This is a genomic window from Shewanella sp. SG44-2, assembly GCF_014164215.1.
In the GTDB taxonomy this organism is placed as follows: Bacteria; Pseudomonadota; Gammaproteobacteria; order Enterobacterales; family Shewanellaceae; genus Shewanella; species Shewanella frigidimarina.
Map to the genome: position 1 here is coordinate 115,343 of NZ_JACJEU010000006.1, position 57,671 is coordinate 173,013.

General features: G+C 42.3%; 54 protein-coding genes (2 of these 54 running past the window's edge). 32 read left to right on the plus strand and 22 right to left on the minus strand.

What is annotated here, in order from left to right:
• Positions 1 to 218 carry the 3' portion of a TerB family tellurite resistance protein gene (locus H5181_RS06680; RefSeq protein ID WP_102036001.1) on the plus strand. The gene continues 232 nt to the left of window position 1, outside the view, so the window shows 218 of its 450 coding nt (coding positions 233-450); its start codon lies beyond the left edge, outside the window; its stop codon occupies positions 216 to 218.
• 11 nt (positions 219 to 229) lie between these two features.
• Here the strand turns inward: H5181_RS06680 and yjeH are convergent, their stop codons facing one another.
• Positions 230 to 1,513 (minus strand): L-methionine/branched-chain amino acid transporter, encoded by a 1,284-nt coding sequence (gene yjeH / locus H5181_RS06685; RefSeq protein WP_011635775.1) that lies wholly within the window; start codon positions 1,511 to 1,513, stop codon positions 230 to 232.
• 173 nt (positions 1,514 to 1,686) lie between these two features.
• Between yjeH and H5181_RS06690 the strand changes: the two genes are divergently transcribed.
• Positions 1,687 to 2,115, plus strand: coding sequence for an Lrp/AsnC family transcriptional regulator (locus H5181_RS06690; protein ID WP_041413293.1), 429 nt, complete (start codon positions 1,687 to 1,689; stop codon positions 2,113 to 2,115).
• Positions 2,116 to 2,163: 48 nt separating this feature from the next.
• On the opposite strand, the gene H5181_RS06695 is transcribed toward H5181_RS06690, so the two are convergent.
• Positions 2,164 to 2,997, minus strand: a complete 834-nt coding sequence (locus H5181_RS06695) for an HDOD domain-containing protein (RefSeq protein ID WP_011635773.1) — start codon at positions 2,995 to 2,997, stop codon at positions 2,164 to 2,166.
• Positions 2,998 to 3,217: 220 nt separating this feature from the next.
• Here H5181_RS06695 and menD point away from each other — a divergent pair, with 220 nt between their 5' ends.
• Genes menD through menE form a run of 4 tightly spaced genes read left to right on the plus strand, consistent with a single transcriptional unit; the run spans position 3,218 to position 8,413 of the window.
• On the plus strand, positions 3,218 to 4,957 hold the full coding sequence (gene menD / locus H5181_RS06700; RefSeq protein WP_182750575.1) for a 2-succinyl-5-enolpyruvyl-6-hydroxy-3-cyclohexene-1-carboxylic-acid synthase: 1,740 nt from the start codon (positions 3,218 to 3,220) through the stop codon (positions 4,955 to 4,957).
• Complete coding sequence (gene menH / locus H5181_RS06705; RefSeq protein ID WP_259396994.1) at positions 4,939 to 5,769, plus strand: 2-succinyl-6-hydroxy-2,4-cyclohexadiene-1-carboxylate synthase; 831 nt, start codon at positions 4,939 to 4,941, stop codon at positions 5,767 to 5,769. The genes menD and menH overlap by 19 nt, the downstream gene beginning before the upstream one ends.
• Positions 5,770 to 5,771: 2 nt before the next feature.
• A complete protein-coding gene (menC, locus tag H5181_RS06710) occupies positions 5,772 to 6,866 on the plus strand; it encodes an o-succinylbenzoate synthase (RefSeq protein WP_182750576.1) in 1,095 nt (364 codons plus the stop codon).
• Positions 6,866 to 8,413: an o-succinylbenzoate--CoA ligase gene (gene menE / locus H5181_RS06715; RefSeq protein ID WP_182750577.1), complete on the plus strand. Its 1,548-nt coding sequence runs from the start codon at positions 6,866 to 6,868 to the stop codon at positions 8,411 to 8,413. The genes menC and menE overlap by 1 nt, the downstream gene beginning before the upstream one ends.
• A 245-nt stretch (positions 8,414 to 8,658) precedes the next feature.
• On the opposite strand, the gene rpoH is transcribed toward menE, so the two are convergent.
• The 4 genes from rpoH to ftsY all read right to left on the minus strand — a co-directional run bounded on the left by rpoH (position 8,659) and on the right by ftsY (position 13,119).
• Complete coding sequence (gene rpoH / locus H5181_RS06720; RefSeq protein WP_011635768.1) at positions 8,659 to 9,516, minus strand: RNA polymerase sigma factor RpoH; 858 nt, start codon at positions 9,514 to 9,516, stop codon at positions 8,659 to 8,661.
• 232 nt (positions 9,517 to 9,748) lie between these two features.
• Complete coding sequence (gene ftsX / locus H5181_RS06725) at positions 9,749 to 10,714, minus strand: permease-like cell division protein FtsX (RefSeq protein WP_182750578.1); 966 nt, start codon at positions 10,712 to 10,714, stop codon at positions 9,749 to 9,751.
• Positions 10,711 to 11,400 (minus strand): cell division ATP-binding protein FtsE, encoded by a 690-nt coding sequence (ftsE, locus tag H5181_RS06730; RefSeq protein WP_123883615.1) that lies wholly within the window; start codon positions 11,398 to 11,400, stop codon positions 10,711 to 10,713. Before ftsE ends, ftsX begins: the two co-directional genes overlap by 4 nt.
• Positions 11,401 to 11,403: 3 nt before the next feature.
• Positions 11,404 to 13,119, minus strand: coding sequence for a signal recognition particle-docking protein FtsY (gene ftsY / locus H5181_RS06735; protein WP_182750579.1), 1,716 nt, complete (start codon positions 13,117 to 13,119; stop codon positions 11,404 to 11,406).
• 180 nt (positions 13,120 to 13,299) lie between these two features.
• Between ftsY and rsmD the strand changes: the two genes are divergently transcribed.
• Entirely contained in the window at positions 13,300 to 13,899 is a 600-nt protein-coding gene (gene rsmD / locus H5181_RS06740; RefSeq protein ID WP_182750580.1) for a 16S rRNA (guanine(966)-N(2))-methyltransferase RsmD, read from the plus strand.
• Positions 13,900 to 13,909: 10 nt separating this feature from the next.
• Positions 13,910 to 14,206 carry a DUF1145 domain-containing protein gene (locus H5181_RS06745; protein ID WP_182750581.1) on the plus strand — a complete coding sequence of 99 codons (297 nt, stop codon included), beginning with the start codon at positions 13,910 to 13,912 and terminating at the stop codon, positions 14,204 to 14,206.
• A 78-nt stretch (positions 14,207 to 14,284) separates the two neighbouring features.
• Here H5181_RS06745 and H5181_RS06750 read toward each other — a convergent pair whose 3' ends face one another.
• Entirely contained in the window at positions 14,285 to 14,848 is a 564-nt protein-coding gene (locus H5181_RS06750; RefSeq protein WP_011635762.1) for a NapC/NirT family cytochrome c, read from the minus strand.
• A gap of 692 nt (positions 14,849 to 15,540) precedes the next feature.
• Between H5181_RS06750 and H5181_RS06755 the strand changes: the two genes are divergently transcribed.
• The 6 genes from H5181_RS06755 to H5181_RS06780 all read left to right on the plus strand — a co-directional run bounded on the left by H5181_RS06755 (position 15,541) and on the right by H5181_RS06780 (position 22,824).
• Positions 15,541 to 16,287: a PepSY domain-containing protein gene (locus tag H5181_RS06755; protein WP_182750582.1), complete on the plus strand. Its 747-nt coding sequence runs from the start codon at positions 15,541 to 15,543 to the stop codon at positions 16,285 to 16,287.
• Positions 16,287 to 17,012, plus strand: coding sequence for a PepSY domain-containing protein (locus H5181_RS06760; protein ID WP_182750583.1), 726 nt, complete (start codon positions 16,287 to 16,289; stop codon positions 17,010 to 17,012). The genes H5181_RS06755 and H5181_RS06760 overlap by 1 nt, the downstream gene beginning before the upstream one ends.
• Before the next feature lie 183 nt (positions 17,013 to 17,195).
• A complete protein-coding gene (locus tag H5181_RS06765) occupies positions 17,196 to 17,642 on the plus strand; it encodes a CopL family metal-binding regulatory protein (protein WP_182750584.1) in 447 nt (148 codons plus the stop codon).
• Positions 17,643 to 17,747: 105 nt separating this feature from the next.
• A complete protein-coding gene (locus H5181_RS06770; protein ID WP_011635758.1) occupies positions 17,748 to 18,065 on the plus strand; it encodes a heavy metal-binding domain-containing protein in 318 nt (105 codons plus the stop codon).
• Between the two features lie 95 nt (positions 18,066 to 18,160).
• The gene (locus H5181_RS06775) at positions 18,161 to 19,669 is read left to right on the plus strand and encodes an efflux RND transporter periplasmic adaptor subunit (RefSeq protein ID WP_182750585.1); all 1,509 of its coding nucleotides are present in this window, start codon (positions 18,161 to 18,163) and stop codon (positions 19,667 to 19,669) included.
• A gap of 11 nt (positions 19,670 to 19,680) precedes the next feature.
• Positions 19,681 to 22,824, plus strand: coding sequence for an efflux RND transporter permease subunit (locus H5181_RS06780; RefSeq protein ID WP_123883621.1), 3,144 nt, complete (start codon positions 19,681 to 19,683; stop codon positions 22,822 to 22,824).
• Between the two features lie 96 nt (positions 22,825 to 22,920).
• Here H5181_RS06780 and H5181_RS06785 read toward each other — a convergent pair whose 3' ends face one another.
• From H5181_RS06785 to plsB, 5 genes are all read right to left on the minus strand, one after another.
• The gene (locus H5181_RS06785) at positions 22,921 to 23,187 is read right to left on the minus strand and encodes a hypothetical protein (protein WP_123883622.1); all 267 of its coding nucleotides are present in this window, start codon (positions 23,185 to 23,187) and stop codon (positions 22,921 to 22,923) included.
• Positions 23,184 to 23,447, minus strand: a complete 264-nt coding sequence (locus H5181_RS06790; protein ID WP_059745865.1) for a hypothetical protein — start codon at positions 23,445 to 23,447, stop codon at positions 23,184 to 23,186. The genes H5181_RS06785 and H5181_RS06790 overlap by 4 nt, the downstream gene beginning before the upstream one ends.
• A gap of 231 nt (positions 23,448 to 23,678) precedes the next feature.
• Entirely contained in the window at positions 23,679 to 24,455 is a 777-nt protein-coding gene (locus H5181_RS06795; protein WP_182750586.1) for a VOC family protein, read from the minus strand.
• Between the two features lie 144 nt (positions 24,456 to 24,599).
• Positions 24,600 to 25,856, minus strand: a complete 1,257-nt coding sequence (mtr, locus tag H5181_RS06800; protein WP_011635752.1) for a tryptophan permease — start codon at positions 25,854 to 25,856, stop codon at positions 24,600 to 24,602.
• Complete coding sequence (gene plsB, locus H5181_RS06805; RefSeq protein WP_123883624.1) at positions 25,856 to 28,279, minus strand: glycerol-3-phosphate 1-O-acyltransferase PlsB; 2,424 nt, start codon at positions 28,277 to 28,279, stop codon at positions 25,856 to 25,858. The genes mtr and plsB overlap by 1 nt, the downstream gene beginning before the upstream one ends.
• A 264-nt stretch (positions 28,280 to 28,543) precedes the next feature.
• On the opposite strand from plsB, the gene lexA reads away from it, so the two are divergent.
• The 6 genes from lexA (at position 28,544) to H5181_RS06835 (ending at position 34,685) form a co-directional block, all read left to right on the plus strand.
• Positions 28,544 to 29,158: a transcriptional repressor LexA gene (gene lexA / locus H5181_RS06810; protein ID WP_059745867.1), complete on the plus strand. Its 615-nt coding sequence runs from the start codon at positions 28,544 to 28,546 to the stop codon at positions 29,156 to 29,158.
• Positions 29,155 to 29,661, plus strand: coding sequence for a cell division inhibitor SulA (locus tag H5181_RS06815; protein ID WP_059745868.1), 507 nt, complete (start codon positions 29,155 to 29,157; stop codon positions 29,659 to 29,661). Before lexA ends, H5181_RS06815 begins: the two co-directional genes overlap by 4 nt.
• Positions 29,662 to 30,056: 395 nt before the next feature.
• Positions 30,057 to 31,643, plus strand: coding sequence for a cytochrome c oxidase subunit II (coxB, locus tag H5181_RS06820; protein WP_011635748.1), 1,587 nt, complete (start codon positions 30,057 to 30,059; stop codon positions 31,641 to 31,643).
• A 9-nt stretch (positions 31,644 to 31,652) separates the two neighbouring features.
• Entirely contained in the window at positions 31,653 to 33,248 is a 1,596-nt protein-coding gene (ctaD, locus tag H5181_RS06825) for a cytochrome c oxidase subunit I (RefSeq protein ID WP_011635747.1), read from the plus strand.
• Position 33,249: 1 nt separating this feature from the next.
• Complete coding sequence (locus H5181_RS06830) at positions 33,250 to 33,813, plus strand: cytochrome c oxidase assembly protein (protein ID WP_182750587.1); 564 nt, start codon at positions 33,250 to 33,252, stop codon at positions 33,811 to 33,813.
• Positions 33,810 to 34,685 (plus strand): cytochrome c oxidase subunit 3, encoded by an 876-nt coding sequence (locus H5181_RS06835; RefSeq protein ID WP_123883626.1) that lies wholly within the window; start codon positions 33,810 to 33,812, stop codon positions 34,683 to 34,685. Before H5181_RS06830 ends, H5181_RS06835 begins: the two co-directional genes overlap by 4 nt.
• Before the next feature lie 16 nt (positions 34,686 to 34,701).
• Here H5181_RS06835 and H5181_RS06840 read toward each other — a convergent pair whose 3' ends face one another.
• Positions 34,702 to 34,920, minus strand: coding sequence for a DUF2909 domain-containing protein (locus H5181_RS06840; protein WP_182750588.1), 219 nt, complete (start codon positions 34,918 to 34,920; stop codon positions 34,702 to 34,704).
• Between H5181_RS06840 and H5181_RS06845 the strand changes: the two genes are divergently transcribed.
• The 5 genes from H5181_RS06845 to H5181_RS06865 are packed head-to-tail and all read left to right on the plus strand — an operon-like array spanning position 34,868 to position 38,851.
• On the plus strand, positions 34,868 to 35,695 hold the full coding sequence (locus H5181_RS06845) for an SURF1 family protein (protein WP_102036309.1): 828 nt from the start codon (positions 34,868 to 34,870) through the stop codon (positions 35,693 to 35,695). The genes H5181_RS06840 and H5181_RS06845 overlap by 53 nt on opposite strands.
• A gap of 57 nt (positions 35,696 to 35,752) precedes the next feature.
• Positions 35,753 to 36,304 (plus strand): hypothetical protein, encoded by a 552-nt coding sequence (locus H5181_RS06850; protein ID WP_182750589.1) that lies wholly within the window; start codon positions 35,753 to 35,755, stop codon positions 36,302 to 36,304.
• Entirely contained in the window at positions 36,304 to 37,284 is a 981-nt protein-coding gene (locus H5181_RS06855; protein ID WP_011635741.1) for a heme A synthase, read from the plus strand. Before H5181_RS06850 ends, H5181_RS06855 begins: the two co-directional genes overlap by 1 nt.
• Positions 37,285 to 37,297: 13 nt before the next feature.
• On the plus strand, positions 37,298 to 38,209 hold the full coding sequence (gene cyoE, locus H5181_RS06860) for a heme o synthase (protein ID WP_011635740.1): 912 nt from the start codon (positions 37,298 to 37,300) through the stop codon (positions 38,207 to 38,209).
• Positions 38,210 to 38,236: 27 nt separating this feature from the next.
• Complete coding sequence (locus H5181_RS06865) at positions 38,237 to 38,851, plus strand: SCO family protein (protein WP_153009401.1); 615 nt, start codon at positions 38,237 to 38,239, stop codon at positions 38,849 to 38,851.
• An 18-nt stretch (positions 38,852 to 38,869) separates the two neighbouring features.
• Here the strand turns inward: H5181_RS06865 and H5181_RS06870 are convergent, their stop codons facing one another.
• The gene (locus tag H5181_RS06870) at positions 38,870 to 39,928 is read right to left on the minus strand and encodes a polysaccharide deacetylase family protein (RefSeq protein ID WP_182750590.1); all 1,059 of its coding nucleotides are present in this window, start codon (positions 39,926 to 39,928) and stop codon (positions 38,870 to 38,872) included.
• Between the two features lie 14 nt (positions 39,929 to 39,942).
• Here H5181_RS06870 and H5181_RS06875 point away from each other — a divergent pair, with 14 nt between their 5' ends.
• From H5181_RS06875 to H5181_RS06885, 3 genes are all read left to right on the plus strand, one after another.
• The gene (locus tag H5181_RS06875; RefSeq protein WP_182750591.1) at positions 39,943 to 41,286 is read left to right on the plus strand and encodes an MATE family efflux transporter; all 1,344 of its coding nucleotides are present in this window, start codon (positions 39,943 to 39,945) and stop codon (positions 41,284 to 41,286) included.
• A 71-nt stretch (positions 41,287 to 41,357) separates the two neighbouring features.
• Complete coding sequence (locus tag H5181_RS06880; protein ID WP_182750592.1) at positions 41,358 to 43,292, plus strand: S9 family peptidase; 1,935 nt, start codon at positions 41,358 to 41,360, stop codon at positions 43,290 to 43,292.
• Between the two features lie 36 nt (positions 43,293 to 43,328).
• Entirely contained in the window at positions 43,329 to 43,658 is a 330-nt protein-coding gene (locus tag H5181_RS06885; protein WP_059745879.1) for an FKBP-type peptidyl-prolyl cis-trans isomerase, read from the plus strand.
• Between the two features lie 107 nt (positions 43,659 to 43,765).
• Here the strand turns inward: H5181_RS06885 and nfuA are convergent, their stop codons facing one another.
• Entirely contained in the window at positions 43,766 to 44,344 is a 579-nt protein-coding gene (nfuA, locus tag H5181_RS06890; protein WP_123778482.1) for a Fe-S biogenesis protein NfuA, read from the minus strand.
• Positions 44,345 to 44,615: 271 nt separating this feature from the next.
• Positions 44,616 to 45,422 (minus strand): ComF family protein, encoded by an 807-nt coding sequence (locus H5181_RS06895; protein WP_123778483.1) that lies wholly within the window; start codon positions 45,420 to 45,422, stop codon positions 44,616 to 44,618.
• Between the two features lie 43 nt (positions 45,423 to 45,465).
• Between H5181_RS06895 and bioH the strand changes: the two genes are divergently transcribed.
• Positions 45,466 to 46,272, plus strand: a complete 807-nt coding sequence (gene bioH, locus H5181_RS06900; RefSeq protein ID WP_182750593.1) for a pimeloyl-ACP methyl ester esterase BioH — start codon at positions 45,466 to 45,468, stop codon at positions 46,270 to 46,272.
• Positions 46,273 to 46,349: 77 nt separating this feature from the next.
• Complete coding sequence (locus H5181_RS06905; RefSeq protein WP_182750594.1) at positions 46,350 to 46,856, plus strand: hypothetical protein; 507 nt, start codon at positions 46,350 to 46,352, stop codon at positions 46,854 to 46,856.
• Here the strand turns inward: H5181_RS06905 and H5181_RS06910 are convergent.
• The 6 genes from H5181_RS06910 to H5181_RS06935 form a co-directional block, all read right to left on the minus strand.
• Positions 46,848 to 48,881, minus strand: coding sequence for an LTA synthase family protein (locus H5181_RS06910; protein WP_220491667.1), 2,034 nt, complete (start codon positions 48,879 to 48,881; stop codon positions 46,848 to 46,850). The two genes, H5181_RS06905 and H5181_RS06910, sit on opposite strands and share 9 nt — an antisense overlap.
• A 352-nt stretch (positions 48,882 to 49,233) precedes the next feature.
• Positions 49,234 to 50,670: a HAMP domain-containing sensor histidine kinase gene (locus H5181_RS06915; RefSeq protein WP_182750595.1), complete on the minus strand. Its 1,437-nt coding sequence runs from the start codon at positions 50,668 to 50,670 to the stop codon at positions 49,234 to 49,236.
• Positions 50,670 to 51,344 carry a response regulator transcription factor gene (locus tag H5181_RS06920; RefSeq protein WP_011635728.1) on the minus strand — a complete coding sequence of 225 codons (675 nt, stop codon included), beginning with the start codon at positions 51,342 to 51,344 and terminating at the stop codon, positions 50,670 to 50,672. The genes H5181_RS06915 and H5181_RS06920 overlap by 1 nt, the downstream gene beginning before the upstream one ends.
• 173 nt (positions 51,345 to 51,517) lie before the next feature.
• Entirely contained in the window at positions 51,518 to 51,961 is a 444-nt protein-coding gene (locus H5181_RS06925; protein ID WP_011635727.1) for a diacylglycerol kinase, read from the minus strand.
• Positions 51,962 to 51,971: 10 nt separating this feature from the next.
• Positions 51,972 to 53,639, minus strand: coding sequence for a phosphoethanolamine transferase (locus H5181_RS06930; protein WP_041412721.1), 1,668 nt, complete (start codon positions 53,637 to 53,639; stop codon positions 51,972 to 51,974).
• 204 nt (positions 53,640 to 53,843) lie between these two features.
• Entirely contained in the window at positions 53,844 to 56,216 is a 2,373-nt protein-coding gene (locus H5181_RS06935; protein ID WP_182750596.1) for a Tex family protein, read from the minus strand.
• 213 nt (positions 56,217 to 56,429) lie between these two features.
• Between H5181_RS06935 and greB the strand changes: the two genes are divergently transcribed.
• Entirely contained in the window at positions 56,430 to 56,915 is a 486-nt protein-coding gene (gene greB / locus H5181_RS06940; protein WP_011635724.1) for a transcription elongation factor GreB, read from the plus strand.
• Between the two features lie 191 nt (positions 56,916 to 57,106).
• Positions 57,107 to 57,671: the 5' portion of a DUF4937 domain-containing protein gene (locus H5181_RS06945; protein WP_182750597.1), read on the plus strand. Its footprint extends 68 nt past the window's final position; only the first 565 of its 633 coding nucleotides appear in the window; its start codon is at positions 57,107 to 57,109; the stop codon falls past the right edge of the window.

The following is a 57,671-nucleotide window of genomic DNA, read 5'->3' on the forward strand; positions in this document are numbered from 1 at the left end:
AAAATGCCACATCTCTATTTGAGTTTACCGCTGAGATTAATGCTCAATTTAGCATTGATGATAAACAAAAATTACTACTTTCAATGTGGCAACTAGCGTATTCCGATGGTGAATTGTCGCAATATGAAGACCAAATTATTCGTCGCACAGCTGATTTACTCCACTTAAAGCACAGTGAGCTGATTCAAATGCGCAATATCGCCATGGAAACGCGCTAAATAATAGCCAATTAGCCTTGGCTATTATTGAGTAAATACTTACGCGTTAGGTGGGCTTTTTGCCACCACATAAAAGGGGCGACAACCAACACCAATACAATGGCGTAAATCATATTACTGCCCAGTGCGATGCCCAAACCAACACAAAACAAACAACCTGCAATCACTAATGGTAGATACCGCTTGCTGAGTAACTTAGCCGCAGACAACATCGCCAATAAGTAAATAATCACAAACACGCCATTACTCCAAGCGATCAAGTCTTCTAATTCTTGAGTGCTATAAAAGGTCACGATAATCACCACCGCCATGGCACCCAAAATGGCAAACAAGGCTCTAAACGGCACACCGTGTGGGTTTAATTTATCAAAATAGCGCGGCAAAATACCCTCTTTACTGAAGCTCCACAATAAACGTGCAGCACTAGCAGCATACACATTCACTGTTGCTAACCCGCTAGCGATGCCCAATACTCCGATGATATACGCGCCATATCCGCCCAAAAAAGTATTCGATAATAAATAATCAAACGCCGATATCATCGCTAAGCCATCACCTTCTGTTGGTACCATTAGCAATAAAAAAGTACAGGCTAAATAAATAACGCCCACTAATACGGTGCCCATCATCATTGCAGGCAACAAATCTTTATCGGGTTGGCGAAAGTCGCTGGCAAGATGTGTCATGGCTTCAATGCCTAGAAAACTCCAAAAACCAATACCCATTGCCAACATCACGCCACTAAATTGCGGATGGCTACTGTGTGCAAAGGTTTCTAACTGATCGACGTTTAATCCGCTGGCACCAAATAATATTGCTACTACCGATACAATCAATAAGGTTAATGCAAACTGTAATTTTGCCGACACCTGAATACCTTTAATATTAAGCAGCAATAACACAGCCACAATTAATAACTCTGCGACTAATTGACCTAGCCCAGAAATTGATATCAATGCTTCTAAAAATTGAAAGGTCATTAAAATTGCAGCAGGCGCGCCGATGGGGATCACTAATAAAAAGATCAGCCCGATAGTTCGACCCGCTGTAGCACCAAATGCTTTTTCTATAAAATAAGCAGGCCCAGCAGCATGTGGGAATCGACTCGCTAACAAACCAAATACTAATGCGACCGGGATAATTGCTACCGTTAATAATAACCATGCTAATAGCGAACCAGAGCCCGCTACCTCAATGGTCATTTGCGGTAAAATAAATACCCCTGTGCCTAGCAATGTGGTGGCCATTAAGCCAGCACCTTGCCAGCGTCCTATTGTTGCGGTCATTTGATTCATTATCTTATTCTTACTGTGATATATTGCGATATTATAAGGCCAAACAGTAAAACATTCTGCGGGTTAGTGAGCTCAAGTTGTCTTGCTAAACCGACAATATGACGGATTAAAGGCAACTTCCCGTCATAATGACAGAACGTAGCTGTGACACACAATTATCGGGATATAAATCATTGGATAAATTTGATAAAGCGATTATAAACGAATTACGCCACAATGCTCGACAGAGTATTTCGTTTATTGCTGAGCAAGTGAGTTTGTCGCGTAGTGCTGTAACCGAACGAATTAAGAAATTAGAACAAACGGGTGTTATCCGTGGTTATCAGGTTTTACTGAGTGAGTCGCAAAAACAAGGTGTGTCGGCATACTTTGAAATTCAACATCGTTGCGCCCGCTGCGCCGAAGTCATCCATATTTTCACCACCATACCGGAAGTGATAACTTGCCAAGGCATTACTGGCGACATGGATTTATTGGTTTATGTGCATGCAAATTCAATGCAACGATTGCATGAGATCCGTGAATTTATTGATGCTCAAGCTGACATCGTCAAAATTAAAACTCATGTGGTCATGAGCGAATGGATTAACAATCAAGCCTAAACAAGCTCTGTATAGACAGAGCTTAATGGTTAAGAGTGTTAACTGTAACTAGGCTAATTGCTTACCTATTTCTAGCCCTTTACCTCTTAACTCAAGGAGCTTCTCGCCTAGCCCAGCCATATCCATTTTGATCATACCCGCTTTGTTATTAGTGATGGCTGCCAACCAAGCGGTAAAAGATTCATCATCTCGTTGATCATTCCAATGTGCGAATACCTCGTGCGACAAATAGATAACGGCAGCCAACTTAGAAGCTGGCTTAGCATTAAGCGGTTCACGTTGATATTCGATCCCTTGTACTAGAGCTGGAGTAAATTTCCATGTTTTAGCAAGTAAGGCACCAACAGAGGGTGAGTCAAAACCTAATAAGCTCGTTTCAAGCTTTTGCTTATCAGCCCCTTCAGCGACAGCAGCTCTAATTTGTGCTGAAATCGAAGGCTCAACAAAAGCGATTAGCAAATCACCAATATTGTGTAAAATTGCGCATGTAAAAGCTTCATCTGGTGCGACGCCACAACGTTTGGCTACTTCTTGCGCATACAGGGCGACTTCAAAAGTTTCACCCCAGAATTCGGCTAAATCGATACCTTCTACATCAGGAATAGCACCAATAACCGCAGAAGCAATCACCAACGTTCGCAACGTTTGCATACCTAAACGAATCACAGCTTCGTCAATCGAACCTACTTCACGACTGCGACCAAAATGAGCTGAATTAGCTAATCTCAATACTCTAGCGCTGATAAGGGGATCTTGGGCCACTTTGGCAGAAATGCTCTTAACGGTGGTATTTTCATTATTAACCGCATCTAACAATTCACTAACGGCTTTGGGTAAACGAGGTAACTCATCAACTCTTTTTAATAATGCAGCAGATTCCATATTCCAAAGGTCCTTGTTATTGTTTTTAATACTATAAATAAATCATATTAACAACATTAGCACAACATAAATAAAACAAGAGAGAATAAGGCTGATATTTGATTGTAACCTTAACAGCTTATTTCGCAGGTTTCGGATAAAAATCTGCGCTAAATCTTAGATATAACGCTAACTTGGCGTTACACTAATATTCGTTTATTTATTTGTAATATGAGCCAATATGCAACAACAGACCAGCGCCGATATGAATTTGTTATGGGGTCAATTGATCTTGGAAGAGCTTGCACGCTTAGGGGTTAAGCATGTGTGTATGGCACCAGGTTCTCGCTCAACTCCGCTAACATTGGCCGCTGCTAGTCAAACCCAGCTCACTCGTCATATTCATTTTGACGAGCGTGGTTTAGGGTTTATGGCCCTTGGACTGGCAAAAGCCAGCAATGCGCCAGTCGCCATCATTACCACTTCAGGCACCGCCGTGGCCAATCTTTATCCGGCCATTGTTGAGGCGTGGCTAACCCATGTGCCACTGATTATTCTATCTGGTGACAGACCACCAGAGCTGATTGATTGTGGCGCGAATCAAGCGATTATTCAGCCCGCTATTTTTGCTCAATATGCTAAGCAAGTTAATTTACCAACGCCTGATCTTGGTTATCCGGCTAATGCATTATTGAGTACTATCGATCATGCTTTAGCTAATCAACATCAGCCGGTACACATAAACTGCATGTACCGTGAGCCGCTATACCCTACAGAATTGGTGACATTAGCCCATGTAAAGAAAACGGCCAGTGTGACAACATCAACCTATCTTGCGCCATTAAACCAATGGTTTGAAAACACTAAACCACTGACACGCTATGCTAGCCTAACGAGTGCTGAGTTACCGACTACAGACACCTTAATGCGCTTTGTTCATGGTAAAGGTGTGGTAGTGGTTGGCACCTTAGCTCCTGAAGATAATCCACAGCAAATCGTCGCGTTAGCGCAAAAACTTGGCTGGCCAGTATTGGTTGATGCACAATCACAGCTGCGTCAGCATCCAGGCGTAATCGGCCACGTTGACCAATTATTATTAAACCCGAAAGCCAACAAACAACTCGAACAAGCTGAGCGGATATTGGTCTTTGGTGGTCGTTTCATTTCCAAACGATTACTTCAATATATTGCCCAACAATCCTGGCATAGCTACTGGCATGTAGTTAAACACGGGGATCGTTTAGACCCGACCCATCAGTCTAAAGAGTTTTATCAAGCAAGTGTTCAAGCGGTATGCCAATTACCTTGGCCGCGATCATCACAAGCCAACTGGGCATTACAGTTATTACCGTTAAATGAGTCATTAGAGTCGCTGTTTAAGCAACAAATCGACAATACAACCTTTGGTGAAGCCCAAGTTGTGCGCGCCATAGCATTGGCTCAATCAGATCAACATATACTGTTTATCGGTAATAGTTTACCTATTAGACTCTACGATATGTATGCGCCAATTGCGACCAACACACCGGCAATTTATACCAACCGAGGGGCATCGGGCATCGATGGATTAATTGCCACCGCTTGTGGCGTAGCCGCAGATAAAAATGCACCTACAACCCTAGTGATGGGCGACCTATCCTGTTTGTATGATTTCAATTCTCTGGCACTGTTAAAACAAATGACTCAACCATTTGTGCTGGTTATTATTAACAATGATGGCGGTAACATTTTTAATTTGCTGCCTGTACCCAATGAAAGCCTACGCAATGACTTTTATCGATTAAGCCACGGTCTAGAGTTTGGTTATGGCGCCGCCATGTTTGGTTTGGCCTATCGGCAAGCAGATGATATTGAGTCGTTTAATCAGGCGTATCAAGAAGCCTTTGAGTTTAATTGTGCCTCAGTGATTGAAGTTAATGTCAGCCCTACTCAAGCCAGCGATCAAATAACACAAATCAGTCAATGGGTGAAACAACACTAATGGTAATGATCCGTCGTTTTGGCCAGCCACAATTACCTGCATTATTAATGCTACATGGTTTTTTGGGCAGTAAAGACGACTGGTCTATTTTAATGCCACGATTAAGTCAACATTTCCATTGTATTTGCATTGATTTACCGGGTCATGGCGCTAACGTAGACACCTTAGATTCACCAGGATTACACCAAGCAGCAGAGCTTATTGTCAGTAAAGTGCATAGCATGGGCTATATGCAGTTTCATTTACTGGGTTACTCATTAGGCGGGCGAATAGCGCTGCATATTGCAGATGGTTATGCTGATTCACTCTTAAGCTTAACCCTCGAATCCGCTCACCCTGGCTTGCAAGATGCTCAGCAACAAGCCGCGCGAGCCAAAAGCGATAATATCTGGGCGAAAAAACTACAGCATTTACCCATAGCGGACTTTCTCGCTCTTTGGTATCAACAAGCAGTTTTTAACGACTTGAGCGAAGCTCAAAAACAGCAACTCATTGCCATACGCCGTAGCAATGATCCACAACGCCTAGCCAATTGTTACATAACAACGTCTCTTAGTTTGCAGCAAGACTGCCGCACCGTACTTGAGCCGCTAAAGTGTCCATGTCATTTTATGTATGGAGTTGATGACAAAAAATTTGCTCAGGTGGCTATAGATTGGCAGGCGACACTGGCAGAGTCTGGTTTAGGCACTTTGCAGTTACATCCTTTGCACGCCGCGGGACATAATATTCACAGCCTGAATCCTCAATTGTTTACCGACACCTTACTGGCGTTATTGTGCCTAGATCCGCTAACGGATCCAAAGGAGTAACAATGTCATCAGATAACTTAACGATAATCAGCTGTACGCTGTATCAATATCAAATTGAACTCAACCCTAGTTTACCTGTAGGCATACAACGAATTGATTTTCGTAAAGGGTTAGTGCTTACTCTCCGGCTTAATAATCGGCAAATGGCTTGGGTTGAAATAGCGCCATTATCAGGCCTCGATATTGATAGCCAACCAATAACGGGGTTTAGCCAAGAGTCGCTTGATGAGGTGATATCACAACTGTTGTCAATATTACCGAGTTTGATCGATCAACCCTTAGCGATTCTAGCCAATATTGCCGAGCAGATATCGCAGCCATCATTGGCATTCTCATTGAGCTTATTGGATGCAAAACTAAGCCATCGATTGCCTGTTCGCATCGAAAATCCACAGACTCAGTTAGCTGTGGTGCCATTACTTTATGATGGAATGTCAGCACATGTTATTACTCAAAAGTTACAGACACTGACCAGCATCAACAGCGTAAAAATTAAAGTCGCTCAAACCAGTATGGAAAACGAAATCCAATTTATTTATCAAGTGTTGGCAATAGCACCGCATGTAACATTACGCTTAGATGCTAATCGTGGTTTTAGCCTTGAACAGGCTATCGACTTTTTAGCGTGTTTACCAAAACACAAAATTGAATACATTGAAGAGCCATGTATTAACCCCAGTGACAATGCCCAAATACACCGGCAATTGGGAATAAAATATGCCTTAGATGAGTCATTGAATTCATCTCAATTTGTTCTCGATTTAGCATTGCAACAACCCGGTTTAGGCGCATTAATTATCAAACCCATGTTATTGGGTTCTCTGGAAAAATTGCAAAACATGATTAGCCAAGCTCATCTAGCTGGTGTGCGTTGTATTTTAAGTTCAAGCTTAGAATCTGACCTCGGTATCAGCGACTTACGCATAGTCAGCCAGGCACTCACGCCAGATGAACCACCAGGCCTTGATACATTAAGCGCCTTTGGCAAACCCTTGCTGTTAGCCACCTCTGGGTTATCTCCACGGCTAAATCATCAAGTGTTGCAATTACTGACTCACATCGGCCAACCACAAGACTCAGGCGAGGCAGGTATATAATGATGTCACCTTTGCATCAAGCAGCATTAAATCATCCAGATGCTATTGCTATTGAAAGTAGCCATAAAGCCGTCAATCCGAGCATCACTACTGGTAATAAGACTTGCAACAATACATGCACCACGACTCGTGTCAGTTATGCTCAGTTAAGTGGTTTAGTTCACTGCGTAGCACAAAAATTGCAATCACAAGGTGTTAAGCATGGCGATATTGTGGCTTGTTTGTCACACAATAATATTGAAATGATTTGTCTATATTGGGCATGCATTGATGCAGGATGGATATTTTTACCTTTGTCACCTCGATTGGCTGATGTGCAAATTAATCAGCTTATCAAACGCTTTGATCTCCAATGGTTATGGACCGATAACGTTAGCAGAAAAACCGCGATTGAGATTGCCAACTGGCTCGATATTGAATTGCCTCAAAAAGTAGATCAACTAATCAACCAAGTTGTCGAGGTATCACCGCATCAAGCTTCCAATATTATTCTCACATCTGGTTCAAGTGGTACGCCCAAAGCTGCGGTACATTGCTTAATTAACCATTTGAGCAGCGCAAAAGGGGCTGCAACGTTTATTGCTTTAGCGCCTTCTGATGCTTGGCTATTATCGTTACCACTGTTTCATATTGGTGGCTTGGCCATTATTCATCGTTGCACTTTGGCTGGAGCCTGCATTGTATTGCGAGATCCCGCATTAACACTGGCCGAACAACTTACAAGCAGCCATGTCACCCATGTGTCATTAGTGCCAACCCAAGCGATACAGATACTCCGGCAACATCCCGCAGCGTTTACCAATATAAGTGCATTACTGTTGGGCGGTGGCGTTATAGAGCCCACACTTATTGATGCACTACAACATCTACATATTAACGCTTACACCAGCTATGGTATGACAGAGATGAGCTCGCAAATTACCACCGCTAAAGCCAATTTATTAGGCCATCATGGTTGTCCTTTGCCTTCAAGACAATTGAGGTTGAAAGACGGGGTTATTTGGGTAAAAGGTGAGTGTTTATTTTTAGGCTATTTAACCGACCAGGGGTTAAGCTTGCCATTAGATGATCAAGGCTGGTTTTGTACCCACGACAAAGGACAACTAGATCTAGAGGGGCAACTGAGTATTTTAGGCCGTATGGATAACATGTTTATTTGTGGCGGTGAGAACATTCATCCAGAACAACTTGAAGCGGTGTTATTAACCCATCCTAATGTCGCACAAGCAATTGTGTTTGCCATAGACGATATAATTTTCGGTCACTTACCTGCTGCCATTATTGATTATTGTGTCGCAGATAATAATACTAATGCAATTGGACTCGAAACCGTTAATGCTAAAGCTGCTGATTTAAATAGTGTTAATATCGATAACATCAACTTGCAGCTGAGTCAGTTAGTTGAATCAACTCTGGCGCGCTTCAAGCGACCAAGACAATTTTTTTGCTGGCCAAAAGACATCGCCTCCAGTGGCTTAAAAGTGCCAAGAAAAAGCATCATCAACGCAATTAAAACCCAGATAGACGCCGCAAAAACAGCCTCATGATGACTGTGCTCAATAACGATTACCCCCCCGTTGTTTCGGTTTCATTTGATTATGCTAAATTCGCTTATTCGAAATAGGTCTACACGTAATTGACTAGCTCTAAAGTGAATGGGTCTACATTGGATTTCGCTAAGTTCAAAATCAATTAATGCTGATAAAGCTTCGCTGCCAAATCATCAAATTTAAGCCATAAAAAAACCTGCCGTAGCAGGTTTTAATCTATCAGAATCGAATACGCTGGAGTGTTACTCCATACAAGATTTAAGCTTGTTCATGGCATTCTTTTCTAACTGTCTGATTCGCTCAGCAGAGACTTCATAAGTCGATGCAAGTTCCTGCAAAGTCACTTTAGTATCATCTAACCAACGCGCACGTAATATATGCTGACTACGTTCGTCTAAGGTTTTAATGGCCGATAATAAACGTGTTTGAGAGTCTGCTTCCCAATTGGCGTGCTCAACCTGATCCGCCACATCAGAAGAATGATCTTCTAAATATAATGCAGGGGCAAAATCATGATGGTCGTCATCGCTGTCATTGGTTAAGTCGAAGGCCGGATCTTGAGCTGCCATTCGTGATTCCATTTCGGTCACGTCTGCTTTCGATACACCTAAATTCTCTGCAACCATGGTCACTTCAGCGTCACTAAACCAACCTAAACGCTTTTTAGACTTACGAATATTAAAGAATAATTTACGCTGTGCTTTAGTGGTCGCTACTTTCACGATACGCCAGTTTTTCAACACGTATTCATGAATTTCAGCTTTAATCCAATGCACCGCAAAAGACACTAGGCGAACACCAACATCTGGATCGAAGCGTTTAACCGCTTTCATCAAACCAATGTTACCTTCTTGAATAAGATCTGCCTGTGGTAAGCCGTATCCTGAATAACCTTTCGCAACATGCACAACAAAACGAAGATGCGACATAATTAATTGTTTTGCCGCTTGTAGGTCGCCATTTTCTTGTAAACGCTTGGCGATGTCGTACTCTGTATCGGCGTCCAACATGTTGATGCTGGTCACAGACTGGATGTACGCTTCTAGGCTACTAGCATTGTGTGGAACCGCCAGCGCCATTGATTGCGTTTGATAAGTCATTCGCTCTCCTACTACATTCAAAAATATATTTCAGCTAACTTCAGTACGATGAACAAGCTCTCTTGGTTCACTACACAACAGAGCTCACTCGATTTAGCCGATAAACTATCAACTATATGACATCATATGTCAAATAAGGTTCTACTAGATGAACATTTTTACCGCAAGATCATCACAATGCAAGTGAACAAACGTTCATTATTGTGGCTCAACTTTAATTATACGCCTGCTATTATGACGGTTCAATGCTACGTAAGTGTTGTCGTACAGATAAATATGAGCCCAACCAGCCTAAAAATGATGCCAATAACACCAGTTTAATCAATTCTGAAAATGATAATGACTGAATGGTTAATTCACTGCCGTATAACCCCAGCAACTCAGCTAAGGCGCCATCGAGATACCACACTAACAAATTAATAATGAGCCAAGCCAAAATGCCACCGATGACCCCATACCAAATTCCAGTGTATAAAAACGGACGTTGAATAAAGGCTTCAGTCGCACCCACTAGCTTCATCACTTCAATTTCGGTTCGACGATTCATAATCGCAAGCCGAATCGTATTGCCTATTACTAATACCACCGCAAGAACCAGCAAGGCAGCAATTGCCAACACGGTTTTTTCAAGTAATTTAAGCAAAGCTTGCAGACGTTCTAACCATTCAATATCTAAACGACCAAAGTTAACTTCAGATTCACGTTCTAATTTTACCAGTAACTCACGCGCCCCAGAGGGACTAGAATATTTAAGCGAAGGCGTTACCGTAACCACTGCGGGTAATGGGTTTTCATCTAAATATGACAATGCCTCACCAAAACCAGATAAGCGTTGAAACTCTTCTAATGCTTGATCGCGACTGATATAGGTCACCGATTCAACTTCACGGAAAGCTTTAATACGCGACAACAAACTTTGAATAGATTGTTCACTGCGGCCTTTGTTAATAAATAACGAAATTTCAGCGGCACTGTTCCAAGATTGGGTGATGTTTTCAGCATTTTTAACCAGAACCTGCAATGCTGCGGGTAAGCTTAAACTCACGCCCAATACAGCCATGGTCATAATGGATGAAACAGGGCTGCGCCATAGTTCGCCCATACTCGACATGCCTTGTTGCACATGGCGAATAAAAAACATCACAATGCGACCGCTTAAAGGTAATTTACTCTGAGTAATATTCACTTTTTTACTCATCGTATTATCTCCCCACCAGCAGTAGAACTTTCTCCACCGAGCATACGTCCTTCACGCAGAGTAAAAGTGCGATATTTCATGCGCGCAATAAGGCCTAAATCATGGGTGGCAATTAGCACGCTAGTACCCGAGTCATTAAAGGCTTCGAATAAGCGTAAAATATCCATCGATAATTTAGGGTCTAAGTTACCCGTAGGTTCATCGGCCAACAACAGTGGTGGCTTGTTAACAATAGCGCGGGCAATGCCGACTCGTTGTTGTTCACCACCCGACAGCATTATCGGCAAATGCCGTTCTTTGCCATATAAACCCACCATGTCGAGTGCGCCAGCAACACGCTTACGAATTTCGCCATGGGTGAAACCTTCGATCACTAACGGCAAGGCAATATTGTCAAATACGGTTTTATCCATCAACAAGTGATGATTTTGGAAGATCACACCAATATTACGACGTAAATAGGGCACATGTTTTGGCCCTACATTGGCAATGTTATGCCCATTAATAGATACCTTACCTGCCGTAGCACGTTCAATAACCGTAATGAGTTTGAGCAAGGTACTTTTACCCGCACCAGAATGGCCGGTTAAAAAAGCCATTTCACCTTGTCGGAGGTGAAAATTGACATCCATAAGGGCCTTTTGGCCTCCAGCATAGATTTTACTGACCTGCTCAAATTGGATCATAAATTATTGGTCCGTTTTATCCTGGCTAAATAATGCTTCAATAAAATCATTGGAGTTAAAAGTACGCAAATCATCAATTTGCTCACCGACACCAATATGACGAATAGGAATAGAAAACTTATCGGCAATCGCAAAAATCACCCCGCCTTTGGCGGTACCATCTAATTTACTGATGGTAATCCCCGTCACGCCAACCGCTTCTTTAAACAACTGTGCTTGGCTAATAGCATTCTGACCAGTGCTAGCATCTAGCGTTAGCATGACTTCATGAGGCGAATCTGGGTCGAGTTTTTTCATCACTCGCACGACTTTTTTCAACTCTTCCATTAAGTGACTTTTGTTTTGCAAACGTCCCGCTGTATCTGCAATTAATACGTCTACTTTACGCGCTTTAGCGGCTTGTAAGGCATCGAATATAACTGAAGCACTGTCTGCGCCAGTATGCTGGGCCACTACCGGAATGTTATTGCGTTGTCCCCACACTTGTAACTGCTCAACTGCCGCTGCGCGGAAGGTATCGCCGGCAGCTAACATGACAGATTTACCTTGGCTTTGGTACTGTTTAGCCAGTTTACCAATCGTGGTGGTTTTACCTACACCATTGACACCAATCATAAGAATGACAAATGGGCCATTGGCGTTATCGGGAACTAAAGGAATAGCTACCGGATCGAGCATTTTTTGCATTTCTTCACGCATTAAATCATAAAGCGCTTCAGCATCTTTAAGCTGCTTACGAGATGCATGCTCGGTCAGGCTTTTAATTAATTTATTGGTGGTTTCAACACCCACATCAGCGATTAACAATTGTTCTTCGAGTTCTTCAAATAACTCTTCATTAATTTTTTTACCGCGGAATAAGCCAATGAAGCCAGAACCAATATTCTCACTGGTGCGCATTAAGCCACGTTTTAAGCGGGCAAACATACCCTCTTTTTGTGGTTTAGCTTGCGGTTCATCTTGTTGTGCTAACTCAATAGACTCTATCGGTGCTTGTTGCTCGGCTGCCTGTTGTTCTGCTAATTGTTGTTCTGCTAATTGCTGTGCGGCTAGTTCTGCAGCTAAGGCTTCAGTTGCTAACGTTTCTGCTGCAGTACGCTCAGCATCGACACGGGCTTGTTCTACTCGTTCATTGTCGATACGCTCTTGCTCAAGACGCTTCGTTTCTAGATGAAGCTGTTCAAGACGCAGTTGTTCAACACGTTCGGCTTCTAAGCGTTCAGTTTCTAAACGCTGAGTCTCTTGTGCTTGCTTTTGTTGCTCAGCCTGCTCAGCGGCTAGCTTTTCTGCAGCAATACGCTCAGCATCGATACGGGCTTGTTCTACTCGTTCACTGTCGACACGCTCTTGCTCAAGACGCTTATTTTCTAGATCAAGCTGTTCAAGACGAAGTTGTTCAACACGTTCAGCTTCTAAACGTTCAGTCTCTAGTGCTTGCTTTTGTTGCTCTGCCTGCTCAGTAGCTAGCTTTTCTGCGGCGAGCTTTTCTGAGGTTAAAACATCAGCGGCCAACTTATCTGCAGCAATACGCTCAGCGTCGATACGGGCTTGTTCTGCAAGCTCAGTTTCAAGACGTTCTTGCTGCTCAGCTGGTTGAGGTTGCTCTGCAGTCTCTGTTACAACTTCATTCTCCGCATCAACATCGAGTTGCTGCTGTTCTTCAACTTCAGGGACGGGCTTATCTTTACGAAACCAGGAAAAAAAACCTTTCTTTGCCATGTTTGCTACCAGTATTTATATGCTTAAAAATTCAGTTGAAGCCGTTTGTTGCATCTCTCACCAGTAAAATGATGAATACTCACATTTAATCACAAGTTTGATATAAAATAACGACGGTTCAGATTGTGGCATAGTCTACCACTTTCTTTTTTCTTTGTTCAGGCAAATCACGAGGATGAGATGGCTAAAAAAAATACCAGCAGCGGTCAGGTGCGGATTATTTCAGGTCAATGGCGATCTCGTAAGCTACCGATCCATGATCTTGAAGGTCTACGCCCGACAACAGATCGCGTTCGCGAGACCTTATTCAATTGGCTTGCTAATGATATCCGTGGTGCCAAAGTGCTCGATTGCTTTGCCGGCAGCGGTGCATTATGCCTTGAGGCTTTATCCCGTTATGCTAGCTTTGCAACCATAATTGAACTGCAAAAAAATGCTGCTAATCAGCTAAAACAAAATCTTGCCACCCTGCAATGTCAAAATGCAGAGGTTATTAATGCCGACAGTTTGCAAGTGCTTGCTAAAGGTACACCAGGTGGGTTTGATATTGTGTTTATCGATCCACCGTTTCGTAAAGATTTAGTAAACAAAACCATTGAGTTATTAATGCAACATCAATGGTTAAACCCCAATGCACAAATTTATCTCGAAACCGAATCAGAATTAACCTCAGTCAATGTGCCAGCAACCTGGGTTGCCTTAAAAGAAAAAATGGCAGGTCAAGTATGTTATCGACTGTACCAATACCTGCCGAACGATAACCTGTTATCGGTCGATTAAGTTAATGCCGATGTCTATAAACGATATTGTACTGATTGGTAAAACGGCCACTTTGTCGATGTGGTGTTTGCTGGCTTACGGCTTTTTTATTTTCAGCCCAGATGTCTCACTATTTTTAAATGTGTTCGCCAGTATCACCGCGGCAATGCACATGATACTTGTACTACTCACACGCTTAAAAAATCTTCGTAACAATAAGCCTGCAGTACATTATCGAGAGATTTTGCTGTGGGGAGTATTTGCACTATTTGAGCAATATCATTCACGGCATTCTAGCCCGCTTGTTAACGGCATCAACAAATATTAAAAATGGCGATTATCTGAGGCATTGGCATAAAAAAACCTCGTTATTTAACGAGGTTTTTTAGTTAACAACATCGGCACATTACTTTTTAGGGTAAGGATGCGCGACACCTTTATGACAATCGACACAGGTCTTTCTGTCTTCTGGTGCTTTTTTAAAGTTCATACTGTGCATTCTTACGGCCATTTTCTTCATCGTATCAGGCTGATCTTCATAAATACGAGTGTGGCAATGCTGACAGTTAGCAGAATCATTACTGCGGAAGTATTTTAAGGCTAGGTCCGCTTGTTCTTTACGGTTTTCATCTAACCATTCTTGCGTCATAAAGCCATCAATGGTCATCAAGCCAATAATGTCTTTAGAAACAATGATTTTTTTAACTAAATAATCAAATGGGCCATGTGGTAAGTGACAATCTTGACATTGCACGGTGACACCTGCTCTACCACCACCATGAGCTGACGCCATAACCTCATCTCTTAACGAATGGTCACGGTGACATGTCATACAAAAAGCATCGCTACTTGTTGCATGTAAAGTTTGTTGTGTTGCGAAATAACCCACGACACCCACAATTACACCAACCACAATGAGGGCAATAATCGAGTACTTCGCGCTTGGTTTAAATAGTGCACGCCAGTTCATTGTTCAATCTCCGTAATAGCAAAAAAGGAATTTCTAATATTTATAAGTCTAGTTTAGGATTATTCGAAATTATAAAATTGATTTTAGTCGCTATTTTGAGAATTGCTTATCTAAAATATGTCTAAAATGCGAGCTAGATCTCGACTTTTACTCGTGCCGTACCAAAACAAACACCGATTACCGAATCAAACTACCGAAGTGGTTAATGAGGATAACGTTGAACCACAAGATTAGCTTAGTAGTCACCGAACTTGAGTTATAAGTTTGAGTTTTGCCTTCGTCCTTGGCTAGTGGGTAATAATACTTAATGCAAAACATTAACCACAGAAATTTAGATAAATGCATCATATTTGGTAAAGGGTATGAGATAACATTTATCTCCTGCCCTTTACCAAATATTAGCGAAACAATCACTCACTGCCCGCTAATTCATTCGGCGTTAGCGCTGACGACTAATATTGAGTGTGATGCGACTTCATTGCAGGCATCGCATTGTTAGCCACTAATTGCATGCTAGTGATGCTATTGGCGTCCGTTGACAGCTCTTCTTTAACTTCACGATTAACATAAATTGCTGCAAACTATGAGTCACTTAACAGATAATGGTATCTCGATGGTCATTTATAGCTTGATTTACTAGCGTAAAACACTTTCTAACTAAACCAATAATAAAAATAATAAGGTTAATTTGAATGCATAAAACCGCAAGAACACTCCATAAATGGTTGATGCTGTTTCTCGGGCTACAGTTTGTGATTTGGTCAGTAACTGGAACATATATGGTGTTTATGCATATTGACTATATTCATGGGGATTCGCTCATCAGTAACCCCCAAACAAAAATCAATCCCGATAAAATGCAGTATTCATTGGCAAAACTGTTACAAACTTATCCTGAAGCAGAGCAAATAAGTGTCGGTAAACTGATGCAACAAGACGTATACAGCTTCTCTATCCCGACCATAAAATCGACTCAGCAGGTACTGCTAAATGCGCAAACAGGTGAACGTTTATCGCCACTTAATCAAACGGCAGCCATAGCATTAGCGCAATATTATTACCTTGGTAATGAGCCGATTACCGAGGTGAGTTTACTGACCGATAACCCACCTTTTGAACTCAGTGCTCGTCACTTACCGGCGTGGCGAATTAATTTCGACCACTTTTCCGCACCATCACTTTATATCTCAGCTGACAGTGGATTATTAGTAGGCAAGCGCCATGCATTTTGGCGTTTATTCGACTGGGTGTTTCGTTTTCATGTGATGGATTATGGTGATGCTGAAGAAATCGATAATCAATTATTATTCTGGATAGCATTGTTCTCAACTTTAGCTACCGTTAGCGGGTTAATATTAGTGTATTTCAGAGTATTACGTCGTACTAAAAACAAACGCAAACCTATGTTGAGCAAGCGTAAACACAGTGGGGTTGCCTAATGTTTTGGGTAAGAAAACTGCATAAATGGGCATCAGTCATTGTAGGGGTTCAGTTACTCCTTTGGTTAATCAGCGGGCTGTATTTTAATCTTATGGATCACAATAAAGCCCAAGGACTTACCCACCTTAACGACACTCACACTGAAGTGGTAATAGAGACTCATCGTTTGCGTGAACCTAGTACTATTTTGGCCGCCTTTAAACCTAGCGTATCGCTTAACATCATTACTTTATTAGATAAACCTTACTACCTATTAACCCATGAAAAAGGCTTATACAATCATCTTAACAATGACTACAGCTTGGTTGATGCTTATGACGGTAACCAAGTAATAATTGATACCACAATGGCACAACAGTTGGCCAAAGCATCTTATTCTGGAGAGGCTACAATAAGTTCAACTCTCTTACTCACTCCGCCGTTAGACGACTTTCCTAAACAGCACAATGACACTTGGCAGATAAACTTTGCTGATAACATTGACACCAGCGTTTATATTGAAGCGCAGTCGGGTCGACTTGTCGGCCACAGTGATGAGCATACACGTTTAGCCGATATATTTTTTATGCTGCACTTTATGGATTACACCAGTGAAGGCAGTTTTAATAACATCCCTATCATGATTTTTGCATTTATCACTTTATGGTTAACTTTTAGTGGGTTAATTTGGGTGATTGATATGCTCAAGCGCAACAGGTATCGACCCAAATTAAAACGTAGATAATGGCGATTTTAACGTAAGTCGCCCCTAAATTAATGAAATGGAATGTGTATCACACGAAAATGATAATAAAAACGTTATTATTATTTTCTGATTAATGAATATAATCTGTTATTACTTGAAAGATGTTTACTGAAGTAAAGGTCTGTTAAGCTAACCCCTAATAAACGACTTGGTTAAAGCTAAATGAGAGCAAAGCAGTCAAACTATTGGATCATCGCCATCACTTTGTTCGCACTTGTCGGACAGGGGTTGTTGACTAATGACAGTTTGATGGTGCCGATGGCCCATGCAGAAATGGCTCAAACAATGTCCGCTCAAACCGATAAAACAACCAACACCACATCAGCCATGTCACACAAGGCAATGAAGAACTGCCACGATGATATGCAAAATGCCGTCAATGATGTGGACGAACCTATTGCCACAAAGTTACCGCAAAACAGCTGTTGTAATGGGTCCGGATTTTGCAGCTTGGATTGTAACCACTGTTTAACTATTTCGTTTACCGCCAACCTAATTGATATTCCATTGGCCACGACCAGTACTCCCGTTTACTCTGCACCGCTTACGATGGTTGTTAACCATGTGTCAATCGCTTTCCCTCCCGCGTTCCGCCCTCCTATCGCTTAATTCAATTGATCATTCTTGTGCGTTGAGCACATTCAATATTATTGTTTTTTAGCGTTTATCATCATGCCGGTTGTCAGTATTGTCATGATGAATATCGAGGTTATTATGAAAAAATTCCCATTTTTTAATGTGCTATTAAGTGCATTCGTTGGGGTCATCATCCCCGCAGCTCTCACATCAACTGTTGCTTATGGTGCAGAGCACGATCATGCCCAGCATCAGTCGCAAGCCACTAAAACCTATACCTGCCCGATGCATCCTGAAGTGATCAGCGATAAAGAGGGGCGCTGTCCCATCTGTAATATGTTTCTCGTCGTCAAAGATGATCAACAAGAGTCCAGCGCAGGCGACACTCAACATCCGATGGCTAACATGCATGGCGCTATTCCAAAAGAACCAAGCCTAGCAGACAAGTTTAACTGATCATTCTTGTGTGTTGAGCACATTCAACATTATTGTTTTTAGCGTTTATCATCATGGCAATCTTCAGTATTGCCATGATGAATATCGAGGTTGTTATGAAGAAATTCCCACTTTCTAGTGTGCTATTAGGCGCGTTTGTTGGGGTAATGATCCCCGCGGCTTTCACATCACCTGTCGCTTATGGCGCAGAGCACGATCATGCCCAGCATCAGTCGCAAGCCAGTAAAACTTATACTTGCCCGATGCATCCTGAAGTGATCAGTGATAAAGAGGGAACCTGCCCCATCTGTAATATGTTTCTCGTCGTCAAAGAAGAGGAAGAAGAGTCCACCATTGACGACACTCAAGATCCAATGGCAAATATGCAAAGTGCGACTTCTGTAAAACAAAGCCAAGCAGATAAGGTGTTTAGCCAACCTAAACCTACATTAGTGCCGGCAGTAAATCAGAGCGACAGCACCAATGTAAAATATGTTTGTCCAATGCATCCACATGTGGTGTCCGATGCTCCTGGAACCTGCCCTATTTGCGGGATGAATTTAGAGAAAGTCACCGTTACCGATGCAAGCCAAGAAATTGTTGTCGGTGTTTCTGGCGGGATGCAACAAGCTTTGGGTATGCGAAGCCATGTAGTTGAAAAAACCAGTTTGTCGCGCCAAGTGAATACCATAGGCACGGTGCAATATAATGAAAATGCGATTGGCCATGTGCATACACGCGCAACCGGATGGATAGAAACGCTCACGGTACATAACGTGGGACAACAGATAAAAAAAGGCCAACTTTTATATGAGCTTTATTCACCCGAGCTCGTCAATGCCCAAGACGACTATTCCCAAGCTCAAGACTACCTTTTGCAAGATAAAAAACGAGGTAGCAGTTTATTACTTAAAGCACGTAAACGCTTAGAGCTGCTTGGCGTCGATACCTCGATAATTGATCGTTTAGAAAAAACCGGTGAAACCATTTTTAAAGTGCCTTTTTATGCCCCACAAGATGGCTTTATCAGTAAGCTAACCGTGCGTCATGGCATGTATATTCAGCCTGGAGATACCTTGTTTGAAATCGTTAATTTAGACAGTGTATGGGTCATTGCTGATGTATTTGAAAATGAACAAAGCTGGCTACAACAAGGCCGTAAAGTCAGTGTTAGTGCTGCAGCACAAGGGCTGTTTGATATTGACTCGACAATTGACTATATCTACCCAGAATTAGACCCTGTCACCCGAGCGATGCGGGTGCGGATCAAGCTTAACAATCATAACGACAAACTCAGACCTGGCAGTTTAGTTGATGTGACCTTATTTGGCCTGCCAAAAGATAATGTGCTCACTGTACCAACTGAAGCACTGATCCTTACCGGACGTGAAAACCGCGTGGTGGTGCAACGCAGTGATACCAGCTTTGCTTCCGTGCCAGTCAAAATTGGTATGATGGCAGACGGTAGAGCCGAAATCTTAGAAGGACTGAATGAACATGACAAAGTGGTTATTTCAGGGCAGTTCTTATTGGACTCAGAAGCCAGTATTCAAGGCAGTTTACAGCGTTTAAGTAATGCGCCAACGACCAAAGAATCAACCACTACCGATGCTCACCAGCACTAAGGAGCACGACAATGTTAGCAAAAATTATCAGTGCTTCAATAAAGCAACGCGTTATGGTGTTGATACTCACGGCCGTTATCGCGTTAGTGGGTTATCAAGCCATGCGCATGACCCCACTGGACGCGCTACCTGATTTATCAGACGTACAAGTTATTGTAAAAACCTCTTACCCAGGCCAAGCACCGCAATTAGTTGAAGACCAAATTACCTATCCATTGTCATCGGCCATGCTGGCCGTGCCAGGAGCCAAAACAGTACGTGGTTTTTCAATGTTTGGTGACTCATTTGTGTATGTCATATTTGAAGATGGCACCGACATCTATTGGGCACGTTCACGCGTGCTTGAATACTTATCGCAAACCCAAGACCAACTGCCAGCTGGTGTCACACCCAGTATTGGCCCAGATGCATCGGGAGTGGGTTGGATTTTCCAATATGCCTTAGTCGATCGTAACGGACAGTATGATTTAGCCCAACTGCGTTCATTACAAGATTGGTTTTTAAAACTTGAATTACAAAGTGTTGCCGGAGTATCCGAAGTTGCGACTGTTGGCGGTATGGAACAAACATATCAAGTGGTGGTCGACCCACATAAGTTAGCACTGTATAAAATCGACTTAATGACCATTAAAAACGCCTTAGACAGCTCAAATAGCTCGACTGGTGGATCGGTTATTGAAATGGCCGAAGCAGAATACATGATCACTTCAAGTGGTTATCGCCAAACCATTGCCGACTTTGCAGAAATTCCACTGGGCATTTTATCTGAAACTGGCACGCCGGTATTAATGAAAGACGTTGCCCAACTACGAACTGGCCCAGCGGCGCGTCGTGGTATTGCCGAACTCGATGGCAAAGGCGAAGTTGTCGGCGGTATTGTGGTGATGCGCTATGGTGAAAATGCTCTTGAAACCATTAATAATGTTAAACAGAAACTCAAGGAGATCAGTAATGGATTACCTGATGGGGTCGAATTAGTCACCACTTATGATCGCTCAGAGTTAATCTTACGCTCAGTCGATAACCTTAAGCATAAAGTGCTAGAAGAAATGCTGGTTGTCGGACTTATTTGCCTACTATTTTTACTGCATGCACGCTCAACGTTAGTCGCGATAATCACCTTACCTATTTCGATTTTAGTCAGCTTTATCGCCATGAATATCATTGGTGTCAATGCCAATATTATGAGCTTAGGCGGTATTGCCATTGCCATAGGAGCGGTGGTTGATGCGTCAATTGTGATGGTCGAAAATACCCATAAACATTTGGAACACTATCGCCAAAAACACGGTAAAGCTCCTGAGGGGGATGACCATTGGCAACTAGTTAAAGAAGCTTCAATTGAGGTTGGCCCTGCATTATTTTTCAGCTTATTGATTATCACCCTAAGCTTTACGCCGGTCTTTGCCCTTGAAGCGCAAGAAGGACGTTTATTTCACCCGCTAGCCTTTACCAAAACCTTCGCTATGGCGGCATCTGCCATTTTAGCAATTACCTTAATTCCGGTGTTAATGGGTTATTTTGTGCGAGGTAAAATCCCTGATGAGCGTAAAAACCCCATTAGCCGAGTATTAATTGCCATATATCAACCATTGTTAAAATGGGTACTGCATTTTCCTAAAATCACCATCGGATTAGCCATTATTGTGCTATTCAGTGCTTACTACCCATTAAGCCAAATGGGCTCGGAGTTTATGCCCACCTTAGAAGAAGGTGACCTACTTTATATGCCCACCACGCTACCCAGTGTAAGTGCAGGCAAAGCAGCAGAAATATTGCAGCAAACAGACCGGCTGATAAAAACAGTACCCGAAGTTAAACGCGTGTTTGGCAAAGTGGGCCGAGCCATTACAGCAACAGACCCAGCGCCGCTAACGATGTTAGAAACCACCATCATGCTCAAACCGCCTGGCGAATGGCGTGAAGGCGTAACCTTAGAGAGCATTATTGCAGAACTGCAAAAAACCGTGCGTATTCCAGGAATGACCAATGCTTGGGTGCAACCGATTAAAACCCGTATCGATATGTTATCTACCGGCGTGAGAACGCCTGTCGGCATAAAAATATCGGGCGCAAATGTTGAAGAGCTACAACGTATTGGTGCAGAAATAGAAGCGGTAGTAAACCAATTACCGGGAACTGAATCGGCATTTTCACAGCGTAGTAGCGGCGGCCGTTATATTGATATCACACCAGACCTTAAAAATGCTGCACGTTATGGCATGACCTTAAAAGACATCCAAGATGTGGTAAAGATTGCCATTGGTGGCATGACAATAGGTGAATCAATACAAGGTCAAGAACGCTATCCTATCAATATTCGTTATCCACGAGAGCTACGTGACAACATCGAGAAACTCAGAAATTTACCGGTACTGACTAAAACGGGTAAGTACTTACCGTTAAGTTATCTAGCCGAGCTGAAAATTACCGATGGTGCGCCTATGCTAGCCAGTGAAAACGGTCGCCTTATCTCGTGGGTGTTTGTCGATCTGAAAGACATTTCTATCGGTGAATATATCGTTGCAGCAGAAAAGGCACTTAAACAACAAATTACCCTTCCTCCACGCTACAACTATAGCTTTGCTGGGCAATACGAGTACATGCAACGCGTAGACGCCAAAATGAAAATGGTGATCCCATTAATGATCGCGGTGATTTTTATGTTGCTGATGATGACTTTCAACTCAGTAATACAAGCATCTGTAATCATGTTAAGTTTACCTTTTTCATTGGTGGGTAGCGCATGGCTACTGTATGGACTCGATTTTAATTTTTCAGTTGCTGTATCTGTCGGCATGATTGCCTTAGCTGGGGTCGCCGCTGAGTTTGGCGTAGTGATGCAGGTGTACCTTAATAATAGTATTAAGGCCTATAAAGAAGCCGACAACTACCACAGCAAAGCGGATTTAACGGCTGCATTAATTGAAGGTGCAGTGATGCGCATTCGCCCTAAAGCCATGACCGTCGCCACCATCTTTTTTGGTTTACTACCGATCATGTGGGGCAGCGGTACGGGTAATGAAGTGATGCAAAAAATTGCTGCGCCTATGGTCGGAGGAATGGTCACAGCGCCGCTACTGTCGCTATTTGTTATCCCAGCAATTTACTTGCTGATATATGGCCGTAAATTGCCCAAGCAATCATTCTCTTAAATTTATTTAACCAGAGTTGAGGTTATTACTTTTACCCCTATCAATAAAAATCCCAAACGATTAATCGCTTGGGATTTTTATATGCTAATCACAATGTTATTTACGCTTAAGTGATTCATTAAGTTGGTCGGCTTCATCTTGTTTCTTTTTACGACACGCAGCAATATCTTCAGGATGCCCATATTTGCATGGATCGCTGGCTAAAATTGCCCTAGGGACATTCAGTATCATGTAATCTGTGTCATTTTTATTGTCATCTGCATTGCCAATATTATTACCAATATTGATGATATCGGTACCACGGCATCCCGTAAGTATCACTAAGCTAGATAACAAGCTTAATTGGATTATCCGTTTTTTCATTGTTGTAATATTCCTTGTTTTTGACGCGCAAGCAGCATCATGCGGATAATCCCCCATAGCATAATAATCGCACCGATAATCAACATAATAATAATGATCAAAGGGTTGGCTAACATAGGCAAGAAATCTTGGTCAAACCCTACAAGGATACCGTAGAGCCCAAGACCAAATAATATCGTGCCAGGAAAATCGATCAGTGCCACTAACAACATACTGCGATGAATACTGGCTAATGTGATTTGGGTGTTTTCCTGTGTCATTCACTCATCCTTGTTTAAATACACTAACTCTTACCAACAACTAATAGTAACACTCTACTAACAGTAACATTTTTCCAACAACTCAATATGACATCACTTAATAATCAAGGTTCAATCGGCCTTCTATCTTAAATCGGCACTCTACATTAAATGATACTCTAGCTTTAATCGGCAACACACGAATATAAATAATCAACATTCATTATGTAAAAATATAATTTTCAGATCTATTTATTCCGCAGCAAATAACGCAATAATTGAAAAAACCCCACCTTGTGGATCATTGAGTACTGAAAAACGGCCTACGTTAGGAATATCGGTTGCTGGCACACAAACAGTAGCTCCCAAGGTTTGTGCTTTAGTCACTGATACATCACAGTCATCAACGGCAAAGTAACTCATCCAGTGGGCAGGAGTATCACCCCACTCTGCAGTCATTGCCATCATTCCGCCAATGGCTTGTTCATCCGCATACCATTCGGTGTATTCAAAATCAGCCACATCATTAAGCTTAGTTTGGTAACCTAATACTTGGCTATAAAACTGTTTCGCCGCAGCGGTATCACGACAAGCAAGCTCAACCCAACATAGGGTATTTGATTCTTGCGATCGCTTAATGCCAATATGGTCTTGGCCTTGCCATAATGCAAATCGACAGCCTTCTGGATCTGTGCATAGCGCCATACGGCCAGCATCTCCAACAGAATGTGGCCCAGCAATAATCTCACCTCCAGCTTGAGTCACAGCCTTAGAGGTAGCATCAACATCATCGACCGCAAAATAAATTGTCCAATGAGTCGGTAAGGCTTCCATTTCTGCTGGCATTGGGTACATTGCAGCAATATCATCACCGTCGATTTGCAGCATAGTATAATGCCCTTCTGGCATAGGCATATCATCTGCTCCCCAGCCAAATAGCGCCTGATAAAATGCTTTACCTGCCGCCCAATCATGAGTTGCTAATTCAATCCAGCAAGGCTGTCCTTGTTGATACTGTTGTACCTTCATTATCCTAATCCTTTATAAAAATAGTTGCCTTGATATAGCCAACATGAAACTTGTCTCATAAGTTAAGTCGATATCAGCAGAAAAGCAAAAAGCCTTCAAACGAAGGCTTTTAGGCTAAAAGTTGTTTCACCGGAATTTTTGCGTCTATTTAAACACCGGCAATATATCGGCCATGGCCAGCAAATGACATGTGGCAGTGATAACTCCAAACAACACCACAATAGCAATTAACGGAGTTCCACCAGGGACTTTAAATCCCTTTGAGTCAGGATATTGTTGTCTTACTTTATAGGCTAATAACGCTGGTACAATAACAGCCCAAATAGTGGCAGCTAGCGCAGCAAAACCAATCGCTAAAATAAATCCATTCGGAAATAACAAACCAAGGATTGTTGGTGGCACAAACGTGACCGCTGCAGTTTTAATTCGTCCTGATCGCGAGTCGTCAAACCCAAATAAATCAGCAAGGTAATCGAACAAGCCTAGTGTCACACCTAAAAATGATGAGGCAACGGCAAGGTTAGCAAATAGGGTTAGCATGTTATCAAGCCATTGGCTGGCAATAACCCCAGACAACGCACCCACTAACACACCTATATTGCCACCTTGAGCAATAATATCGGCAAACTGGCTTCGTTGAATATTACCCATCGTTGCCACTAACCAACATATATAAATTACCAATGCGATAGTGGTTCCAGTAATAATGGCTTTAACGATGGTTTTGGCATCTTTACCGTAATATTTGACTAAACTTGGCACATTGCCGTGATAACCAAAACTGGCTAAGCCAAATGGAATCGCGGCAAGTAAATAAGGCAGGTAACGCGATTCACCATCAGGCGACACTAGCTTTATGGTATCGATATCGATTAATAAGTTACCAATAGCCAAAAAGAAAGTAATCACCATGCCGCCAAGCATGATTGTGGTGATACGGTCGACCGCTTTAGTACTAATAAATACCACCAGAGCCAAAACTACCGCAAACACTAATCCGGCTACGCTCTGCGGTAGGCTTACGCCCAATGCAGACAGACTGTGATTAACAATCGAACCACCACCGCTGATGTAAGCATAGGTTAAAATATATAACACAAACGCAATCGAAACGCCGTTAATCACCCGCCAGAACTGCCCCAGAGTCACCCGAGTTAAGGTGTCAAAACTGTCACCTGGTTCAAAATGCAAATTGGCTTCTAATAACAATAAACCCGACATTAGCATGCAAAACCAAACGCCGAGTAACATCGCGATAGAATAGCCAAACCACATTCCAGCACCAACAACAGGTAACGAAAACATCCCCGCACCCACAGTGGTTCCGGCAATAATCATCGCCCCACCCAATACAGATTTACCGCTGGTACGATGCTTAGCAGCATTCATATGATTAGCCATTATTGTCCGTGCTCCGCTTCCACACTATCAACAATGGTTTGTCTTACTAAAGAGCTGAGTAATTTATTAGCGTTATCACGAATTCTGATCACTTCTGCACGATGTTCGTCGCTGCATAAATAGCCCAATTCTTTCAGTTTCACACTCAGGGTGTTATATAATTTTTTGTCATAAAATTCTGGTGCGGTAATACCGTGCAGCGCGCCTAATCGTTGGGCTAACAAATGGCTATCGCGTTCCAATTCTGAGCGCTCAAGATCAGGTTTTATTGCCAGTAAATTAAAAATAATCGCATAACGTTGCAACGTTTCACTGATAGTTTCGGCTAACAATAACACTTGGGTAATATGACGAGGCGTTATCTCAAATTGATCGCTACCAGTCAGTAAACCTTGTTCAACCATGAAATCTAAAATGCAATCTACATGTTTAGGCACATCATCAATGCCCATAAAGAGTTCAGCTTTAAGCAATGGATAAAAGTCCATTACAATGGCATGAATTCGCTGACGGTCGCACACATCATAATGCACTAAACAACTGGCAATTAATGACGGAAGCGCCATTAAGTGAATAATATTGTTACGGTAATAACTCATGGTGATGGCAATTTTTTCATCAACAGAAATGATTTCGCCAATAAGGTCTTTGGTACTCACAAACTTATTTAACGACAAACAATGATCAACAATTGACTTGCCATTACCTTCTGCCACTGAGGCGTATTCGGTATAAGGAACTGTTTTAAGTAAGGCTAAATACAAATCAAGCTGACGCTCTAACTGGCTTCTTTCTAACGCATTTTGCTCTGACGCTAGTAACACTAAACTGGTCAATGTTACTGAGCTGGCTGCGGCAGCGCCATTGATATTAGTCATTACACGGTTAGCCAATAAATTAACTGATGGCGTAAACCAAGAAGGTTTTTGATCAGGATCTTTAGCTAGCTCATCACGCCACTCTGGCGCCTGCTGATTTAAGAACTGTTGTAAATTAATCGGCTCACCAAAATTCACATAACCTTGGCCAAAATTGCCTAACTTACGAATAGCACCAAAGACCTGCCAAACTGATTCTTTTTTCTTTTTCTTACCGCTTAATTCTTTGTGATACGTCGCCACTTCCATCACATGGTCATAACCTAAATACACGGGTACTAATGTCACTGGGCGCTCTATCCCACGTAGCACACTATTAATTGTCATAGCCAACATACCGGTTTTAGGCGCTAACAAACGTCCGGTACGCGAACGGCCGCCTTCAGTGAAATACTCGACCGCATAACCCTTAGCAAATAACTGATCTAAATATTCACGAAATACAGCGGTATAAAGTTTATTACCATTAAAACTACGACGGATAAAGAATGCCCCACCACGGCGGAACATCGGCCCTGCTGGCCAAAAATTAAGGTTAATACCGGCAGCAATGTGCGGCGGAACCATGCCCTGATAATACAAAATATACGACAGTAGCAAGTAATCCATATGGCTACGATGGCATGGAACATAAACAATTTCATGGCCATCATGATGTAACTGTCTTACTTGTTCGGCACCTTTGATATTGATACCACTGTATAATTTGTTCCATAACCAAGTCAGGAAACGTTCGGCAATACGCACCAAACTATCAGAATAGTCGGCGGCAATTTCATCAAGGTATTCAATGGCGGTTTCACGCGCTTTCTCGACCGTTACTTTCTTATTAGCAGACTCTTCTTCAATGGCTTTTTTGATAGATTCTGATTTTAATAAAGAGGCAAACAACGCTTGTCGATTAGGTAATTGTGGCCCTGTCATCACTTTGCGTTGACGGCGGAAATGCACTCGGGCGACTCGGGTTAATTTGTGAGCAATTCTTTTATCAGTACCATGTTCATCGGCCATATGACGAAGCGATAGTGCATTAGAAAACTGGACGAAATTATGGCGTCCTAAAAATAAAATCATTAACCATTTACGTAACCACGTAGGGTTTTCACGTTCAAATACAGCAGCTTTCATGCTGTCTTCTTCTTTACCGGGTGTACGTCCCCAATAAAGGCAAACAGGAACCAGCTGTATATCTAATTCAGGACTCTCACTGTGAAGTGACAATAAGCTGGTAAAATAATTAAGGAATTTGTCACCACTTTCACGTTTACCAAATAGTGGTTTGCGGCCCTCTAAACAGACCACACGAGGCACCGTTAAGCCATCAAGCTGTAATGGCTCATAAGGACTGGGCAGACCAAAGCCCTCAGTGATTTCGCTCAACGCGGCAATATCGCTAATAGATTCCGTTTTCATTAAATAAACCAAAGGTTTAGTTGGATCTATATTGAGGTCATCAAAAGGATCGTGAGGGACCACAATGGTCTGTACCATCCACTTTTGAATCCATCTTAATGCTCGTAAAAATATTGAATCTGGTTTTGACATGGTTATTTTCGCAACATAAGCCACTGTAATATTGATGTATAGGATACCAGAAACCACCCTGCTTACACTATCAGACCGATCTATCTTTACGCTTAAGCTCTCACTATCAGAAATAACATAAGACAGAACATTAGTAATAGTTAACTAAAACATATTGTTGAGTGATACTTAATCAACAAAATACAAAAAATAGTTGGTTAATACTTGCGCGAACATAAACACTGTATATAATGACAGTCACTGTATAAAAAGACAGGAATCATCATGAGACCGTTAACGCCGCGCCAAGCAGAAATTTTAGACTTAATTAAAAACAATATCGCCGAAACAGGTATGCCACCCACTCGTGCTGAAATTGCGAATCGTCTTGGCTTTAAAAGTGCTAATGCCGCCGAAGAGCATTTAAAAGCATTAGCCAAAAAAGGCTTTATCGAGATCATGCCTGGTACCTCAAGAGGCATTCGTTTACCTCATGAAGAACAGGTTGAAACCGGTCTGCCACTGATTGGGCAGGTTGCTGCTGGTGAACCAATTTTGGCTCAAGAGCATGTAGAGCAATACTATCAAGTCGATCCAAACATGTTTAAGCCCGCCGCAGATTTTTTGCTGCGAGTGCGTGGTGACAGCATGAAAAACATCGGAATTTTAGAAGGCGACTTACTCGCTGTACATAAAATGCAGCAAGCACGTAATGGCCAGGTTGTTGTGGCACGTGTTGATGATGACGTCACCGTAAAACGATTTGAACAAAAAGGTAATGTGATTTATCTGCATGCCGAAAATGAAGATTACAATCCGATAAAAGTAGATTTAAGTTGCCAAAGCCTAACCATCGAAGGGCTTGCCGTTGGCGTTATCCGTAATGGAGATTGGTTATGAACAAACTAATGGGCATCGCGCCACGCCACCCGGGCTTATGGGTAGATTTAACTGAAACAGAACTGCATGGCACCCAAACCATTCAAACATTACAAACTGTCACTCAAGGTGAAGCTGAACTGAGCCAATTGTGCAGCCAGTTAGCGATATTGAGCCAGCAAGGCAGATGGATTGTATTAATTAGCCCGCCCCATATTGGCTATAAACATATGCTGGCAAGTGCTGGTGTAAGAATGGATCGCATTTTACTGGTGCACACCAAAGATGAAGTCGAAACATTATGGGCCATGGAGAAAGCGCTCACTAGCGGTACATCGAGCGCAGTAGTGACTTGGACAAGCTCACTTGATGCTCGCGATAGTCGCCGTTTAGAAATTGTCGCTAAAAGTGCACGTGCATTAGGGGTGGTAATTGAAGATGTGAATGCTCACTTACCTCACAAACATCAACTTGTTAGCCCTACTTTAACAAATGGAACAAGTAATTTTTGCTCATTTCACTAAGCACGAACCCTTCATTACCAAGCCCTGTATTGAATTCAGGGTTTTTTTTCATCTTTTTTCAGCCTATTAGCCAACAAAGTGATCTTGATCAATGTTTAATCTACAAGTAATGTGGTTAACAAGGATGAAACATTTTTTATCTTTAATTGGACGTGAATGACAGTAATCAAGATTACTTTCAGACAAATGAGCCAAATCAAAATTGATAAGTTCAGTCGTAGGTACAAGCGTGGTGCACAGCTAACAATAAAACCGTAGACCGTCTGTTTACAGCCACCAAAGTACTTTGAGGTCATCAAACTTTTTTCGGGAACCGAAGAGTTTGCATAGAGCAGAGAATTACTGTGTGACTCTTCTTTGTAGTTGCTATTTGCAATTAGCAGAGGAGTAGTCTTGTGAAGCAATGGTTGTATTGTTTACTGGTTGTGTTTGTAGCACTTCCGCTTGGGGCAACAGAAATGCCCCTCAACATGACTCAAGGCGTGACAGATATCAGTGGCAAGGTTTACGACCTCCATATGACAATTCTTTATATCTGTTGTGTAATTGGGTTAGTGGTGTTTGGGATCATGATTTACTCAATGATTTATCACCGCAAATCAAAAGGCGCTGTCGCGGCCAATTTTCACGAAAGTACCAAAGTGGAAATTGCTTGGACCGTCATCCCTTTCATCATCTTAATCGGCATGGCTATTCCAGCCACCAAAACCTTGATTGCTATGGAAGATCCCAGTGATGCTGATCTCACCATAAAAATTACTGGGTCGCAGTGGAAGTGGCATTACAGCTATTTTGATAAAGACATCGAATTTTACAGCACATTATCCACCCCCAGAGCTCAAATTGATGGCAGTGAGGCCAAAGGAGAACATTACCTCCTCGAAGTCGATAAGCCATTAGTACTGCCTATTAATCAAAAAGTGCGCTTCTTGATGACATCTGATGATGTTATTCATTCATGGTGGGTGCCGGCGTTTGCCGTTAAAAAAGATGCCAATCCAGGCTTTATTAACGAATCGTGGACCCGCATTGATAAACCCGGTATTTACCGCGGCCAATGTGCCGAATTATGCGGTAAAGACCATGGTTTCATGCCGATTGTGGTGCAAGCATTATCGGAGGCCGATTTTGATAATTGGTTAGTGGAGCAAAAACAACTAGCAAGCAATGCTGCTGCAGCCGCTGCGGCATCAATGTCTAAAACCTTGTCTCTTGAGGAGCTAACCTCACAAGGTGAGCAAATCTATATTGCTAGGTGCGCCGCTTGTCATCAACCCAATGGCGCGGGTCTTCCTGGTGTATTCCCATCATTAATTGGCAGCCCTATCATAAAAGGGCCTGTTGAAGATCACCTGAATATCGTCTTAAACGGTAAACCAGGAACCGCAATGCAAGCCTTTGCAAAACAACTTAGCGCCCAAGAAATTGCCGCAGTAATTACCTTTGAGCGTAATGCCTGGGGCAATAATAGCGGTGATGTAGTGCAAGCAGTTGATATAGGCAACTTTTTAGGCAGTAACGAGGCAAGCACCGAACCAAGTAAAGCAGTAACCGATGCAGCAAGTACTATTGCAGCCACGGCAACTGACATTACCGATGCGGTTACCGACAAAGCCAATCAAGTTGTCGAAGCCGTAGCAGAAACTGTTGTACCAGAGGATCTGCCCACTTTAACCTTGGAGCAATTAATTGCTGAAGGTGAGCAGGTTTATGCTACGACATGTGCTGCGTGTCACCAAGCCACTGGCGCAGGTTTACCTGGCGCTTTCCCTTCACTTATTGGCAGCCCTGTTGTTACCGGACCGGTTAGCGGACATATCGATATCGTTATGCACGGTAAACCAGGAACCGCAATGCAGGCATTTAGTGGTCAACTTAGCCCTCGCAAGATGGCGGCGGTGATTACGTATGAGCGCAATGCGTGGGGCAATAATTCTGGCGAGGCGGTGCAACCTGCCGATGTCGCTAGCCATGGACAGTAGGGGAAAACAATGAGCACAACAACGCACGATACACTGGCTACCGCTCATGATGATCATCATCACGGGGCTCCGAAGGGGCTAATGCGCTGGCTACTCACCACTAACCATAAAGATATTGGATCGCTATATTTATGGTTTAGTTTCATTATGTTTCTTACTGGCGGCGCCATGGCAATGGTCATTCGAGCTGAATTGTTTCAGCCTGGATTACAGCTAGTAGAGCCTAACTTTTTTAATCAGATGACCACAGTTCATGGTCTCATCATGGTGTTTGGGGCGGTGATGCCCGCTTTTACCGGATTAGCTAACTGGTTAATTCCAATGATGATTGGTGCGCCAGATATGGCACTACCGCGAATGAACAACTGGAGCTTTTGGATTTTACCCTTCGCCTTTGCCATGTTATTAGGTTCGCTATTTATGGAAGGCGGCGGTCCTAACTTTGGTTGGACATTCTATGCCCCGCTCTCAACCACCTATAGCCCTGACAGTACCGCCCTATTTGTTTTCTCCATTCACATAATGGGAATAAGTTCGATAATGGGCGCAATTAACGTCATTGTAACCATTGTAAACTTGCGAGCTCCTGGCATGACATGGATGAAGTTACCTTTATTTGTGTGGACCTGGCTTATTACCGCATTTTTACTGATTGCGGTAATGCCAGTGCTCGCAGGTGCGGTCACCATGGTATTAACCGATAAGTTTTTTGGTACTAGCTTTTTTGATGCAGCAGGTGGTGGCGATCCGGTGATGTTCCAGCATATTTTCTGGTTCTTTGGTCATCCCGAAGTTTACATCATGATTTTACCGTCCTTCGGTATTATCTCCGCGATAGTACCAACCTTTAGCCGTAAAAAGCTGTTTGGTTATTCCTCAATGGTTTACGCCACTGCCAGTATTGCCATTTTGTCATTTTTGGTATGGGCACATCACATGTTTACCACTGGTATGCCTGTTTTTGCCGAATTGTTTTTCATGTATTGCACCATGTTGATTGCCATTCCAACCGGGGTGAAAGTGTTTAATTGGGTCGCAACAATGTGGCGCGGTTCTATGACATTTGAAACCCCAATGCTGTTTGCTGTGGCATTCATTATCCTGTTCACCATTGGTGGCTTTTCGGGTTTGATGCTGGCAATTACCCCTGCGGACTTCCAATACCACGACACATACTTTGTCGTAGCTCACTTCCATTATGTACTGGTTACTGGGGCGATATTCTCCATTATGGCGGCGGCTTATTATTGGCTGCCTAAATGGACCGGCCATATGTATAACGAGACCTTAGGCAAGTGGCACTTTTGGTGTTCGGTAATATCCGTCAACGTGTTGTTTTTCCCAATGCACTTTCTAGGTTTAGCGGGTATGCCACGTAGGATCCCCGACTACGCTGTGCAGTTTGCCGATGTGAATCAAATTGTGTCGATTGGTGGCTTTGCATTTGGTTTATCTCAGCTAATTTTCCTTGTTGTGGTACTCAAATGTATCAAGGGTGGCAAACCCGCTGGAGATAATCCTTGGGAAGCAGCCGAAGGCTTGGAATGGTCGATTGCCAGCCCAGCGCCATATCACTCGTTTACCACTCCACCGGAGATTAAATGAGATGACACAGCCAACAAAATCAAATCGTAAGCTATTAATCATCCTGATTGCCGGGTCAATTGGTATGTTTGGGTTTGGTTTTGCGCTGGTACCGCTTTATGACGTGCTCTGCGATACATTGGGGATTAATGGCAAAACCCAAAATAGCGCCAGTAGTTATGAAGCGGTGGTGGTTGATAAAAATCGGACCGTAACCATTGAATTTGTGACTCAAGTTCAGTCAGGTATGCCATGGGAATTTAGCCCTAAAGTTAACCAAATAAGCGTGCATCCTGGGGAGCTCACTCACGCACAATTTTTGGTTAAAAACCTGTCGACACGTGACACTGTAGGCCAAGCAATTCCTTCAGTATCACCAGGCCAAGGTGCGGCATACTTTAATAAAACGGAATGTTTTTGCTTTAATCAACAACCTTTGGCTGCAGCAGCAACAGCAGAACTGCCACTGATTTTTTACGTGGACCCTGATTTACCAGCGTCCATTAACACATTGACTCTCTCTTATACCCTTTACGACATCACCGACAGACAGGCGATCGCCATAGAGCAAGGAGCATCAAAATGACAACAAAGTATCAAACTTATTATGTGCCAGCCCAAAGTGCCTGGCCAATAATCGGTGCTATAGGTTTATTTTTAATTGCGTTTGGCGCAGGAAATTATGTACAACAATTAACCACTGAAAAAACCTCTGGCGGTTACATTTTAATAACTGGCTTGGCCGTGATTATCTTTATGATTTTTGGTTGGTTTAAGACCGTTATTGATGAATCAATGGCTGGACTGTATTCACCGCAGATGGATCGTTCATTTAGACAGGGAATGAGTTGGTTTATTTTTTCAGAGATTATGTTTTTTGGGGCATTTTTCGGCGCGCTATTTTATGCCCGCATGATTTCAGTACCTTGGCTTGGTGGCGCATCTAACAATGCCATGACCCATGAAGTGTTATGGCCTGCATTTGAAGCTATGTGGCCATTGGTTAAAACACCTGATGGCACTGCAACTGAAGCTATGCCATGGACGGGATTACCATTAATTAACACCATTATATTGCTAACATCGTCAGTTACTTTGCACTTTGCTCATACCAACCTTGAAAAAGCCAATCGTAAGCCCTTGATAATCTGGTTAGCGTTAACGGTAATTTTGGGGATTGCGTTTCTCTGTTTGCAGGTTGAAGAATATAGCCATGCTTACCAAGAAATGGGGTTAACGCTCTCTTCTGGTGTCTACGGCAACACCTTCTTTTTGTTAACCGGTTTTCACGGCATGCACGTCACTATCGGTACCCTGTTCTTGATTATTTTATTACTCAGAATTGTGAAGGGTCACTTTACGCCCGACAAGCATTTCGCTTTTCAAGCTGGGAGTTGGTATTGGCACTTCGTTGATGTGGTGTGGTTATGCTTATTCATTTTCGTATACGTACTATAAAACAACGTATTAACGACTAATAAGGTCTGGGGTTAGGTTGAATGTAACCAAGCCCCAAAGCCACCAGCAATACCATTATAACGACAACAGAAAACAATACGCGCCGGCCGAGAAAACGACTCATGGATTGTTGATGCTCGCCCTTAACCATAATAACTAAGGCCCTAGCTAAGTTAAATAATATGAATACAAGCAACGAGACTAAAACTAACTTAACGATGAAAGGTGTTGTCACAGGCAATCCTTTTAAAAGTGTGGGTGTGTCTCGGGTGTTATTCGTAATCATTACTTTGGTCGTGTTTAGCTTGTTGGTCAAGTTAGGATTATGGCAGTTATCACGAGCAACCTTTAAACAAGAGTGGCAAAGCACCCTACTTCAACGTCAACAGCAACAAGCTGTCACTTATGAGGAAATGTTGGCAATAGTTGAATTGTCAGAAACCTCAACAAACTCACAACCGGAGACGAGATTACTCACGGGTTACCGTCTATCTATCTCCGCCAAACCAGTTAATAACATGATGCTGCTATTAGACAATCAAGTGTATCAAGGCCAAGTGGGATATTTAGCGTATCAAATTTTTGAAATAACCCCTGAACAACCTTGGATATTGGTCGAGCTAGGCTTTGTACCTGCAAACAAGGACCGCCGAATTTTACCTGAACTAACCCCGTTAAAAACAAATTACTACACACTGGTTGGCCGAGTTTATCAAAAACAACCCAACCCATTAAGTGACCGACTCGATGCAGAGCAATTAGCAGATGCTCATGCTCCAGTACGTTTTCAAAATATCAATATACCCGCACTCACTGACATGCTTGGCCATACGCTGACGTCTGTGGTGCTGCAACCCGACAATGTTCCAAATTATCACCTGCCTCAACCTTGGATACCCATTCCATTGTCGGCACAGAAACATCAAGGGTATGCTTTGCAATGGTTCACTATGGCAGCAGTATTTTTAGGACTAATGAGTTGGATAGCATTTCGACAATTTCGACGCTAAGCATCGTCGTTCATAATTAACTTAACAATAATATCAAAATGATAAAGAGGAGATGGAATGAACTCCCTACCGAAAAAAAGTAATAAAGCACTACTGCTCTTACTGCTGGTATTTATTTTACCGGTTGCCTTAGCCAAATTAGTGTTAAGCCTAGAGCTGTATAACGGAGCGGCAACCAACAAAGGTGCATTAATCGCTCCCGACATAAACTACGCTAACTTAGCCATGGAGAATCCTAAACCTCATGCATGGCAAGTACTGTTTTTTTTACCCGAAACCTGCAATGAGCAATGCCAGGAACGGCTGTATATTTTACACCAGAGCTATATTGCCCTCGGCAAAGATAGGGATCGTGTTACCCCAATCATTGTAGTAAACAGCCACAGTGACACCAAAATCCTCAAGCAATTAAATATCTCTTTTGATCAAGCAAATGCCAATGACGCACTTGCTGCACTATTGACCAATCAACAGCTTATTATTGTCGACCCTCTAGGTAGCTTAGTCATGCAATATGACAACGTAATAGGTCACGACGCCAATATTGCTCAGGGCAAAGCCATGATTGCCGATTTGCGCAAAATGCTTAAGTTGTCGAGGGTTGGCTAATGGCAATACAGCGATTAATCAAATTCACATTAGTGTTTACCTTGGCAGTTATTCTAATGGGCGCCTATACACGTCTGTCTGATGCTGGATTAGGTTGTCCTGACTGGCCAGGCTGTTACGGCCATCTAGCGGTGCCGAGTGCAAGCCATGATTTAGCCAACATTGAAAGTCGATTTCCTGATGCTCAAATTGAGCCAGAAAAAGCCTGGCTTGAAATGATCCATCGCTATATCGCTGGTACTTTAGGGTTAATGGTTTTAGCCATTCTGATTATGTGCCTTAAACAGCCGCAAGCACCCAAAAAACTGCCGGTATTTATTGCGGTACTCATTGTGTTTCAAGCCGCATTGGGAATGTGGACTGTCACCATGAAATTAATGCCTGTTGTCGTTATGGCGCATCTTATAGGCGGTTTTAGTTTATTCGCCTTGTTACTGCTGTTATATCTGCGGCTTAAACCATTAAGGATCCCCGGAGGGGATACCTATGCGCGTAAGCTCATTCCATTAGCATTAGCCAGTTTGGGTGTATTAGTCATTCAAATTATACTCGGTGGCTGGACCTCATCAAATTACGCAGCGCTTGCCTGCACTACCTTGCCCATCTGTGAAGGCAATTGGGTCGACAACTTACGTTTTGCCGATGCTTTTTCACCATTTCAAGGCGATCACCCCAGTTTTGAATTTGGCGTTTTAGACTATGCCACTCGCATGACCATTCATGTCAGTCACCGAATTTGGGCTGTGGTAACCGCCATAACCCTAATCGTACTCGCACTAAAATTACGCTATGCACAATCACACATAATGCGTAACAGTGGTTACTTATTACTGTTACTCGTCATCGCTCAAGTCGGACTGGGTATAAGTAATGTGGTGATGAATTTACCTTTAGGCATCGCGGTATCACACAATGGAGGCGCAGCCTTATTGCTGCTTACCTTAGTCTTTATTAATTACGCCTTGTGGCGTAAAGCATAAGTGAGGATCAACCATGACAAAACCTCTTACTATTAGTCAGGTTCAACCTAAGATAACTCTACAATGGCGCGCCTATTTTGAAATGACCAAACCCAAAGTCGTAGCACTTATGTTGCTTACGGTATTGGTCGGCATGTGTTTATCTGTGCCTGGCATTGTACCGTTACAACCTTTGGTTGCGGGAATGGCTGGTATTGCGATGATGGCAGGCTCTGCGGCGGCGTTTAATCACTTAATTGACCGTAAAATAGATGGTTTGATGGCTCGAACTTATAATCGTCCGCTGCCTAAAGGTAAAATCTCCACCACTAAAGCGGTAACCTTTGCGGTGTCGCTTGGATCACTCGGCTTTGTGGTGTTATATACCTTAGTTAATCCCCTCACAGCTTGGTTAACCTTTGCCAGTTTGATTGGTTATGCTTTGGTGTATACAGCCTACCTTAAGCGGGCGACCTCACAAAACATTGTCATTGGTGGCTTAGCCGGCGCTATGCCGCCATTATTAGGCTGGACCGCAATAACCAATGAACTGCATGGTTACGCTCTGCTACTGGTTATTATTATCTTCACTTGGACTCCACCGCATTTTTGGGCATTAGCCATTCATCGCCGCAAAGAATATGCCAAGGTCGATATTCCAATGCTACCAGTTACACACGGGGTCGAATTTACCAAAACCTGTATTTTGCTTTACACCATTCTATTAGCCATAGCCTGCCTACTACCCGTTTTAGTCGGCATGTGTGGTCCAATATATTTGGTGGGTTCAACGGTACTCAGTTGTGGTTTTATTTATAAAGCGTGGCAGTTAAAGTTTCATGACTATCCAGAACTGTCTATGCAAGTATTTAAATTCTCGATTTATCATTTAATGGTGTTGTTTATTGTATTATTAGTTGACCATTACTTTTGGGTAAACGCTTAAATTAGAAAGGAAAATATATTGAAAATAATGATAGCAGTAGGGCTAATGTTATTAGCCCTAGTGGGGGGTGTCGTTTATCAACAGACGCAAACAGAGCCTATGCCATTGGCAACCAGTTATGTATTTGAGCAGCAGCGCCCATTAGCACCATTTACATTAGCAGACCAATACGGCAATGCGTTTACTAACCAAACGGTGCAAGGTAAATGGAGTTTGTTCTTTATTGGTTACACCGCTTGCCCAGATGTATGCCCTACCACTCTGAACAAACTTGCAGCGGCTTATCCACAACTGCAAAAAATAGCCAGCAATGTACAAGTGGTTTTTGTGTCAGCAGACCCCAAACGCGACACTCAAGCTAAACGTTTAGATTACATAAATTTTTTCAATAAAGACTTTAAAGCGGTCAGCGCAGAACACACCGACTTATTTCCGTTTAGTCGTGACTTAGGCTTTGTGTATGCCATGGTGGGAGAGGACAGTGATTACCAAGTAGACCATAGCGCATCGTATGTGTTGGTTTCGCCAAGAGGGGAAAAAATAGCAGTATTTAAACCCAAACCACAACCTGGGCAGCTCGCACAAATTCTTAATGCTGAGCTAATTTCTGACTTTAGCCAAATCGTTCAATCTTGGCGTTAGTGATTCACGCTACTGTCGTTATTCTTCGAGCCACTGACCATTATCTTGCGGGCGGATCCACGCTTGTGAGAACCAATAATAGCCCGTTTTAGTTTTGCTGGGTGCTGTACAGTTATAACGTGAACGCCCTGGAGCTAAATCTGATGATGCTTGAATCGATAAGCGATTTTCACTTAACCAAATAGGTTTCTTCGGTCCTTGCCCTTGAATAAAGCACATCACTTGATGTGGGTAAATATCCTGCGTATCAAGAGTTAACTCCAATTTAGGTCGCCACTTACCTGATACCAATAATGGATCGCTGATGTTCTGCTTAATCACCGGCATCGGTAAACTGGAAAACTTAACCGTTAAACTCGCTAAATCAGCATAAGCATTGGCAACCGGAAAGCGCGGTAATGCCGTTAGTGAAGCATATTCCCCTGCGGCACCAGATTGCTGACCAAAGCCAACAAAGCCCTGTTTCGCCAAAATTGCTTCTAATTTGTTAGTGTATTCACCATACGGGTAGGCAAACATTTTTACACTTTGGCCAGTACGTTTTAATATTTCAGCTTCTGTCGATAAGATATTATCTTCGACACGGGCTTGCCATTGGGCTTGGGTTTCTTTGCCTTGACGACGAATTAAATGTTCGTGTCCCCAGCTGTGGTTGGCAATCGTCACGCCTTGATCGGATAAGGCAGTAATGTCTTTCCAACTCATCATGCCCTTGAAACCGGCATCGATGGGGGCAACAGAAATAAACACAGTGTACGGAAATTGATGTGAGGCTAGAATGGGCGCAGCATTGTTGATAATGCTGTCATAACCGTCATCGAAAGTAATCACAATACGTCTATCGGCTATTGGCGTGTTATGCTTTATTGAATCAACAGCTTCAGCTAATGAAATCACAGTAAAACCATTATCAGCCAAGTACTGCATCTGTTCAGCAAACTGACTTGGCGTGACACTTGTGCTTTTCGGGGTATCGTCCGACACGTGGTGATATTGTAAAATGACCACTGCATTGGCATCAAAATGCAATACACTCAAGCTGAACACCGCCAACAATAAAGCTATTTTTTTAACCATGATTATCCATACCTATGTCAATTAGCGCATTACTATTAAACCGCCAAAAAAATCGTCAATTATTGGCTTTAGCGACACCAATGATACTGTCGAATATCACTATTCCGCTATTAGGATTAGTTGATACTGCGGTGATTGGTCATCTTGGACAAGCTTACTATCTTGGTGGCGTAGCGCTAGGCAGTACCATTATCACCTTGATGATTTGGTTACTGGGCTTTTTACGCATGTCCACCACCGGGCTGGTCGCACAAGCCTACGGTGCTAATGATACCTCAACTCAACAACAATTACTGATACAAGGTTGCAGCCTAGCATTAACCTTAGGAATAGCTTGTGTAATATTACACTCTCCCATACTCGATTTAGCATTAAGTCTGAGTGATGCCAGCGAACAAGTAATGTTCTACTGCCGCCAATACGTCGAAATTCGAATTTGGTCACTGCCTTTTGCCCTTATCAACTTAGTGTTATTAGGCTGGTTACTCGGACGCCAGGCGCCAAAAGCTGCTATGTGGCAATTAATTATCGCTAACAGCGCTAATATTATTCTCGATATTGTGTTTGTCATCATCTTTAAATGGAATGTCCAAGGTGCAGCATTGGCATCTGTTATTGCTGATATCAGTGCTTTTTCTGTGGCATTGATTATGGTCAAGCGCCAACTGGTGCACACTGGTGGGCTTAATTTAAGCCAGGTTATCGCGCATTTATCATGGCGCGGATATGCTCGTTTACTCACCTTAAACCGTGATATTTTTATCCGCAGTTTGTGCTTGCAAGCCGCCTTTAGTTTTATGACCTTTTATGGTGCCGGTTTAGGCGACAATACTATTGCTGCCAACGCAGTACTGCTTAATTTACTGATGCTGATCTCTTATGCGTTAGATGGTATAGCCTATTATGCTGAAGCCGAAGTCGGCCGCGCATTTGGTCAAAAAAATCCAACACTACTGCATGACAGTGTTGTATTGGCTTTTTGCTGGTCGGCAATGGTTGCGGTGTTATTTAGCCTGCTTTTTTGGTCGGTAGGACCATGGATAATTCAGCTATTAACCAATATTGAAGCGGTACAAAACACCGCAAACATCTACTTAATCTGGCTCATTTTTATGCCTATCTTGGCATTTGGCTGTTATCTGTTCGATGGCGTGTATATTGGTGCTGCACACGGGAGTATTATGCGTAACAGCATGATAATTGCTACCTTTGGCGTTTACTTTCCGAGTTGGTATCTATTGCAAGATTGGGGCAACCACAGCCTTTGGGCTGCGATGTCAATATTCATGCTATGCCGAAGCGTGACTCTTGGCTGGCACTATTACTACAAACTCAGATATCAACTGGCGACCGTATAATATATTGAAGACCTTGATATAAAAATGTAACATCCAAATAACATTTTTATATCGCATTACATGGACCTTTAATGAAACGGATTTTATGGCTTGTTGTTATTAGTTTATGTCTATTTTCGCTTAGCTCATTTGCCAAACCTCTGCCTATAGAAGCCTTTGCCAGCATCCCAGATGTCCGCTTTGTTAGCTTATCTCCAGACGGTAAAAAAATTGCGTCTCTTGTACGAGTCAGTACTAATGAGCTTGAGGGCCAAGTACTCACTATTCGCGATATTCAAACCAATAAAGATATTTACCCATTACAGACTGACAATCAGAAATTTGTCATTTTATCGTTAACGTGGGCAAATAATGATGTCATCTTAATCGAGTCTAAATATCCCGCCATCCGTCGAGGTGTTCCCACAACCGAAACACGGTTAATAAAATACTCACTGAGCGACAATAAAACCTCAAGTGTTTTTTCTAATCGTTCTCTATCGCGTTTTGTCGATTTACCGCAATTACAAGCATCAGTTATTGATTATCTTGACACCGATCCAAACCACATCCTTATGCAAATTCAAGGTTTAGGTTCTAAACCGCAATATGAAAGCGTCGTTAAAGTCAGTTTAAAAACAGGCGGTATCAAGACTTTACAACCAGCACGTATACACATTGGAAACTGGTTAACCGATAGGCAGCACAATGTGCGTATTGGTATTTATCGCGATGACACAACCTACCGTATTTACGAACAAAAAGGAGCGGGTGAAGATCTCCGCAAATTATGGGAGTTCGAGGCTTTAGCAGAAGACGTAATTTGGCCTATCGGTTTTGACCATGATCCTAATATCTTATATATCAGCGCCTATCATCAAGGTTTTAAAGCCATCTTTAAAGTCAATTTAACTGACCCAACATTGACTAAAGAACTCGTTTCTCACAATGAAAATTACGATATTGAAGGCTGGCTCGTGTATTCCGCGCTAAAACAAAAGGTCATTGGTTTAAGCACCGACATTGAAGGTGAATATCTGTTCTGGGACCAAGATTATATCAAGTTGAACAATGGTCTTACAACTGCATTACCAGAGTCACATAATGTGATCACTCAGTTCAGTGATGATGAACGTCGTTACATCGTTTATGCAACTGGCCCTATAGAATCTGGTGCGTATTACTTTGGTAATAGAGACCAAAAGGCACTTTACCCTATAGCTTACCGTTACAGCCAATTGCCACCAGAAGTGTTATCTCAACCGCAAACAGTCCATTATAATGCTCGTGATGGTTTAGCCATTGAAGCCTTCCTCACCACTCCAAAAGACATTGTCGCCAAAAACTTACCGACCATAATTTTCCCCCATGGCGGACCTATTAGTTATGACTCAACCACGTTTGATTATTGGGCGCAGTTTTTAGCTAATCGTGGTTATGCTGTGCTACAAATGAACTTTCGCGGCTCGTCAGGCTATGGATTCAATTTCATGAATTCGGGTCTTAAAAACTGGGGCTTAGAAATGCAAACCGACATTGAGGATGGTACTCACTGGCTTATCGAACAAGGTATTAGCGATCCAAAACGCGTGTGTATTGTCGGTGCGAGTTATGGCGGTTATGCCGCATTAATGGGCGTAGCTATCACCCCAAATCTGTATCAATGTGCCATTAGTGTTGCGGGCGTGACAGACCTTGAATATTTAGTTAAATCATCGCGTCGGTACGACAACAGTAAAATTGTTAAAAAACAAATTGGTGATGATTACGACGATTTATATCAGCGCTCACCTATTAGCAAAGTGGCTAATATTAACGTGCCGGTGTTATTAATCCACGGCACTAAAGATCGCGTGGTGCGAGTACAACACAGTGAAGAAATGTATGATGCGCTTAAGGATTTACATAAACCCGTAAAGTATATCGAACTGGAAAATGGCGATCATTACTTAAGTAGTAATGAACATCGTCTTACAACATTCATTGCTATAGAACACTTCTTAGCGACCAATCTTGGGGTAAAATAACCTTAAATAGACCAAGTCTTCACACACGAGAACACTATGACTCAAGAATTGATTATCACCGACATTGAAGTTGGCAGCGGCAAAACCGCAGTTAAAGGCGCGCTAATTACCACTCGTTATAGCGGTCGATTAGCCGACGGGAGCCAGTTTGATGCTTCTGATGCATTTCAGTGTGTCATTGGTACCGGCAGAGTCATTAAAGGCTGGGATCAGGGCATTATTGGCATGAATGTAGGTGGCAAGCGTCAGCTATCTGTCCCGGCTCATTTAGCCTATGGAGAACGCCAGATTGGTGAGCGTATTCCAGCAAACTCTGATTTGTTTTTTGATATTGAATTACTCGAAGTACTCACTCGAGACGACTAAAACCACGAGATGACGAAAACCTAATCGACACCAATAAAAACGCGACCCATAATAAAGTCGCGTTTTTATTTTTTAGCTTTGTTTATTAGCAGTAATTCATCACGCGATTAAGCGTAAGAATGTTCGCCATGCTGATGTTCTGTTACATCACGCACACCAGTTAATTCCGTTGGGAACATATCTAATAATTGCTTCTCAATACCATCTTTTAAAGTGATATCAACTTGTGAGCAACCGTTACATCCACCACCAAACTGCAATACTGCAACACCTGCGTCAGTAATTTCTACTAACATGATGTTACCGCCATGGCTGGCAAGTTGTGGATTAATTTCTGATTGAATAACATATTCAATACGTTCAACTAATGGTGCATCACCAGACACTTTACGCATTTTTGCGTTAGGTGCTTTTAATGTCAGTTGCGAACCAAGCTGGTCGGTCACAAAATCAATGCTGGCATCATCTAAAAACGGTGCGCTCTTTTCATCAACCATTGCACTAAAGCCATTAAATGGAAGTTCTACATCATCAGCTTCAGCGGCATCAGGTGGACAATAAGACACACCACACTCTGCTTGTGCAGTACCTGGGCTGATAACAAACACACGAATGTGCGTACCTTCCGGCTGGTCGGCCAACAATTTGACGAAATGGGCCTGAGCTGTATCGGTAATGGTGATCATAAAAACCTGCTCCGTCAGGGAATACCTGAGTAAATTAGTAAGAATTAGACATATGATACTCTGTGTTGCATTGGCTTTGTAGTGTCCGTGGGATTTGATCTCGAAAAAATGATCCAGTTCAACTTTTTTTAACCCTAAAAAAACGGCAATGCCCCACATACCATGGGCTACAAGAAATATTAATTAATTGTTTTTATTTACAAAAAATCTCGTTATTACTCAAATCGAATTAATCTAACCTAAACCTAGGTTAATCTACCCTTAAAAAGATTTAATCTAACAATCCCGGCGCTTCAGCACGCGCAAGGCACCAAGTCTGCACATGGATAAACTGTAGACTAAATAAACCTGCAATTTCATCTACGGTTGTTCCAGTCGTGACCACATCATCAATCAACGCAACACGCTGATATGTCATGTTTGGTTGTAATGCAAATGCACCATGGCAGTTTTTACGCCTCTGCTTACCCGCTAGTCCCGTTTGTGGCAAAGTATCAACAATTCGAATTAAGCAACGATCATCTAGAGGAATATTCGTTAAAAGGCTTAACTCTTTAGCAATGAGCCAAGCTTGATTAAAACCTCGCTGACGTAAACGATTTGGATGTAATGGAACGGGGATTAACACTTGTGGACGCCTAATAATGCCGTGCTTAATTAATAATGCGATTCGACAGGCTAATTGCTGAGTTATCGCGTTAAGCGGTGCACATTGCTGTTGGTATTTAATGGCGGCAATAACAGGTCCCAGTCCTTGATGATAACTACAAGGTGCAACCACATAATTGGGCTCTTGTTTCAAACACTTTCCACAATAAGCCTGCAGCAGAGCTATTTCGCGACCACAACCTAAGCACACTTCATGCTGATACAAACTCGCCGCTAAACACACTTGGCAAACACCTGTGAGGACTTGATTAGGAAACAATTGCTGATAACCCGTTTGATCTATCCTTTGCTGGCACAGCAAGCAACGGTTGGGTAAACTGCCTAGTAAAATCACCCTAGCATGCTGAATGTGCTTGAGGCATAAGCCTAGTATGTGGGTGATGTCGATTGAAATATTGATTGGCGGCATTGGCTATTCATTCCATTAAATAGACTCAAAAGAGGTGTTAACCGTGAGTTTTCCTGCATTGCATATTGATACCGTAGGCTCACAAGGCCAAGACATAGTGCTATTACACGGTTGGGGGGGGAATAACCAAGTCTTTAGTCCATTAAAAAACGCATTGCACCAGTATAGAGTGCATTATGTGGATTTGCCGGGTTTTGGGTTAAGTCCTAATATCGACGGAGGCATAACGCAATGGTCACAAGCACTTGCAGAGCAACTTCCACAGCAGGCGATTTGGATTGGTTGGTCGCTAGGTGGGTTAATCGCTAGCCAAATTGCCATCGATTACCCAGGGTCAGTGGCTGCATTAGTCACTATTGCCTCATCCCCATGTTTTATGGCCCGCGAAAGTGTTATGACTCGTGGAATAGATGATATCAGCCCCGCCTGGCCTGGTATTCAGCCTGATGTATTGGCACAATTTTCAAGCCAATTAAGTCGCGATTTGTCTCGTACTGTTGAACGATTTCTGGCGATTCAAGCCATGGGAAGTGATAACCCCAAAGCTGACATCCAACAAATAAAAAGCTTAGTGTTAAGCAAGCCATTGCCGACACAACAAGGTTTATCCCAAGGATTGGATATGTTAGCGCAGGTGGATTTACGTGCCACGATCACTCAAATACAGCGGCCATGGTTACGAATTTGGGGAAAGTTAGATAGTTTGGTGCCGAGAAAGATTATCTCGTCATTACCAAGCAGTGACAACATTGAAGATGTGCTGCTCCATAAAGCATCCCATGCGCCGTTCATTTCGCATCCTGATGCATTTTTAGACCATTTATTACCGTGGATCACAAAATACCGCTAAAAATATCTTAATAGCACTTTAGCCTTAGCCAAATGTTGTCTATAATTTAGTCAAGGCGTCGTATTGACAAGGTCAACATGATAATTACCACTCATTATCCACAAATACCGTTAGCAACTTCAAATGTTGCGACGGATCTTGCGCGAGTGGACAATCAACAAAAACCGCCGATTATCCCGCCACAAGAACCGACAAAAGAGCATGCAGAACGTCCATTAAATCAACAAAATGAACGTGCTACGCCTTACACTGTCGCAGAGAAAAAACAGCAGCAAGAGCAAGCTAAACGACAACAGCAAAGTGCCACTCAACAAGCGGTAGAGTCTAAAGCAATTGCTTCGCCAGTCATTCGGCCTCAAGTCATTAGAATCATGGCTAGCCAAACCCCGGCGCTGCAACGTAAAGATATTCAACTAAAAACACAATCTACAAACGCTAAAACAACACCAGAACCCCGTCAACGCCAAGCGCTAGACACTGGTGTATCCAAAGCTACCTACCAACAATTTGGTCAACGGATTGGTCAATTTTATCAACAGCAATCCGCTCCAAATAATGAGTCTCAACTACAAATATTAGCGTGATACTTCCGTAGTAATATCAGACAGTGTCGGTTTTGCCTCTGAATTAGCCGTACGGTACAACATTTTGTTGTATGCTAAACTGCCCCATAATGCCCAGCCTAATGCTGCTTCTGCTTGAGGTTCATTCAATGTTGTCGGAGTCAGTTTTTCAGTAACAAAATCATAAGTAACACTTTCAGGAGGTAATTCAGGTTGTAAAATAGTCATTTTATCTCCCTCCAGTAAACCGAAGTTTTTGTCATACTGCATCATCGCTCGACCCGGCCATGAGTCTGGCATTTTAGTTAAATCACGGCCTAGCATTGGATAACTATCCGAAATACCCAGCAACGAAATTAACGTCGGTGACATATCAATTTGGCTCACAACACGTGGATCGCGCTTCGCATCAATCCCGTCACCTAAAATAAGCCCAGGAATACGGAAACGAGACACTGGTACTAGTGCAGCGCCACCCACTCGACTGTCATGATCTGCAACAATCAGGAATAAGGTATCCTTCCAGTAATCTGATTTTTTAGCTTTTTTGAAAAACTCACCCACTGCATAATCGGCATATTTCACCGCGTTATGCATGGTGTATTGTGGTTGTTCATACAACTCAATACGGTCATCAGGGAACTCATATGGGTCATGATTACTTGAGCTAAACACTAAGCTAAAGAATGGTTTACCCTGTTTGTGCATCCGCGAAAACTCTTCGTCTGCTCTAAACAACAAATCCTCATCAGACACCCCCCAAGACGCCACAAACGCTGGGTCTTTGTAGTCACCTTGATCAACAATATCAGTAAAACCATTGCCTAAAAAGAAGCTGCGCATATTATCAAAATGGCTTTCACCACCATAAATGAACTGCGTGGTATAGCCATGTTGCTTCAATAAATCAGCGATGGTAAAAAAGCCTGTTTGACTCTTACCGAGTTTCACAACTGCACGTGCTGGCGTAGGTGTAAAACCGGTTGTCACCGCTTCTATACCTCTTACTGAACGTGTACCAGTAGCGTATAAATTTTCAAAAAACCACCCTTGTTGAGAAAGCTCATCAATATTAGGCGTTAACGGTAAGCCACCTAAACTTCCCACAAAACGTGCACCTAAGCTTTCTTGTAAAATGATCACAAGGTTCTTTGGTTTACCGGTATAGCTGGCTTGATTAAATGACAACGTCGGTATGGTCGATGAGGTAAATGCACTCAGTGGTCGGCCACTTTCACGGCGCACAATGTCGATCACTTTTTCGTCGGCTAACTTGCCATACACTTTCGATGCATCTTCTTCGTTACTCATTTGCTTAATTGCAAAGATTAATGAGAAAGAGGAATTCAACACTAAAGAATTAACTAAAGGATCGTCTGAAAATGCCACCAATGAAGGATTAAGAGGTCGATGCCCCAATGATGACCGCGCACCTAGCACCGTAATAGCAATGACGATAACCGCAAGCACTGGACGCCAATACCATTTAGGAAAACGAATATATTGCGTTAATTTTCCACTTAACCACCAGCCACCCCATAAGGTACCCACGGTGATCAGCGCCGATAAAATAAGCTCGCCTTTACGCCCTGCCCATAACATCGATAACACTTCTTTTGGATAAACCAGATATTCAACATATAAACGGTTAGGTCTAAAACCATATTCAGCAATAAACGACGGCGATGATGCCTCAAGAAAAACCACCACCCACAAACCTAGTGTGAGCCATACGCGTAATATCATCAGCCAAACACGGCCAACTAAATGCTCACCAGCAAATACCACGGTTCCGAGTGCTGCAATACCCCACAGCCAACATAAAGAGGCAAAATCGACCCGTAAACCTTGCAGTAAAATGTAGCCCCAACCTTGGGCATCGGATACCCGTTCAGCTTGCCATAAAGACAAGCCAATACGGCTCAAACTCATTATAAGAAGAGAGATAACACTAAATATAACAATTGCTTGAAATAAATTATTCGAAGTCTTTTTTGTACTAAACTCACTTGAATTGGTACCAAGACTAAAGAAATTTACAGCCATTTATTGCTCCAAAATTATTATTATTTTTAGGCTTCATGTGCAATTAAATTCGCAACAAGCTATCCCAAATGTAATAACATTATTACTGGGTAATAGACTAGTATGCTTATCTTAAGGGCAACTTAAGCTTATCGTGTTACTGAAAACCTTGTTTACTCAGCGATTTAAAACAGGATTTTTTGCAAAATTTTCAATATCTTTATCGTAACTGAACGACTAAAAGACACAGTAACAAAAACCATCTGAGCCTAAGACCTTAGCAAGGGCATTAAGTTCAGGGCGTAATAACATATATTAACATCTTATTTACAGTCAGTTAAATTCTGTTTTTTTGAAGATTTTTTGCATAGATTTACACCATTGCCGCATGACCATTCGGAATCAACACAGCAAACATAATTTTGTCATCCGAAACTAATTCAAAGCTAAACTCAAATCCATTCACTTTGGCAATGTTTTCAACAATGGCCAACCCCAATCCATGCCTCTCGCTGTTTGAACGCGATTGCTCCGCCTGGAATAATGGTAGAGTAAGCCTCTCTAAATCATTCGCGTTGATACTGGTGACTAATTGATTTTCAATACTGAATCTTAAGCCTTTATTATCAGCAACTAACCTTATTTTAATCGATGACTTCGGCGGACTGTAATACAGTGCATTATCAAATAAATTGGTCAAAATGAGATGCAAAGAAAACTCATCGGCAAGGCCGCTTGGATCCAAAACACTATTTTCAATATTCAAACGAGAGTGAATAGTTGAATACTTAAATGCTAATTCATTAATAACCTGATCCATCACGGTTTTGATATTGATATGTTGGCGATGCAGATTAATATTTTCTGATGTGGCTTGCTGCAATAGTAATAAATTATTGACGATTGTTTTCATCCGTAAACTAATACTGAGTACATCTTGCTTATAGCTCACGCCAATACGCTGATCATCCGGATAACGAATATAAATCTCGCTCAAGCTAATCAATTCACTGATGGGCGTTTTCAGTTCATGAGCGATATCGGCAGTAATGCGCTTTTCTGTTTGTAGGTATTGTTGGCTAATTTTGACAAACTTATTCAACTCATTACGTATCGGTTCAATTTCAAGATAACGTTCTGATTCGCTAGACAGTGGGATGTATTTTTTAGTGACATCAACGCTTTTTAGCGACACGTTTAATTCGTTCAACGGAGTCAAACCACGATGAATCACCTTCACTACGGCCCAGCGGATCAATACAATCACCAGTAGTAAGCCAATGGCTAAACTAGAATCGATGATCACCAAAATTTGCGATAAATCTTCTGTGGTAATGGCTATGGTTAACCACATTGGTTCGACTTGACCTATAATTTCACGATCGACTTTAGGTACTTGCGGCTCAAAATAAGACACCATAGCGCGACCGTCTCGACCATCTGGTAACACTACATCAGCAAAAAAGGCACTATTGATCGGCATGTCTTTTTTAAGTAAATCGACCCCCTCGAAATTACGCAACGATTCAGATCGTTCAAACACGCTTGAGCCTTGCCACAACTGAAAAAAGCTTGCTTTAGTCGAGGTGCCAAATTCAGGCATAAACTCGCCAGCAAAATCAAACTCGGTGCCTTCTGGCGTCACTTTAACTAAGGTCTTTAGGTAGTTAGACTTGTCTGTTAACGCGCTATCAAATTCAACATCAACCCAATTATCGATACTGATATCAATCGCCAAAAACACCAAAATCAACATGGCTGATACCACATAGGTCATGGTATTCACTAGATTTGTGGTTAACGATCTCATTAATGTTCACCTACAAAATAACCAAAACCACGTTTATTTTTTATCGGTAGCGTCACCCCAACGGCTTTAGCTTTTTTACGCACTGACGATAAATGAGCCTCGATAGTATTTTTCGATAAATGATTAAATGAACCCACTACTGCTTCGCTGATTTGTTCAGGATTAAGTACTTGCTTAGGGTTACTAAATAAATATTCAACAATTTTAAATTCGTTTTTGGTTAAGTCGATGTAATGGCCATCTGCATGAAGTGATTTGTTATTTGTGTCTAAAACAAAGTTCGCAACACAAATAGTTTTAACTTGTTGATTGAGTTCACCACGGCGGCCTAGGCAAAGTAATCTGGCTTGTAATTCGTCAAACGAAAATGGTTTACTCAGATAATCATCAGCACCCGCCAATAAGCCAGTAACACGATCTTCAGCTTGTGATTTAGCCGATAAAATAATGACCTTAGACTGATTACCTAATTTACGAATACTCTTAAGTAAACTCAGACCATCTACATTAGGCAGCATGAGATCCAAAATAATGAAATCATAAGAATTTGTGAGCGCCATGCTTAAGCCCTCAGAACCATCACCTGTTTCATCAACGGTATAACCTAAATGATCTAACCCAACTCTAATGCCGCGACGAAGTGCTTCAGAGTCTTCAATTAACAACACTTTCATTGAGTGTCCTTTATCATAATTGCGCCTATATCCATATTACGAGTGATGCAGTCCAAACGAAGTAACCTAAACTCGAGATAACAAACTACCATGAGCAAACTTATCTCTATGCTAGCCATAGAGTTAAGTTAACAGCCGACACGTTGCGGACAGATTAACGCTCAACTAAGCAATTATGCCCACAAAACAACCCACCAAACAATCGCTGCCATCAGCATGCTGAGAAACACAAATGCAGAGGCTATATCTTTGGCTAGCCCAGATAATTCATGAAACTCCAGGCCAATACGGTCAACCACTACTTCTACTGCAGTGTTAACCAGTTCTGCAAACAATACAAATAGCAACGCCAGCACTAACATGGCAGATTGCGCTGCACTAATATTTGCCATATAAGCAAATACAGTTAATGGAATAAACAGCATTAACTCTTGCTGAAATGCCGCTTCATTACGGCACATCCACTTTAAACCATTAAAGGTATGTTTGCAGGTATACAGCAAGCGCATAATGCCATGGCGTTTCACCACAATTTTTGGCTGCTTGGCTGTCGCGTTCTTTGCCGTATTCTTTGTAACATTATCATCTGACGTAGACGATGAAACTGAAATTGTCATCGGTATATCCCTAGTTCATTTTACAATCGGTGGTGATATCTAACTTAGGATCACGTACCGAGCTGCTGACGCCGTAAAGTCCTAACAATGTATGGAACAAGTTGTCATGTGAGTACGAGCCACTTAATGCATGCTCGGCAACACATTCACGGTCAATGTCTTTAGCTTGTGTGTAGTCTTGTGGTAACCACATAAACCAAGGCACATGAGTTTGCTGGCTCGGCGCAATACTGTAAGGCGTACCGTGTAAATACATTCCACTTTCACCCAATGATTCACCATGGTCAGATAAATACACCAGCGCGACGTTATATTTGTCTTGATATTGCTTAAGTACATTAATCGTTTCTGCCAACACAAAATCGGTATAAGCAATAGTATTGTCGTAAACGTTAACAATCTCTTGGTCACTACAGTTTTCAATGTCGCTGCGGCTACAAGCTGGGGTAAATAACGCCTTATCGGCTGGGTAACGCTGCCAATATGTTGGTCCGTGGCTACCAATAGTATGCAAAGCGATAAATTGATTTTCTAAACCTTTACCCGACAGCGCACTGGCTTGGCTGTCTTGTTGTAATTTTTGGCTAAGTTTTTCAACTAAAATCTCGTCATAACAACTTAAACCATCACATAATGGATTTGGCTCGCTCGGCGAAATATCAATCTTATTAATGCGGGCTCCTACGTCTTTATCGCCGCCATCGTTTTCAAACCATGTCACGTTAACACCAGCCGCCTTAACTACATCAAGCACATTATTTCGTGCATCAGCAACTTCACGATTGTAATTGTCATGGATGAGGTTTGAGAACATGCACGGTAACGAATGCGCGGTAGCCGTGCCACACGACGACACATTCTGTAAGGCAATCATGCCTAGGTTTTCTGTGTATGGGTTGGTGTTACGTTGGTAACCGTTATACGCCATATTTTCTGCACGGGCAGTTTCACCGACAACAAGCACCATAAGGGTCGGTTTGCCATTCACGCTTGGGGTTAGCTGTGCATCTTGACCAATAGGGTCAAAGGTTAACTTTTCGGTAAAGTAACGGTTGTTTAGGTATTTAACCGTATTATAAATATGTGCAGGAATAATCATCTTATTCAGATAATTATTATTGCGCCCCACTGACGCATAGTCTTTGTAAAAAAACAGCACCATCAACCCGACTAACACCACGCTGAATATTGTAAAGCCAGCGCGACGAAGCACTATTTTGGCCAGTGACGGACCACTCGATAATTTAGTGCGGTATAACAAAACAGAAGGTATTACCCCTAACACCATCACATAGCTAATTGAAGGTAAGCTTATATATGAAAAAGCTTCACCAGAATTGGTTTCAAAAATATTTTCAATCATGCCGTAATCAAACATCACGTTGTACTGCAACATCGCATACATGGCCGCTGACGATGTCAGTAACAACACAATCATCACGGGTTTAAAAACAAATTTAAAAGCAAATAAGCTAAAAATAAGCATAAAACAACTGCTTAATAACAATGCAGGTGACAAAGAAAACAGCACATGACCATCTGCTGATAACTGATAGATTTTACGGATTATCGGAAAATTTAATACCAAGCCAAAATAGACAGCGATAATGCAGGTCATCGCCTCGTAACTGATGCTCTTTGGGGTGATACTGGATAATGTTTTCGTTAGTAATTTCAATTTTGCCACTCGCAATAAACTCGACTGGCGCTGATATTCAACTAAAACACTTAAGATCCACTGAATAAAAACTGAATTATTGCTGTGTGGTTATATTCAGTTTCAAAATATAAAAATGAGCTAAAAAAAAGCCCTTACACATAAGTGCAAAGGCTTTATAATCAATATATTAGCTAAATGTGTTTTACCACACCGTATAATTGATTATTTTTTTATCTTGGCAAAGGCATCAGCAAACGCATTACCCATAGCCGCATTTTGTGGTGCTTTAACCGGTTTACTGGCTGGTTTATTATGACCAGAACTCTTGGTATTGACTGAAAATTTACCCGCAGCAGGCTTTTTCTGGTAACTGTTTTGTGGCTTACCCTGCGACTGTCTGATTGCTTTTTCAGTATCAATTTTTTCATCAAGACGCATGCTTAACGCAATACGACGACGCTCAATATCCACTTCCATCACTTTCACTTTAACCACATCACCGGCTTTAACCACTGTATGTGGGTCACTAACAAACTTGTCGGTTAACGATGAAATATGCACTAAACCATCTTGATGCACACCCACATCAACAAAGGCACCAAAGTTGGTCACGTTGGTGACTACACCTTCTAAAATCATCTCGACTTTAAGGTGCTTCAATTCTTCTATGCCGTCTTTAAACGTAGCCGTTTTAAACTCACCACGCGGGTCGCGTCCTGGTTTGTCTAGTTCGGCTAAAATATCATTAATGGTCGGCACACCAAATGCGTCGGTAACAAAATCGGCAGCATTAATCTGTTTTAACAAATCGCTATTACCAATCAGTTCAGTTAATGGCAATTGCTTAGCACCAGCAATCGACTCAACTAGGCTGTAAGCTTCTGGATGAACAGATGATGAATCCAATGGATTATCACCATTACGGATACGTAAAAAACCCGCAGCTTGCTCATAAGCTTTAGGCCCTAAACGAGCCACACTCAATAACTGCTTACGATTGGTAAATTGACCATTAGCGTCACGAAAATCAACCACGTTTTTAGCTAAGGTTTTGGTTAAGCCAGCAACTTGAGCTAATAACGGCGCTGATGCCATATTTAAATCAACACCTACAGCGTTAACACAGTCTTCAACGACGGCATCAAGCGACTGCGATAACTGGCTTTGGCTTACATCATGCTGATATTGTCCTACGCCAATTGCTTTGGGTTCAATTTTTACTAACTCTGCCAGCGGATCTTGTAAGCGACGCGCAATTGATACCGCACCACGAATTGACACATCAAGATTAGGAAACTCATTAGCGGCAAACTCAGAGGCCGAATATACCGATGCGCCCGCTTCACTCACAATCACTTTGGTCAGCGTCGGATGCGTTTCTTTCACGGCAGCGATTAACTCGCCAGTTAGCTTGTCGGTCTCACGCGAGCCAGTACCATTACCAATCGCAATAATTTCAACTTTATGCATGGTCACTAAATTACTTAAGGTACGAATCGATTTGTCCCATAAGTTCTGTGGCGCATGCGGGAAAATAGTGGTGTGGGCCACCAGCTTACCGGTGTTATCAACAATCGCGACTTTCACACCAGTACGGATACCAGGATCGAGTCCCATAGTTGCTTTAGCACCAGCAGGAGCCGCCATTAATAAATCGCCCAGGTTACGGGCAAACACTCTAATGGCCTCTTCTTCCGCGCTTTCACGCATCTTAGCGATAAACTCTGTTTCCATTTGCAAGGCAACTTTAATGCGCCAAGTCGAGGTCACAACCGTTTTCAACCATTCATCAACGCTAGAGTTAGTCAGTTCTAACTTAAAGTGATCGCTAATAATCACTTCACAATAACTGCCTTCTGTCGCTTGAGTATCGGGATCGGCGTTCATCGATAGGCTTAACATGCCTTCGTTACGACCGCGCAACATGGCTAAAGCACGGTGAGATGGGATTTTACTCATCAGCTCATTATGTTCAAAGTAGTCGCGGAATTTAGCGCCTTCTTTTTCTTTACCTTTTACCATGCGGCTTTCAAGCACAGCTTGCTGTAATAAATGCTGGCGCACTTTACGCAGCAACTCTGCATCTTCAGCAAAACGCTCCATTAAAATAAAACGCGCACCATCTAGTACCGCTTTAGAGTCGGCAAAACCCGCATCAGGATTAATAAACTCAGTTGCTTTACTTTCTATATCTAATTGACGATTGGCTAGCACTGCATCTACAAGCGGCTCAATACCCGCTTCGATGGCTATTTGGCCCTTAGTACGACGCTTTGGTTTGAATGGCAGATATAAATCTTCAAGGCGGGTTTTACTGTCGGCGTCATTAATCGCTTGAGTTAACGCTGGGGTTAATTTTCCTTGCGCATCAATGCTCGACAACACCACTTGGCGGCGGTCGTGTAACTCACGTAAATAACCTAAACGAGAAAACAAGTTACGCAACTGAGTGTCATCTAAACCACCGGTAGCTTCTTTACGATAGCGCGCAATAAACGGCACGGTGGCGCCATCATCTAATAGCGCAATGGTCGCTGTGACCTGTTGTTCACGGACATTAAGTTCTTGAGCGATAATCTGGGCAATATTATGCATAATCAATCGAATTCGACATGGTTTAAAATAAAATTATGCCAAAGATACCATAAAGACCACCAGTTCGCTGCTAGTACGAAAGGCTTTATGATGTCTTTATAGATAATCGATAAAAAGAATGCATCATCGGGCATGAAGTGCTAAAACACAGATGATAATATTACGGCTTATATAAAACCTCACCGTTCTTCGACCACATTAAGAGTAAACCGCGTGAAAACTAAGTTAATCACTTTAGAAGGCTACAATAAACTCAGAATTGAGCACGACTACCTGTGGAAAGAACAACGTCCTGAAGTCACTAAGATTGTCACTTGGGCGGCTGGTTTGGGTGATCGCTCCGAGAATGCTGATTACACTTTTAATAAGCGTTTATTAAGGCAAATTGACCGCCGAGTACGCTATTTACGCAAGCTGCTGCCCGAACTCAAAATTGTCTATTACGCACCAGAGCAAGAAGGCAAAGTGTTTTTTGGCGCCACGGTTGAAATTGAAAACGACGCCGGTGACATTAAAACCTTTAAAATTGTCGGCCCAGAAGAAATTTACGACGAACGTAAAGACTACATCTCCATCGACTCGCCCATGGCCCGCGCGTTACTCAAAAAACAAGTCGACGATGAAGCGGTAGTGAGCACACCTCAAGGCGATAAAACCTGGTACATCAATAAGATTAGTTACAAACTAGAACAGAAATAACTTATCCAAGGAAAACGGAATCAAAAGCGTTAATTGCTATGGTTTTGTCCCGTCAAAAAGAAGTATTGAACAGTTAAGCTTGCTGCTAGCACTGGGCGTGGTGACTCCAACACCACAAAGATATTGTTCCCTTATAGATTCAGCTTTGAAGAGCCATATTGACTCATGAACCATCAATATTAGGAACCATTTTGACTATAGCAAAATTGATTATGTGCGAGGTTGATGACGGTAAACAGGAGGCTTTTTCACAAAGTCAGAGTGCCTGGAGTCAGCTGTCGACGTGTAACGGTTTTGTTGGGCAAGCAGGTGGATGGGAGGCCTCGTCAACCACAGCCATTATTTTAGGCTTTTGGGAATCTCAGTTTCACGTGAGTGAATTCATGAGAACTACCCACGATGATATTTATTTAAGTAATAAACAACAATCCACTTATCGTCATTGTTCAGTTAATTACTTCGAACTAGTTTCAACCATATCTGACTTACAGATTAATTTTTCAGGTGCTGGAGTATTAAGAATAGCTTACTGCTCAAGAGTACTGGACATTGATAGGTTTAATCGAGATCAACAACTTATCTGGAACCCTCAACTGTCAACGCAACTCGGATGTTTAGGCGGTCACGTTTGGCGCCATGTTAAACACCATGACTGTTACTTAGTGGTAACGCATTGGGAATCACCAGAAGCTCATGAAATATACGCAAACAATGTATTGCCAAAATTACGAGAGATAGCCCGCCCATCGGAGTACA

Coding starts and splice junctions, on each gene's coding strand:
- yjeH (WP_011635775.1), bottom strand. CDS start 1,513: ATGAATCAAATGACCGCAACAATAGGACGCTGGCAAGGTGCTGGCTTA.
- H5181_RS06695 (WP_011635773.1), bottom strand. CDS start 2,997: ATGGAATCTGCTGCATTATTAAAAAGAGTTGATGAGTTACCTCGTTTA.
- menD (WP_182750575.1), top strand. CDS start 3,218: ATGCAACAACAGACCAGCGCCGATATGAATTTGTTATGGGGTCAATTG.
- menH (WP_259396994.1), top strand. CDS start 4,939: ATGGGTGAAACAACACTAATGGTAATGATCCGTCGTTTTGGCCAGCCA.
- menC (WP_182750576.1), top strand. CDS start 5,772: ATGTCATCAGATAACTTAACGATAATCAGCTGTACGCTGTATCAATAT.
- menE (WP_182750577.1), top strand. CDS start 6,866: ATGATGTCACCTTTGCATCAAGCAGCATTAAATCATCCAGATGCTATT.
- rpoH (WP_011635768.1), bottom strand. CDS start 9,516: ATGACTTATCAAACGCAATCAATGGCGCTGGCGGTTCCACACAATGCT.
- ftsX (WP_182750578.1), bottom strand. CDS start 10,714: ATGAGTAAAAAAGTGAATATTACTCAGAGTAAATTACCTTTAAGCGGT.
- ftsE (WP_123883615.1), bottom strand. CDS start 11,400: ATGATCCAATTTGAGCAGGTCAGTAAAATCTATGCTGGAGGCCAAAAG.
- ftsY (WP_182750579.1), bottom strand. CDS start 13,119: ATGGCAAAGAAAGGTTTTTTTTCCTGGTTTCGTAAAGATAAGCCCGTC.
- rsmD (WP_182750580.1), top strand. CDS start 13,300: ATGGCTAAAAAAAATACCAGCAGCGGTCAGGTGCGGATTATTTCAGGT.
- H5181_RS06745 (WP_182750581.1), top strand. CDS start 13,910: ATGTCTATAAACGATATTGTACTGATTGGTAAAACGGCCACTTTGTCG.
- H5181_RS06750 (WP_011635762.1), bottom strand. CDS start 14,848: ATGAACTGGCGTGCACTATTTAAACCAAGCGCGAAGTACTCGATTATT.
- H5181_RS06755 (WP_182750582.1), top strand. CDS start 15,541: ATGCATAAAACCGCAAGAACACTCCATAAATGGTTGATGCTGTTTCTC.
- H5181_RS06760 (WP_182750583.1), top strand. CDS start 16,287: ATGTTTTGGGTAAGAAAACTGCATAAATGGGCATCAGTCATTGTAGGG.
- H5181_RS06765 (WP_182750584.1), top strand. CDS start 17,196: ATGAGAGCAAAGCAGTCAAACTATTGGATCATCGCCATCACTTTGTTC.
- H5181_RS06770 (WP_011635758.1), top strand. CDS start 17,748: ATGAAAAAATTCCCATTTTTTAATGTGCTATTAAGTGCATTCGTTGGG.
- H5181_RS06775 (WP_182750585.1), top strand. CDS start 18,161: ATGAAGAAATTCCCACTTTCTAGTGTGCTATTAGGCGCGTTTGTTGGG.
- H5181_RS06780 (WP_123883621.1), top strand. CDS start 19,681: ATGTTAGCAAAAATTATCAGTGCTTCAATAAAGCAACGCGTTATGGTG.
- H5181_RS06785 (WP_123883622.1), bottom strand. CDS start 23,187: ATGAAAAAACGGATAATCCAATTAAGCTTGTTATCTAGCTTAGTGATA.
- H5181_RS06790 (WP_059745865.1), bottom strand. CDS start 23,447: ATGACACAGGAAAACACCCAAATCACATTAGCCAGTATTCATCGCAGT.
- H5181_RS06795 (WP_182750586.1), bottom strand. CDS start 24,455: ATGAAGGTACAACAGTATCAACAAGGACAGCCTTGCTGGATTGAATTA.
- mtr (WP_011635752.1), bottom strand. CDS start 25,856: ATGGCTAATCATATGAATGCTGCTAAGCATCGTACCAGCGGTAAATCT.
- plsB (WP_123883624.1), bottom strand. CDS start 28,279: ATGTCAAAACCAGATTCAATATTTTTACGAGCATTAAGATGGATTCAA.
- lexA (WP_059745867.1), top strand. CDS start 28,544: ATGAGACCGTTAACGCCGCGCCAAGCAGAAATTTTAGACTTAATTAAA.
- H5181_RS06815 (WP_059745868.1), top strand. CDS start 29,155: ATGAACAAACTAATGGGCATCGCGCCACGCCACCCGGGCTTATGGGTA.
- ctaD (WP_011635747.1), top strand. CDS start 31,653: ATGAGCACAACAACGCACGATACACTGGCTACCGCTCATGATGATCAT.
- H5181_RS06830 (WP_182750587.1), top strand. CDS start 33,250: ATGACACAGCCAACAAAATCAAATCGTAAGCTATTAATCATCCTGATT.
- H5181_RS06835 (WP_123883626.1), top strand. CDS start 33,810: ATGACAACAAAGTATCAAACTTATTATGTGCCAGCCCAAAGTGCCTGG.
- H5181_RS06845 (WP_102036309.1), top strand. CDS start 34,868: ATGAATACAAGCAACGAGACTAAAACTAACTTAACGATGAAAGGTGTT.
- H5181_RS06850 (WP_182750589.1), top strand. CDS start 35,753: ATGAACTCCCTACCGAAAAAAAGTAATAAAGCACTACTGCTCTTACTG.
- H5181_RS06855 (WP_011635741.1), top strand. CDS start 36,304: ATGGCAATACAGCGATTAATCAAATTCACATTAGTGTTTACCTTGGCA.
- cyoE (WP_011635740.1), top strand. CDS start 37,298: ATGACAAAACCTCTTACTATTAGTCAGGTTCAACCTAAGATAACTCTA.
- H5181_RS06865 (WP_153009401.1), top strand. CDS start 38,237: ATGATAGCAGTAGGGCTAATGTTATTAGCCCTAGTGGGGGGTGTCGTT.
- H5181_RS06870 (WP_182750590.1), bottom strand. CDS start 39,928: ATGGTTAAAAAAATAGCTTTATTGTTGGCGGTGTTCAGCTTGAGTGTA.
- H5181_RS06875 (WP_182750591.1), top strand. CDS start 39,943: ATGTCAATTAGCGCATTACTATTAAACCGCCAAAAAAATCGTCAATTA.
- H5181_RS06880 (WP_182750592.1), top strand. CDS start 41,358: ATGAAACGGATTTTATGGCTTGTTGTTATTAGTTTATGTCTATTTTCG.
- H5181_RS06885 (WP_059745879.1), top strand. CDS start 43,329: ATGACTCAAGAATTGATTATCACCGACATTGAAGTTGGCAGCGGCAAA.
- nfuA (WP_123778482.1), bottom strand. CDS start 44,344: ATGATCACCATTACCGATACAGCTCAGGCCCATTTCGTCAAATTGTTG.
- H5181_RS06895 (WP_123778483.1), bottom strand. CDS start 45,422: ATGCCGCCAATCAATATTTCAATCGACATCACCCACATACTAGGCTTA.
- H5181_RS06905 (WP_182750594.1), top strand. CDS start 46,350: ATGATAATTACCACTCATTATCCACAAATACCGTTAGCAACTTCAAAT.
- H5181_RS06910 (WP_220491667.1), bottom strand. CDS start 48,881: ATGGCTGTAAATTTCTTTAGTCTTGGTACCAATTCAAGTGAGTTTAGT.
- H5181_RS06915 (WP_182750595.1), bottom strand. CDS start 50,670: ATGAGATCGTTAACCACAAATCTAGTGAATACCATGACCTATGTGGTA.
- H5181_RS06920 (WP_011635728.1), bottom strand. CDS start 51,344: ATGAAAGTGTTGTTAATTGAAGACTCTGAAGCACTTCGTCGCGGCATT.
- H5181_RS06925 (WP_011635727.1), bottom strand. CDS start 51,961: ATGACAATTTCAGTTTCATCGTCTACGTCAGATGATAATGTTACAAAG.
- H5181_RS06935 (WP_182750596.1), bottom strand. CDS start 56,216: ATGCATAATATTGCCCAGATTATCGCTCAAGAACTTAATGTCCGTGAA.